Origin of the sequence: Prevotella sp. P4-119, from assembly GCF_002251345.1 — a bacterium.
Taxonomy (GTDB): domain Bacteria; phylum Bacteroidota; class Bacteroidia; order Bacteroidales; family Bacteroidaceae; genus Prevotella.
In genome coordinates, this window is the sequence record NZ_NPJB01000002.1 from 1 (window position 1) to 57,671 (window position 57,671).

The 57,671-nt window shown below is 43.6% G+C and carries 42 protein-coding genes and 2 tRNA genes (1 of these 44 running past the window's edge); 28 read left to right on the plus strand and 16 right to left on the minus strand.

What is annotated here, in order from left to right:
- Positions 1-225 precede the first annotated feature (225 nt).
- Both CIK89_RS00015 and CIK89_RS00020 read right to left on the minus strand, forming a co-directional pair.
- A tRNA-Arg gene (locus CIK89_RS00015) sits at positions 226-299 on the minus strand.
- Between the two features lie 272 nt (positions 300-571).
- Positions 572-645, minus strand: a tRNA-Arg gene (locus CIK89_RS00020).
- 310 nt (positions 646-955) lie between these two features.
- Here CIK89_RS00020 and CIK89_RS00030 point away from each other — a divergent pair.
- The 4 genes from CIK89_RS00030 (at position 956) to CIK89_RS00045 (ending at position 8,474) form a co-directional block, all read left to right on the plus strand.
- The gene (locus CIK89_RS00030; protein WP_094389390.1) at positions 956-2,854 is read left to right on the plus strand and encodes a cation-translocating P-type ATPase; all 1,899 of its coding nucleotides are present in this window, start codon (positions 956-958) and stop codon (positions 2,852-2,854) included.
- Positions 2,855-2,857: 3 nt separating this feature from the next.
- Positions 2,858-3,931, plus strand: a complete 1,074-nt coding sequence (locus CIK89_RS00035) for an AI-2E family transporter (RefSeq protein WP_094389391.1) — start codon at positions 2,858-2,860, stop codon at positions 3,929-3,931.
- A gap of 206 nt (positions 3,932-4,137) precedes the next feature.
- Positions 4,138-6,306 carry an ATP-binding protein gene (locus CIK89_RS00040; RefSeq protein WP_158214815.1) on the plus strand — a complete coding sequence of 723 codons (2,169 nt, stop codon included), beginning with the start codon at positions 4,138-4,140 and terminating at the stop codon, positions 6,304-6,306.
- Positions 6,303-8,474, plus strand: coding sequence for a HAMP domain-containing sensor histidine kinase (locus CIK89_RS00045; RefSeq protein WP_094389393.1), 2,172 nt, complete (start codon positions 6,303-6,305; stop codon positions 8,472-8,474). Before CIK89_RS00040 ends, CIK89_RS00045 begins: the two co-directional genes overlap by 4 nt.
- A 15-nt stretch (positions 8,475-8,489) precedes the next feature.
- On the opposite strand, the gene aat is transcribed toward CIK89_RS00045, so the two are convergent.
- The 3 genes from aat to CIK89_RS00060 are packed head-to-tail and all read right to left on the minus strand — an operon-like array spanning position 8,490 to position 11,752.
- Positions 8,490-9,137 carry a leucyl/phenylalanyl-tRNA--protein transferase gene (aat, locus tag CIK89_RS00050; RefSeq protein WP_094389394.1) on the minus strand — a complete coding sequence of 216 codons (648 nt, stop codon included), beginning with the start codon at positions 9,135-9,137 and terminating at the stop codon, positions 8,490-8,492.
- Between the two features lie 12 nt (positions 9,138-9,149).
- Positions 9,150-11,432 (minus strand): AAA family ATPase, encoded by a 2,283-nt coding sequence (locus tag CIK89_RS00055; RefSeq protein WP_254046570.1) that lies wholly within the window; start codon positions 11,430-11,432, stop codon positions 9,150-9,152.
- Between the two features lie 17 nt (positions 11,433-11,449).
- A complete protein-coding gene (locus CIK89_RS00060; RefSeq protein ID WP_094389396.1) occupies positions 11,450-11,752 on the minus strand; it encodes an ATP-dependent Clp protease adaptor ClpS in 303 nt (100 codons plus the stop codon).
- 124 nt (positions 11,753-11,876) lie between these two features.
- Here CIK89_RS00060 and CIK89_RS00065 point away from each other — a divergent pair, with 124 nt between their 5' ends.
- The 4 genes from CIK89_RS00065 (at position 11,877) to CIK89_RS00080 (ending at position 18,370) form a co-directional block, all read left to right on the plus strand.
- Positions 11,877-13,277: an aminopeptidase P family protein gene (locus CIK89_RS00065; protein ID WP_094389397.1), complete on the plus strand. Its 1,401-nt coding sequence runs from the start codon at positions 11,877-11,879 to the stop codon at positions 13,275-13,277.
- Positions 13,278-13,318: 41 nt separating this feature from the next.
- Entirely contained in the window at positions 13,319-14,518 is a 1,200-nt protein-coding gene (locus CIK89_RS00070; RefSeq protein ID WP_094389398.1) for an aminopeptidase C, read from the plus strand.
- 155 nt (positions 14,519-14,673) lie between these two features.
- Positions 14,674-16,410 carry a single-stranded-DNA-specific exonuclease RecJ gene (gene recJ / locus CIK89_RS00075; protein ID WP_094389399.1) on the plus strand — a complete coding sequence of 579 codons (1,737 nt, stop codon included), beginning with the start codon at positions 14,674-14,676 and terminating at the stop codon, positions 16,408-16,410.
- Positions 16,411-16,474: 64 nt separating this feature from the next.
- Entirely contained in the window at positions 16,475-18,370 is a 1,896-nt protein-coding gene (locus CIK89_RS00080) for an ATP-dependent DNA helicase RecQ (RefSeq protein ID WP_094389400.1), read from the plus strand.
- Positions 18,371-18,404: 34 nt separating this feature from the next.
- Here the strand turns inward: CIK89_RS00080 and CIK89_RS00085 are convergent, their stop codons facing one another.
- From CIK89_RS00085 to CIK89_RS00130, 10 genes are all read right to left on the minus strand, one after another.
- Positions 18,405-19,313, minus strand: coding sequence for a dihydroorotate dehydrogenase (locus CIK89_RS00085; protein ID WP_094389401.1), 909 nt, complete (start codon positions 19,311-19,313; stop codon positions 18,405-18,407).
- Positions 19,301-20,077, minus strand: a complete 777-nt coding sequence (locus tag CIK89_RS00090) for a dihydroorotate dehydrogenase electron transfer subunit (protein WP_094389428.1) — start codon at positions 20,075-20,077, stop codon at positions 19,301-19,303. The genes CIK89_RS00085 and CIK89_RS00090 overlap by 13 nt, the downstream gene beginning before the upstream one ends.
- Positions 20,078-20,136: 59 nt before the next feature.
- Positions 20,137-21,441 carry an NCS2 family permease gene (locus CIK89_RS00095; protein ID WP_094389429.1) on the minus strand — a complete coding sequence of 435 codons (1,305 nt, stop codon included), beginning with the start codon at positions 21,439-21,441 and terminating at the stop codon, positions 20,137-20,139.
- Between the two features lie 223 nt (positions 21,442-21,664).
- Complete coding sequence (gene ilvC / locus CIK89_RS00100; protein WP_094389402.1) at positions 21,665-22,714, minus strand: ketol-acid reductoisomerase; 1,050 nt, start codon at positions 22,712-22,714, stop codon at positions 21,665-21,667.
- Positions 22,715-22,887: 173 nt separating this feature from the next.
- Entirely contained in the window at positions 22,888-23,673 is a 786-nt protein-coding gene (locus tag CIK89_RS00105) for an acyl-[acyl-carrier-protein] thioesterase (RefSeq protein ID WP_094389403.1), read from the minus strand.
- An 81-nt stretch (positions 23,674-23,754) separates the two neighbouring features.
- Positions 23,755-24,297 (minus strand): acetolactate synthase small subunit, encoded by a 543-nt coding sequence (gene ilvN, locus CIK89_RS00110; RefSeq protein WP_094389404.1) that lies wholly within the window; start codon positions 24,295-24,297, stop codon positions 23,755-23,757.
- Positions 24,298-24,351: 54 nt separating this feature from the next.
- Positions 24,352-26,061, minus strand: a complete 1,710-nt coding sequence (gene ilvB, locus CIK89_RS00115) for a biosynthetic-type acetolactate synthase large subunit (RefSeq protein ID WP_173824927.1) — start codon at positions 26,059-26,061, stop codon at positions 24,352-24,354.
- 55 nt (positions 26,062-26,116) lie between these two features.
- A complete protein-coding gene (ilvD, locus tag CIK89_RS00120; protein ID WP_094389406.1) occupies positions 26,117-27,901 on the minus strand; it encodes a dihydroxy-acid dehydratase in 1,785 nt (594 codons plus the stop codon).
- 314 nt (positions 27,902-28,215) lie between these two features.
- Positions 28,216-30,735, minus strand: a complete 2,520-nt coding sequence (locus tag CIK89_RS00125) for a glycosyl hydrolase 115 family protein (RefSeq protein WP_094389407.1) — start codon at positions 30,733-30,735, stop codon at positions 28,216-28,218.
- Positions 30,736-31,176: 441 nt separating this feature from the next.
- Positions 31,177-32,325 (minus strand): OmpA family protein, encoded by a 1,149-nt coding sequence (locus CIK89_RS00130; protein WP_094389408.1) that lies wholly within the window; start codon positions 32,323-32,325, stop codon positions 31,177-31,179.
- 174 nt (positions 32,326-32,499) lie between these two features.
- Between CIK89_RS00130 and cobU the strand changes: the two genes are divergently transcribed.
- From cobU to buk, 11 genes are all read left to right on the plus strand, one after another.
- Entirely contained in the window at positions 32,500-33,006 is a 507-nt protein-coding gene (gene cobU, locus CIK89_RS00135; protein ID WP_094389409.1) for a bifunctional adenosylcobinamide kinase/adenosylcobinamide-phosphate guanylyltransferase, read from the plus strand.
- Positions 33,003-34,052, plus strand: a complete 1,050-nt coding sequence (gene cobT, locus CIK89_RS00140; RefSeq protein WP_094389410.1) for a nicotinate-nucleotide--dimethylbenzimidazole phosphoribosyltransferase — start codon at positions 33,003-33,005, stop codon at positions 34,050-34,052. Before cobU ends, cobT begins: the two co-directional genes overlap by 4 nt.
- A 21-nt stretch (positions 34,053-34,073) precedes the next feature.
- Complete coding sequence (locus tag CIK89_RS00145) at positions 34,074-34,934, plus strand: adenosylcobinamide-GDP ribazoletransferase (RefSeq protein ID WP_094389411.1); 861 nt, start codon at positions 34,074-34,076, stop codon at positions 34,932-34,934.
- 412 nt (positions 34,935-35,346) lie between these two features.
- Complete coding sequence (locus tag CIK89_RS00150; RefSeq protein WP_094389412.1) at positions 35,347-37,053, plus strand: glutamine--tRNA ligase/YqeY domain fusion protein; 1,707 nt, start codon at positions 35,347-35,349, stop codon at positions 37,051-37,053.
- 17 nt (positions 37,054-37,070) lie between these two features.
- Entirely contained in the window at positions 37,071-38,504 is a 1,434-nt protein-coding gene (locus CIK89_RS00155; protein WP_094389413.1) for a lipopolysaccharide assembly protein LapB, read from the plus strand.
- Positions 38,501-39,130, plus strand: coding sequence for a DedA family protein (locus CIK89_RS00160; RefSeq protein WP_094389414.1), 630 nt, complete (start codon positions 38,501-38,503; stop codon positions 39,128-39,130). The genes CIK89_RS00155 and CIK89_RS00160 overlap by 4 nt, the downstream gene beginning before the upstream one ends.
- A 117-nt stretch (positions 39,131-39,247) precedes the next feature.
- Positions 39,248-40,315: a mannose-1-phosphate guanylyltransferase gene (locus CIK89_RS00165; RefSeq protein ID WP_094389415.1), complete on the plus strand. Its 1,068-nt coding sequence runs from the start codon at positions 39,248-39,250 to the stop codon at positions 40,313-40,315.
- Positions 40,316-40,399: 84 nt separating this feature from the next.
- Positions 40,400-41,488, plus strand: coding sequence for a GDP-mannose 4,6-dehydratase (gmd, locus tag CIK89_RS00170; RefSeq protein ID WP_094389416.1), 1,089 nt, complete (start codon positions 40,400-40,402; stop codon positions 41,486-41,488).
- A 65-nt stretch (positions 41,489-41,553) separates the two neighbouring features.
- The gene (locus CIK89_RS00175) at positions 41,554-42,759 is read left to right on the plus strand and encodes a GDP-L-fucose synthase (RefSeq protein ID WP_173824930.1); all 1,206 of its coding nucleotides are present in this window, start codon (positions 41,554-41,556) and stop codon (positions 42,757-42,759) included.
- 32 nt (positions 42,760-42,791) lie between these two features.
- A complete protein-coding gene (locus tag CIK89_RS00180; RefSeq protein ID WP_094389417.1) occupies positions 42,792-43,631 on the plus strand; it encodes a phosphate acyltransferase in 840 nt (279 codons plus the stop codon).
- A 109-nt stretch (positions 43,632-43,740) separates the two neighbouring features.
- A complete protein-coding gene (gene buk / locus CIK89_RS00185) occupies positions 43,741-44,808 on the plus strand; it encodes a butyrate kinase (protein ID WP_094389418.1) in 1,068 nt (355 codons plus the stop codon).
- 90 nt (positions 44,809-44,898) lie between these two features.
- Here the strand turns inward: buk and CIK89_RS00190 are convergent, their stop codons facing one another.
- Positions 44,899-46,389, minus strand: a complete 1,491-nt coding sequence (locus CIK89_RS00190; protein ID WP_094389419.1) for a xylulokinase — start codon at positions 46,387-46,389, stop codon at positions 44,899-44,901.
- A gap of 238 nt (positions 46,390-46,627) precedes the next feature.
- On the opposite strand from CIK89_RS00190, the gene CIK89_RS00195 reads away from it, so the two are divergent.
- The 9 genes from CIK89_RS00195 to CIK89_RS00235 form a co-directional block, all read left to right on the plus strand.
- The gene (locus CIK89_RS00195; protein ID WP_027449457.1) at positions 46,628-46,996 is read left to right on the plus strand and encodes a response regulator transcription factor; all 369 of its coding nucleotides are present in this window, start codon (positions 46,628-46,630) and stop codon (positions 46,994-46,996) included.
- Between the two features lie 23 nt (positions 46,997-47,019).
- Positions 47,020-48,237, plus strand: coding sequence for a sugar transferase (locus CIK89_RS00200; RefSeq protein WP_094389420.1), 1,218 nt, complete (start codon positions 47,020-47,022; stop codon positions 48,235-48,237).
- Between the two features lie 22 nt (positions 48,238-48,259).
- The gene (locus tag CIK89_RS00205; RefSeq protein ID WP_094389421.1) at positions 48,260-49,222 is read left to right on the plus strand and encodes a TolC family protein; all 963 of its coding nucleotides are present in this window, start codon (positions 48,260-48,262) and stop codon (positions 49,220-49,222) included.
- Between the two features lie 17 nt (positions 49,223-49,239).
- Complete coding sequence (locus CIK89_RS00210) at positions 49,240-51,423, plus strand: hypothetical protein (RefSeq protein WP_094389422.1); 2,184 nt, start codon at positions 49,240-49,242, stop codon at positions 51,421-51,423.
- A gap of 4 nt (positions 51,424-51,427) precedes the next feature.
- Positions 51,428-52,957 (plus strand): O-antigen ligase family protein, encoded by a 1,530-nt coding sequence (locus CIK89_RS00215; protein WP_094389423.1) that lies wholly within the window; start codon positions 51,428-51,430, stop codon positions 52,955-52,957.
- 21 nt (positions 52,958-52,978) lie between these two features.
- Complete coding sequence (locus CIK89_RS00220; protein WP_094389424.1) at positions 52,979-53,866, plus strand: glycosyltransferase family 2 protein; 888 nt, start codon at positions 52,979-52,981, stop codon at positions 53,864-53,866.
- 75 nt (positions 53,867-53,941) lie between these two features.
- Positions 53,942-55,045, plus strand: a complete 1,104-nt coding sequence (locus CIK89_RS00225; RefSeq protein WP_158214948.1) for a glycosyltransferase family 2 protein — start codon at positions 53,942-53,944, stop codon at positions 55,043-55,045.
- 12 nt (positions 55,046-55,057) lie between these two features.
- Positions 55,058-56,218, plus strand: a complete 1,161-nt coding sequence (locus CIK89_RS00230; protein ID WP_094389426.1) for a glycosyltransferase family 2 protein — start codon at positions 55,058-55,060, stop codon at positions 56,216-56,218.
- A gap of 6 nt (positions 56,219-56,224) precedes the next feature.
- A protein-coding gene (locus CIK89_RS00235) for a sugar transporter (RefSeq protein WP_094389427.1) crosses the window boundary here: on the plus strand, positions 56,225-57,671 show its 5' portion. Its footprint extends 77 nt past the window's final position; the window shows 1,447 of its 1,524 coding nt (coding positions 1-1,447); its start codon is at positions 56,225-56,227; the stop codon falls past the right edge of the window.

Sequence of the window (57,671 nt, forward strand, 5' to 3'; positions counted from 1 at the left end):
CTCAATATCAGTTATGATGAAGTGGTCAAGCACTTCCTTGGGCAGCACCATACGTGCCAACATTAGCAAACCTTTGTCTTCCATGATGCAAAGGTAAGCATTTCATATGAATCATACTCATTTACCCTTATGAAAAATCTATTGAGCCCCACTTCTTTCAGGCGTCAGGCAATGCCCATGCTGAGCGTACAGAAAAAAAAAGAGAACCATTGCTGATTCTCTTTGTGATTCCGGCGGGATTCAAACCCACAACCTTCTGATCCGTAGTCAGATGCTCTATTCAGTTGAGCTACGGAACCTCTCGTGGCGCCTCATTTCTCAATTGCGGATGCAAAGGTACTATATTTTTTTCAGACTACCAAACTTTTTTGCCTTTGAATTTTGCCAGTTTTTATTTATAGGTTTGATTCCTGTCCAGATGCGCACGGACAAGTAGCTGATTCATTGCATCTTCCGTATTGAAATCATAACATCTGACTGAATAGAGATGTGTACGACGTCTTCAAGACATAAACCGCACAGAAACAAAACAGAAACAAAAAAAAAAGAGAACCATTGCTGATTCTCTTTGTGATTCCGGCGGGATTCAAACCCACAACCTTCTGATCCGTAGTCAGATGCTCTATTCAGTTGAGCTACGGAACCTCTCGGGTGCCTCATTTCTGAATTGCGAGTGCAAAGGTACTATGTTTTTTTCACTCGACCAAACTTTTTGGGATTTTTTTTCAAAAAAAGGTGCATTTTCCTTGGTTTTCCTGCCATTTCTTAGCCTTTTTACACCTGTTTTTCAAAGGAGAGAGAGACAATTATGCAAAATGATCCTCAACAACTGCGAGACAAAAAACGCTGTGTCCCACCCTTGCCTCTTGATTTATATAGATGAATTTAGGTATGATAGATTACAATTAGAAGAAATCCGTTGGCTGTCTCACGAAAATATTCTACCTTTGCAAGCATGAAGAAGACATTTGCCGTATTGGGAATGATGTGTGCAGGATGTGCAGCAAGTGTGGAAAAAAAACTCAAAACCACAGAAGGGGTGACAGACGCTGCTGTCAACCTGCCTGCACGTACAGTATTGGTGGAATATGACGAACACCGCACGTCACCAGAACAACTACAGGCATCGCTGGCGCAAGTGGGCTACGACCTTGTTGTGGAACAAGACCGCAACGTAGAAGCCATTGAGCGAAGATCATGGCAGCGAATCCTGCGACAGGCCCTGCTCTCGTGGGGCTTTGCCCTCATGGTCATGTTGGTGGCAATGGGTTATATTCCGATGGGAAACCGCAATACGGAAAACCAAGTGATGCTCGTCATCGCGCTGCTCAATCTGTGTTACTGCGGACGGAGTTTCTACTGTAATGCGGCTCGACAACTCCTGCACCGTTCCGCCAATATGGACACCCTTGTGGCACTCTCCACCGGTATTTCGTTTGTCTTCAGCAGTTTCAACACCTTTTGGGGCGATAGCTTCTGGGGAGCACGAGGCATGGCGTGGCACACCTATTACGATGCATCGGTCATGATTATCAGTTTTGTGCTGACAGGCAGACTCCTGGAAGAGCGTGCCAAGCACAACACAGCCTCAGCAATCCGCGCCCTGATGGGACTCACTCCAAAGACCGCCCACCTCGTTGTAGATGACACGGTAAGCGATGTGATGCTGGCAGCCCTGCAACAGGGTGACACGATAGAAGTGAGACCTGGCGAAAAAGTACCCGTAGATGGCACCATTATCCCAGACTGCCGCACCAGCATCGACGAGAGCATGATTACAGGTGAAGCTGTGGCTGTGGAAAAAGCCCCCGGCGACAAGGTGCTGGCAGGTACCATCGTGAAAGGAGGCACGTTCCGCTTCAAGGCAGAAGAGGTGGGTCAACAGACCGTTCTGTCGCAGATGATTCGCATGGTGGAAGAAGCACAAGGTTCCAAAGCGCCCGTACAGCGTGTTGTGGATCACGTGGCTGCGGTATTCGTACCAGCCGTGGGACTCATTGCCGTAGCAACCTTCCTGCTCTGGTATCTTATCGGAGGCAGCAACTGTCTGCCGCAGGCTGTCATTTCTGCCGTATCCGTACTGGTCATAGCGTGTCCATGCGCCATGGGACTTGCCACGCCAACCGCCCTCATGGTGGGAATAGGCAAGGCGGCTGAAGCCGGCATACTGATCAAGGATGCCACCGCATTGGAACTGTTGCGCAACGTGGACAGCATGGTAGTAGATAAAACAGGAACCATGACTCTCCCCTCACCCGATGGTCAAGGCGAACAACTCAAGCCCTTTGCCCGTGAAGCCGTGGAGGAGTTACATAAAATGGGCATCACCCTCTACATGATGAGTGGCGACAAAGAAGAACGCGTCAGACACTGGGCACAGGAGGCAGGTATCAGCCACTACAAATGGCAGGTATTACCACAAGACAAAGACGATGCGGTAAAGGCCCTGCAACAAGAAGGCAGACACGTGGCCATGGTGGGAGACGGCATCAACGACTCGCAGGCATTGGCACGTGCCGATGTGAGCATTGCCATGGGACGCGGCACCGATGTGGCGATGGACGTGGCGCAAGTCACACTCATGGGCGACGACCTCAGGCGCATCCCTGATGCTATCCGATTGTCAAGACGCACGGTGGCAATGATCCGTCAGAACCTCTTCTGGGCATTTATATATAATATGGTGTGCATCCCACTGGCAGCCGGACTTCCTTACGCCTTTGGCGCACACTGGCAGATAACCCCGATGTGGGCATCTGCCCTGATGGCCTGTTCGAGCGTCAGCGTAGTGCTCAACAGTCTGCGACTGAAACGAAGCAATACCGTCATTCTGTCATTCACGAAACAAGCATAACAAATGGAACGCAAAGAAATCACCTTCGACACCTTTATCCGTAGCGTACTCTTCGTAGCCGTACTGGCAGGTATCATCCTCCTGCTGCGCCGCCTCAGCGGAGTGCTGCTGCCTTTCTTCCTGGCATGGCTCATTGCCTACCTGCTCTTTCCGCTGGTCAAATTCTTTCAGTACAAATGCAGGCTGCACTTCCGCATTCTCGGCATCCTTTGTGCCTTTCTTGTGGCAGGAGGCATTGTGTCACTCGCTTTCTGGCTCATCATACCACCCATGGTGGAAGAAGGAATAAGAGTGAAGGATCTGGTGCTCCATTATATAGAGACCAATGCCACCTTCAACAACATACCAAGTCAGATACAGGAATACCTGCACCGTCACCTTACCGGCGATGAGGTCAAAGCCATGGTCACGCAAGAGGGATTCATGCAAGCCATGAGAGAGGCCATGCCCAAGATATGGGCCATCATCACCCAAAGTATCGGGGCGGTAAGCAGTCTGCTCTCGGTCACTATGGTATTCCTATACACCCTGTTTATCCTCATCGACTATGAGAGACTGACCACAGGATGGCCCGACCTGTTGCCACAACGCTACAGAGCCTTTGCCGTGCAACTGGTACACGACGTAGAGGACGGTATGAACAAATATTTCCGCGGACAGGCCTGCGTGGCATTCTGCGTAGGTGTGCTGTTCAGCATCGGATTCCTCATCATCGACTTCCCTATGGCGGTAGGTTTGGGCATGCTCATCGGCCTGCTCAACATGGTACCTTACCTGCAAATTGTAGGTTTCGTACCAACGGTACTGCTTGCCATCGTCAAAGCGGCAGACTCAGGAGAAAACTTCTGGATTGTGTTACTCATGGCACTCATCGTGTTTGCGGTGGTTCAGATCATTCAAGACACCATTCTCACCCCACGCATCATGGGTAAGGTCATGGGCCTCAACTCAGCCATCATCCTACTCTCACTGTCTATTTGGGGGTCGCTGTTGGGCATGTTGGGTATGGTAATCGCCCTGCCTCTCACCACATTGCTCATCACCTATTACCAAAAATACATTGTCAAAAAAGGATAAAAATCAGATAATTATTTGTCATTATCCCATTTTGTTCGTACTTTTGCATGCAAAAGACCATGGTTTATGGCAAAGAATATCATACGGTCATAGACATACAAAGACAACATATTAAGAATAATACAAAAAAATTACAGAACACATCGATATTAGAGGATACAACAACAAACAAACGACACAACAAAATAAAAAGATTGTTTTTAACAATGGGGAAAGGATTACAACAACATATTGTGCGAGCCATTGTCACTGTGTTCTTCATCATATACACAGTGGCTTTGTCGGCACAAAACAACCAATACCGCATGGATGACGGTCTCTTCAAACTCTACGAAAAGGCCTACAAAGAACGAAAAACGCTGGCAGGAAAAATTCTCGCAGATACCATCATAGAAAGAGCTAAAGCCATAGGAGACCGAAATGGCGAAATCACGGCAATGACCATCCTCTTGCTGTACAACTACTATCAGGAAGACAATATGCCCGCTGTGGAACGCGAAGCAAAAAAACTGATGGATAAGGCTACTGCATACGAAAAATGGACCTACTACTATTTCGCAGCAGCCAACCTCACCAACTATTATATCAGGGAAAAAAGATACCTCGAAGCCTATACGATAGCTCTGGAACAAAGAAAAATCGCAGAGAAAAACAACCATCTCATAGGCATTCGAGACAGCTACTATTCACTGGCAACCATACAACAATACCGAGGAGAATATGCGAGAGCTATCGACAATTACCGCGAGTATATCAAATACTCGAAAGACCACAATATACCTTCCAATTTCACAGACACTTATGCAAACATCTGCAATTGTCTAAGAAAGACTCAAAGCTTTAGAGAAACACTCCAGGAAGTGAAGGAAGCATGGGCCGAATGTAAGTCGGACTACAACCGGTTTGACATTAAACTACAGGAATGTTACGCACTCTTCATGCTGGGAAGGTATGATGATTTCAGGAAAGAATATAACTATCTGAAACAACATGAAGCATACGACCGTGATCTGCACGGCGACGTGAAAGAAGCTGTGGAAACATTCAAGAAAATGCTCGACGGAAAAGACCAGGAGGTGTTGGAAACCATCAAGAGACTCAAAGAGGAAAGCGAACTGGAAGGGTACAGACTGGCTGTGGCATACTATAAATACAAAGGGGACTACGCCAAAGCGGTCAAAAACCAATGGATGCTCATTGATGTTTATGGAGATTACGCCGGCGAACTGGTTCAAAACGATGATCGTATCGTAAAAAACATGTCCAACATACAGCAACATGAAAGAGAGGTGCAGCAGATGGACTATCAAAACACCCAACTGGCCATGGCCAACGCACAACTCTCACTCAACAAATCAACCCTCGAACTCAACAAATCACAGGACAATGCACAACTCGCACAACTGCAGGCTGACAGAAACAAGCTAAACTACCAGAACCAACAACTGGAATCGCAAAGACTGCAAAACAAGCTTGAACAAGAAAACAAAACACGACAGGCGGAAGCAGAACAATACCGCCTCAAGAAAGAGGGAATGGCACTTTGTCTGACCTTTGTCGTACTCATCGCCATCAGCTTCACACTCTATGCTATCATACGATGGAGACACGGAAGACAGTTGAAACAGGGCATTAGAAAACTGCGAGAGAGCATCTCGCTACTGAATACCGCCAAACTCAGAGCCAGTGAATCGGAACTGACTAAGACACGCTTCATACAGAACATGAGTCACGAGATAAGAACACCACTCAATGCCATCGTGGGATTCTCTAACGTACTCGTCACCATGGGCAACGAACTGTCAGAAGCAGAAAGTCAGGAACTGACACAATATATCACAACAAACTCAGAACTGCTCACCACCTTGGTCAATGACATTCTCGACCTGACTAACCTGCAGAGTGGTAACTTCGTCATGACCAAAGAAATTGTAAAGGTCAACGAACTCTGTCGGGAAACCATGGAAACCGTCAGACACAGATTGGCAGGAGGCGTGACGCTGACATTCGAAACAGAGTTGAATGAAGATTTCGAAGCCGTAACAGACCGCAAGCGTGTGCAACAGGTGCTCATCAATCTATTGACAAATGCTGAAAAGAACACAGAAAAAGGCAGCATCATACTGTCTTGCAAAAAGATAGAAAATACCGATATGATCTCTTTTACTGTCACAGACACAGGAATCGGCATTCCTGTCGAACGGATGGATGAGATATTCCAACGTTACAAGAAACTCGACGACAAAAAACAAGGTTCCGGACTCGGTCTCGACATCTGTCGCACCATTGCAAAAAAACTTAATGGTGAAATCAACATCGACCGCCAATACACCAATGGTGCACGTTTCTACTTCAATATTCCCTACAACGCATGAAACAGACAAAAAGAACTACAATATACACCCTGCTGATCATCCTGCTGTTTGGCTTGGCTTTGCCCACACAAGGACAGAACAATCCATTCAAGATCAACGACAGCCTGTACCCACTATACCTCAGAGCCAACTACAACAGAAAGAACCATATCTGTCTGGAACAGGCTGACTCACTAAGGAGAAAAGCCATCAGGCTAAAAGACCACAAGGCAGAAATCCTTGCTCTTCTCGTTCCTCTGAAATACCAAATAACAAAACAGCACAATTTCCCTGCCGTTTGGAAAGCAAGTCAGCAGGTAAGAAAGAAAGCACAGGAATACAACTATCTGCAGTATTATTTCTACACTTCTACAACTATGGCAAACTACCTCCTGTCTGAAGACAGATTCGACGAGGCGAAAGAACTGATGCAGAAAGACATCCAGTTTGCCACAAAACACAAACACCCATACGGCATTCAAGCAGGCTATGTGGCATTGGGAAATATGCTGATGGTAAGAGGGGAATATGCACATGCCATTTTCTACTACGAAACAGCACTACAATTCTCACAGGAACACATGCAGAAACAGGAGCGGTCAACAATCTATCCTCACATCTGCGATGGTAACATACGTTTAGGACGATTCCAAGAAGTCGTCAACGCAGCAAATGAGGGCATCCGCTACTGTTATTCAGAACCTACAAAAGCTGGACTCTACGGCTACAAAGCTATTGGTCACTTCATGACAGGTGATTACGCCAACTTCAAGAAAAGCTATCAGGAATATTTCAAGAGATTGAATACTGTCCCTATTATCGCAACAGAATACCTTATTTTATTGAACTCATTATACGCCATTTCCAATCAGGATTCTGTGAAATATCAGGAATACAAGAACAAACTGTCTGGACTGCTCAGAAAATACAGCTCCTATGCCTACTATTCATACAACGGACAATATGACAAGGCGGCAAAAGTCATGAACAAAATTGTAAGACTCACACAAAACGGAGGCAACACCAACATCCTCACAGACCTTGCAGGCATGAGAAACAGCTTTGCCATGCAGATTGCTGACATCGACAAGCAAAAGGCTGCCAACGAAATGGCAAAGCTACAACTGCAACTGGCCCAACTGCAACTGGCCAGCAACAACCTTGAGATAAGCAATGCGGACAGACTCAAGAAATTGGCAGAGATGCAGAACGGTCGTAACCTGCTCGCACTACAGAACCAAAAACTCAAGTCTAACAAACTGGGCGTTTCCATCGACAGTCAGAAGAAACTGGTAGAACTGCAGAAACGACAATACAACATGCAAAAACTGATCATGGTAGCCATGGCGGCTATTGCCCTGCTGCTCATTGTTGGCACGATCATCTATCTGAAAGCTAACAAAAAAATGGAGCGACGACTGTCCAAACTCTCTAAAAATCTGACCCATACATTGGCCGAACTCAACATCGCCAATAAAGAAGCACAACATGCCGACCAACAAAAGACACTCTTCATACAAAATATGAGCCACGAAATAAGAACACCACTCAACGCCATCGTAGGTTTCTCGCAAGTGCTTACCGACCCCAGTTTCAACATCAGCGATGAAGAGAAATCGGACCTTACCTATAGAATCACAGAAAACTCAGAGCAATTGAGCAACCTAATCAATAATATCCTTGATCTGACCTCCATAGAGAGTGGAAAATATCAATTGATAATAGAACCGGCAGACATCAATGGTGTGTGTCGGGATGCCGTAGAAGAAGCACGCAGTCACGTGGCAGAAGGAGTGATGTTAACATTCAACACCCAACTGGCAGAAAGCGAAAAGATTGAAACTGACGGAATGCGGGTGAAACAGGTTGTGACACACCTGCTGAATAATGCTATCAAGAACACAACAGCAGGCAGCATACAGGTAAACTGTTCGAAGAACCAGAAAGGACAAACCTTCATCACAGTAACTGACACAGGTGTGGGCATTCCGCAAGACAAGCAAGAAACCATCTTCGAACGCTTCGGAAAACTGGATCAATTTAAACCTGGATCAGGTCTCGGACTGGAAATCTGTCGCACCATTGCCCATAAATTAGGAGGTGATGTGTACCTCGATCCCGACTATACCAACGGCGCACGTTTTTGTTTTTTCTTTGGGAAACCAGAAGGAAAAGCGGCAGAGGTCTGATCCTTCAAAGGATACTTACTCCTGACGCAACATGGCAAGATAATCATCGTAAGAAATGTGACGACCACCCATGGAACGGAGATGCGGAGTTTCAAACTGGCAATCGATCATCAGTCCGCCATTCTTCTCCATCAGTTGTGCTAAAGCGATGAGTGCCACCTTGGAGGCAGATGGGGCCAACGAGAACATACTCTCACCCATAAAACAACGACCAAGACAAACTCCATACAGTCCGCCAACGAGTTGTTCATCCTCATCCCACACCTCCACACTGGCGGCAAACCCCTGACGATGCAATTCGGAAAACGCAGCTATCATCTGAGGACCAAGCCATGCACCTTTCTCTTCAATTCGCAGTTCGCTACAATTATCTATAACAGCTTGAAAATCTTGATTAAACGTCACATGGTAAATATTTTTATTTAACAGCGAACGCATGGAGTGACTAATATGAATCTCATGAGGTAAAATCACATAACGGTCCATCGGACACCACCATTGAATCTCGTCATAATCACGAAAACTGTACCAAGGGAAGATGCCGTTACTATAAGCAAGTAACAGGCGATCAACACTGAGGTCACCACCAATGGCAAAGAGTCCGTCATCATCACCACGGTGTGGATCAGGAAACCAGAGATTGTTGTCAAGTCGATAAATCATAACTGCTCCAAATCATTTAACAACAAAAACACCATCCTTACAGTCCACAGTGGCTATTCCACCCTTGCTGAGAGAACCAAACAACAAGGCACGCATCAACAACGGTTTGATATTGTTGCCAATCACTCGATCCATCTCACGAGCACCGTATTCCGGTGTAAAGCCAAGCGTAAGCAGACGGTCGAAGGCCTGCTGAGAAACAGTTAGTTTCACCTGGCGCTGGCCAAGCTTGTCAGAAAGGAGGGCAAGTTTCTTACGAAGGATAAGCGTTGCCATTGTCTTGTCCATATCACGAAAAGTCACAATATCGGTCAGGCGGTTGATGAATTCAGGCTTGAACACCCTCTTCACCTGTTGCCGCATAGCCTCACCACGGGACACATGCCCCGTGAAGCCAACGCTGGCCTGTGAAGCATACTGCGCTCCTGCATTAGAAGTCATAATAATGATAACATGATGGAAATCCGCCTGCTGACCTCGGTTATCTGTCAGGCGGGCATAGTCCATTACTTGAAGTAGAATATTATAAATGTCGCTATGGGCTTTCTCAATCTCATCAAGCAGAAGCACACAGTTGGGCGTCTTACGAATGGCCGAAGTAAGCAGACCACCATCATCATACCCCACATAACCGGCAGGCGAACCAATAAGTTTGGCAACGGTATGCTTCTCCGCATATTCAGACATATCGAAACGCACCAATTCCACGCCCAACTGACGAGCAAGCACACGGGCAACCTCTGTCTTACCAACACCAGTGGGCCCCACAAAGAGCAATGAGGCCATCGGTTTGTCAGAATCGGTAAGACCAGCCTTGGCCATCATCACTGCATCTGTCAGACGCTCAATGGCCTTATCTTGACCATAGATCTGACTCTTCATCTGTGTGACAAGGTCTTTCAACGAATTATTATCGGCCTCTTTCAAGGCATCGGCATCAATACGGCAAACCTTATTTAATATTTCATCAACCAGGCTCTTTGTCACATAGTTATGCAGACGATTACGCGGGTGGACTTCAAGATAAGCACCTGCCTCATCAATAATGTCAATGGCTTTGTCGGGCAACTGGCGATTTGTTATCAACCGAGCCGAACTCTCAACAGCATACGTCCAAGCATCCTTCCGGTAGATTACATTGTGATAGTTCTGAAAGGTTGGTAACAATGCTTCTACAATACGAAGGGTGTCCTCTACAGACGGTTCCTTAATGTCAATCTGCTGGAAACGACGAGTAACGGCCTTCGACTTGGCAAGGGTACGATTGAAGGCTTCATAGGTTGTTGAACCTATAAAACGGAGTTTACCTCGATCAAGATAGGGTTTCATGACATCAAAAGCACTGATACTATCAGATTGCGCTTGTTCACCACCCATCATCAAATGAATCTCATCGAGATAGATCACACTGTTACCTTGGGCTGTAGCACCGTCCAGAACATCCTTGAGGCGCTTTTCAAACTCGCCTCGAAACTGTGCACCAGCCATCAACTGTCCCATTTCAATAGAATATATGTGGGCCTTTTGCAACCTATAAGGCACATGACCTTTGGCGATGCGTTGTGCCAAACCATAAATCAGAGCGGTCTTACCCACCCCAGGCTCACCAATATGGAGCGGATTGTTCTTCTCCATACGGCAAAGCACCTCTATGGTACGGTCAAGTTCTGCCTCGCGACCGATAATGGGCAGATGATCAGTGGCTTCTGCTGTAATATCAGTGGTCCATTGTTTCCAATCTGATGACGAAGCAAAATCAGAAGGACCTCCCATCATCTCATCATCGTCCTCCAAGTCATCATCATCCAAGTCATCGTCTTCTAAGTCATCCAAGTCATCGTCAAGTTCTTCTTCAGCAACATAAGAATCCTTTGCATCGCAATATTCATGAAGAGATAACAGAAGAAACACTTCCGTGACTTTGAGATGTTTGGTCAACAGATAGGTCCCCATACACTCAGCATCACGCATCATGGCTTCAATAAAGGAAGTCACACACAACACACGATCAGCATTTTCTCCTTTGCATATCGTGAAAATCCGACGCATAGAAGACGACAGTTCCAAATCTACTGGCTTTGGGGCTTTTTCTTGAGAAGCTAACCATTTTTCAACATCTTCAGCCAATTCACCAGGCTGACAATCTAAAGATTGCTTCAATACATTAACAAAAGACGGTGCTATTTGGCATAGAGCCAACAGCACATGTTCAGGCATCAGAAATTCATGGGAAGACCGATGAGCAAGTTCACAGGCTTGCTGGATGGCCCTATTCATCGTGGTTGTTATTCTCATTGCTAATTATCGTTTGATCATTCAGGAATATAACTCAAGGTCAGAGGAAAACCTTTGGCACGGGCAAGACGCATGGCTTTGTCAACCTTGGAACGCGCAATATCAAGCGGATAGACGCCCACCACAGCCTGACCTGTACGATGAATGGCCAACATGAGTCGTTCTGCCTCATCAGCAGACTTAAAGAACACGTCCATCAGCATCATTACCACAAAATCCATCGTTGTGAAATCATCGTTATGACAAATCACCTTATAACGTCCCGGCTCCTTCATATTGAGGCGCACGCGCATTGTTGATTGAGTTTTTTCTTGAGCCATAATCCACGTAAAATGTAATACTATAGTGCAAAGGTAATCATTTTCAGCAAAATAAGATGCAAATATTTTGCCTTTTGGTTTATTTGTAGTAATTTTGTGGTCAAGATATTAATAAGTTACTACTATGTTTGACAAAGAAACTTACATCAGGCGAAGAGCCGAATTGAAAAAGCTGGTAGGCAACGGAGTCATTGTACTCTTCGGAAACAATGAATCACCCTACAACTCACCTGCCAACTGCCATGCACCAATGCGTCAGGACTCTACGTTCCTCTATTACTTTGGACAACACCGCGACGGACTGGTAGGAGTAATTGACGTGGACAACGACACAGAAATGCTCTATGGTGACGATATTGACATTGAAGACATCGTATGGATGGGATTCGTAGATAGCGTGAAGGTTTTGGCAGATGCTGTGGGCGTAAGCATCACAGGACCGATGAAAGAACTCTCACACGTTTGTCACGAGGCATTAGCAAAGAAACGCACCATCCACTTTCTGCCACCCTATCGACACGATACCAAAATACAAATCATGGATTTGTTGGGCATCCACCCCTCACAACAAAAGGATGCTGCATCTCTACAATTGATTCATGCAGTGGTAAAAATGCGTTCGACCAAGGAAGAACAAGAGATTGCTGCCATTGACCGCGCCTGCAATATCGGCTACGAAATGCACACCACCGCGCAACGTCTGACAAAAGCAGGAACAACAGAACGTTACGTTGGAGGACAAGTTGACGGAACAGCCCGTTCAATGGCCCAGGACACAAGTTTTGCCACCATCTATACCCAACACGGTGAAATCATGCATGGCAATCCATCAGACGCAATACTGCAAGACGGAAGACTTGTCATCTGTGACGCAGGATGTGAACTGGATGACTATTGTTCTGACCATACAAGAACAATGCCTGTCAACGGAAAATTCACCCAGCGGCAACTGGAAATCTACAGCATCGTAGAAGCTTGCCATGATTATGTATTGGAAGTAGCCAAACCAGGAGTTAAGTACAAGGAAGTACACTTTGCCGTATGCCGTAAAATGGCTGAAAGCCTGAAAGAAATCGGTTTGATGAAGGGAGACATTGATGAAGCTATTGCAGCAGGAGCACACGCCATGTTCCTCCCCCACGGACTTGGACACATGATGGGTATGGACGTACATGACATGGAAAGCATCGGACAAATCTATGTCGGATTTGACGATGAGACAAGACCCAATCTGGAACAATTCGGCACCAACTGCCTAAGAATGGGAAGACGGTTGCAAGAAGGATTCGTCGTTACAGACGAACCGGGAATCTATTTCATCCCACATCTCATTGATGAATGGAAAGCTAACGGACACTGCAAAGACTTCCTCAATTTCGATATGCTTGAAACTTACAAGGACTTTGGAGGAATACGCATCGAAGATGATGTACTGATAACCAATGACGGATGCCGTTTCTTGGGAAGCAAACGTATTCCATACCATCCCGCAGAAATAGAAGAAATAATGGCAGGAAACAAATAAAAACGAACAAGCAACAAATAAATAAAAAAAGAGAACTAATTATGAAGAAAACATTCATTATCGCAATAATGGCAGTTCTTGCCATTGGTGCTCAGGCTCAGGAAAAAAAGACTGAGAACAAAAACAAACCGGTATTCACCGTTGTCAAGGAGAATCCTATTACATCTATCAAGGACCAGAACCGTTCGGGTACGTGCTGGGCCTATTCTACTCTTTCGTACTTTGAGGCAGAAATTCTGAAAAAGACAGGTAAGACCTATGACCTCTGTGAGAGTTTTGTGGCCAACAAGGACTACATGGACCGTGCCATACAGGTTGTAAGACTGCACGGAGACTGCCAGTTTGCACAAGGCGGATCAGCTTATGATGTGCATTACGTGCTCCAGAACTACGGAATCTGTCCAGAAGAGGCCATGCCTTTCCCTGGTTCACTCTATGGTGACTCTCTCAACAACTTCAACGAGTTCTTCTCTCTGCTTGAACCATACGTGGCTGCCGTATCAAAAAGCAATGCTAAGAAAATCTCTAACCAGTGGAAAGTTGGACTGCAGGGCATTCTCGATGCATATCTTGGCAAATGTCCGGAAGAATTCACCTACCAAGGCAAAAAATTCACTCCAAAGAGTTTTGCTGCTTCACTCGGTCTCGACTGGAACGACTACGTTAGCATAACTTCTTTCACTCACCATCCTTTCTATACCGCTTATGCTGTTGAAGTACAGGACAACTGGCGCAATCCTCTGAGCTACAACGTACCTATGGACGAAATGATGAAAATCATTGATAATGCCATTATGAACGGCTACACTGTAGCATGGGGCGGAGACGTTTCAGAAGAAGGATTCACACGCAATGGATTGGCTTATGCCATCGACACCAAGAAGACTGAGAGCCTTCAGGGAAGCGACATGGCACGCTGGCTCAAGATGACTGCCCAGAAAAAACGCAATCTCATCGACTCACTCGGATGCACCGTACCCGAAGTTAAAGCAACACAGGAAATGCGTCAAGAGCGTTTCGACAACTGGGAGCTCACCGATGACCACGGCATGCTCATCTTCGGTATTGCCAAAGACCAAAACGGACGCGAATACTATATGGTTAAGAACTCATGGGGAGAAACTGGCGAATATAAAGGAATTTGGTATATGACTAAAACCTTTATCGCAGCAAACACGATGGATTACACCGTTAACAAAAACGCTATTCCTAAGGATATCCGCAAAAAACTCGGCATCTAATAAATTACCTTATTATATGTAAAATCGGAACATACCATGATTTTTTCCATGGTATGTTCCGATTTCTTGTTTTTTCTTTGTAACTTTACACCGCATATTGGCTATTGTAAAGCCGATAGTATCTGAAATAAAGAAAAAATAAGAACAATATATAAATGCACTACCAATGGAATTACGAACCTCCTACACCAGAACGGCAACAAGCAATTAAAGAACTGGCCGAGAAAATCAACATGAGTCCCATTGTTGCAGATTTGCTTATCAGCAGAGGCATCAAAACTGAATCGGCAGCAAAACGTTTCTTCAGACCAATGATGAACGAACTCATCGATCCTTTTCTGATGAACGATATGGATGTGGCCGTAGATAGGCTCAACGATGCAATGGGACGCAAGGAACGCATCATGGTGTATGGTGACTATGACGTGGACGGATGCACAGCAGTGGCACTCGTCTATAAATTTCTTATGCAGTTTTATTCCAACATCGACTATTACATCCCTAACCGAGAAGAAGAAGGATACGGAGTAAGCTACAAAGGAATAGACTATGCCAAGGAAACAGGAGTTAAACTCATCATTGTACTTGACTGTGGCATCAAGGCCATTGAGGAGATTACCTATGCCAAACAACAAGGTATAGATTTCATCATCTGCGACCACCATGTGCCAGATGAGATTCTGCCTCCAGCAGTGGCTATACTCAACCCTAAACGCACCGACTCGTCCTATCCGTTCAAGCATCTTTGCGGATGCGGCGTAGGTTTCAAGCTGATGCAGGCATTCGCAAAAAATAACGGTATTCCATTCTCAAGACTGACTCCTCTACTCGATTTATGCGCAGTCAGCATTGCGGCAGACCTCGTGCCTGTAACCGGCGAGAATCGCATTCTGGCATTTCATGGACTGAAACAACTCAACATCAACCCATCTATTGGTCTCAAGGCCATTATCAATATTTGTGGATTGACCGGACGAGAGTTAACCATGAGCGACATTGTTTTCAAAATCGGTCCACGCATCAACGCAAGTGGAAGAATGCAAAACGGAAAGGAAGCTGTGGAACTGCTTGTAGAACGCGATCTCCAACGTGCACTGACAGAAGCTAATCGCATTAACGAATACAACGAGCAGCGAAAGGACATAGACAAGCAGATGACCATAGAGGCCAATGAAATCGTGGCTCGCTTGGAAAGTCAGCAACATATGTCGTCTATCGTGCTGTACGATGAAGGATGGAAAAAAGGAGTTGTAGGCATCGTTGCCTCACGCTTGACGGAAATATACTATCGGCCAACTGTCGTTCTCACCATTATAGATGGCATCGCGACAGGATCTGCACGTTCCGTAGCAGGATTCGACATCTATGATGCCATCAAAAACTGCAGAGATATCCTTGAGAACTTCGGTGGTCACACCTACGCAGTAGGACTCACCCTGAGACAGGAGAACATCCCTGAATTCCGTCGTCGTTTCCAGGAATACGTCAAACAACATATTCTACCAGAACAAACGTTGCCAACACTTGACATCGACGAAGAAATCGACTTTAAGGATATCACCAAACGCCTACACGGCGATTTGCGAAAACTTGCCCCTCACGGACCTGCCAACGAGAAGCCTCTCTTTCTTACACGCAACGTCTATGACTATGGAACATCGAAAGTTGTAGGCCGCCATCAAGAACACATCAAACTTGAACTGGTAGATTCGAAATCGGCAGTTGTCATGAATGGAATTGCCTTCGGACAAAGCGCAGATGCCAGATACATCAAGTCTAAGCGCTCGTTTGACATTGTTTATACCATCGAAGAAAATGCCTATAAACGCGGGGATATCCAATTGCAGATAACCGACATCCGTCCCAGCGAGACACCGGAATCTCCTAAATAAAGAAAGCGTACTGCCTATAAGTGATAAGAAAACTTGCAGACTGGCAAACAGAAAAGACCATAAGATGGACAAATACCAACAGATTCTCAAACGTTATTGGGGATATGATGATTTCCGCGGAATCCAACGAGACATCATTCAATCCATTGGAGAAGGTCATGACACGCTTGGCCTTATGCCTACGGGTGGAGGTAAGTCTATCACATTTCAGGTACCAGCACTCTGTCGTGAGGGAGTCTGTATAGTTATCACTCCACTCATCGCACTGATGAAAGACCAAGTCAATCATCTGAGACGACGTGGCATCTTGGCGGCTGCCGTCAATTCCAGCATGAGCCATGATGATGTGTTACGCATTCTCGACAATTGCATATTAGGAGGCACTCGGTTACTTTACATCTCACCAGAACGTCTGGCAAGCCAACTGTTTATCACAAAACTAAGACATATGCAAATTAGCTTCATCACTGTAGATGAAGCACATTGCATCAGCCAATGGGGATATGATTTTCGTCCAAGCTACCTCAACATTTCAAACATTCGTGTTCTTTTACCTGATGTGCCTATTCTGGCTCTTACGGCAACAGCGACACCAGCTGTAGTTGAAGATATCAAAGACAAATTACAGCGACCTGACGACAAAGGTGGCACATTCAATGTGTTTCAAATGTCATTTGAACGTAAGAATCTCAGCTATATCGTCAGAGAAGCTATGGACAAGCGACATGAACTTATAGAAGCTCTACACACATCAACAGCCTCTTCCATCGTATATGTCCGGAGCCGGAAACATGCTCGAGAAATAGCAGAACTACTTACCCAAGAAGGATTCAGTGCGACATACTACCATGCTGGACTTGATACAGAGGAAAAAGACAAGCGACAAAACGACTGGCAGGCAGACCGCACCAGAATTATTGTTGCCACGAATGCTTTCGGCATGGGCATTGATAAAGCAGATGTCCGACTGGTGCTTCACTACGACTGCCCTGACTCTATTGAAGCTTACTTTCAAGAAGCTGGACGCGCAGGACGCGACGGGAAACCTGCCCAAGCTATTCTACTCTATGGGCAACAAGATATCGTCAAACTCCGCAAACGTGTAGCTGACACATTCCCTGACAAGGATTATATCCGGAAAGTTTACGACCATATAGCATTCTATTTTCAGATAGCATTAGGAGACGGTAATGGTGTTTCCCATGAATTCAACCTACAAGATTTCTGCTATAAATTCAACCATTTTCCTGTTCAGGTACATTCTGCCCTACAAATTCTGCAAAGAGCCGGCTATTTAGAATTCACTGCAGAACGTGAGAATGCCTCTAGAGTGATGTTCGTCGTAGAAAGAGACGAACTATACCGGCTGACTGGCAATACGCCCAACGAGGATCGTCTGATTGTTGTCATGTTACGTAACTTTTCTGGGATGTTTTCTGAATATGCCTATATTAATGAAGCTCATCTGGCATCAATCAGCAATATTGACCGAACTGAAGTACACGACATTCTGTTGCAACTGTCGCGCAAGCACATCATACAATACATACCTCCTAGCCAGTTGCCTTTTCTCCGCTACCTGCAGAGACGAGAAGACAGCAAACATTTGTTGTTTCCTGCAGAAGTTTATGAAAACCGTCGCAAACAATTCAGCCAACGCATAGAAGCAATGATCCATTATCTACAGGATAACACTCATTGCCGTTCACAGCAGTTGCTTTCTTACTTTGGAGAAAAGCAAGAGAAAACATGTGGTCAATGCGATGTGTGTGTTACTATTAGCGATGATGATGTTCAAGCAGCGCAAAAGCAAATACTTCAATTTCTCTCCGATAAGAAGCCTCATCTGCTTGTAGAACTCCGAGCGCTACACATTCCTACCGAAATCTTTTCACGAGCTCTCCGTTATCTTGTTCTTGAAGAGCTCGTAAAAAGCGATTCGGTTCAAATAAGCCTTTAAGAGGCAATGTAGAATATCTACCAGTAAAGAAGTATCAATCGAGGCAACCTATAATTTCACGGACAGAATGACATCCATGATCATCAAGCCAACGATCAATGCCATCACGTACCTTTATGGTAACTGATGGATCTATAAAGTTTGCTGTTCCTATCTCAATAGCTGTGGCACCTGCCATAAGAAATTCAATAGCATCATGGGCATTCATTATACCACCAAGTCCAACAACAGGAATTTTAACCGCACGAGCAACTTGCCACACCATACGTAATGCAACAGGTTTAACCGCAGGACCGCTCAAGCCACCAGTACCGATACTGAGTACAGGACGACGTTTTTCTATATCAATGGCCATTCCCATCAATGTATTAATAAGCGAAACACTGTCTGCGCCCTGTGCTTCACAAGCACGAGCAATGTCGGCTATATTTGTAACATTAGGCGAAAGTTTCACTATTAACGTTTTATGATAACGTTCACGTACAGCTTTTACCACACTCTCTGCCCCAGCGCAAGTTACGCCAAAAGCCATTCCTCCATCCTTGACATTGGGACAAGAAATATTGAGTTCTATTGCTGGAATATTGTCAAGAGCGTCAATGCGCGAAGCACATTCTGCATAATCGTCTGGTGACGAACCGCTAACATTTACAATGACGTTAGTATTTATATCCTTAAGTTGGGGATAGATGTGCTGGCAGAAATAATCCACACCCTTATTTTGCAATCCTACACAATTGAGCATACCACTGGGAGTTTCTGCCATACGCGGATAATCATTACCTTCACGTGCTTTCAACGTGGTACCTTTAACGATGAATCCTCCTAAACCGTCAAGGGGAATAAAGTCTGCAAACTCTAATCCATAGCCAAATGTTCCCGAGGCCGTCATTACTGGATTTTTAAGTGCCAGATGGCCTATATTCACTTTCAGATCTGCCATAACAATTGTTTTACATTAAATACAGGACCATCTTTGCAGACACAAAGATTACCCTTTACTGTTTTCTCTACACAACAGAGACAAGCTCCAAGACCGCACGCCATCATATTCTCCAATGACGCTTCACACTCAACATTTGCTTGAGAAGCATATCGTGCCACAGCCATCATCATGGGTTTAGGACCACAGGTAACTATTCTATCAAATGTTTCTTTCTTTAAAATCGAGTGATTGGTTACAAACCCTTTTTCTCCTTCAGTTCCATCTTCCGTTGTAATACAAACACGGCCATAATGACTGAAAAGATCTAATTCTAACAAGTCTCCCTTGGAACGTGCACCAAGCAGAAATGTCGGTTCTACTCCCAAGCGTTTCATTTCTGCACCCATATATAACAATGGAGCCACTCCCACTCCTCCACCTACAAGAAGCAGGCGTTCTGAGGACTTATTGGGCATAGTAAAACTATTACCCAGAGGCAATACGCAATTGACAACATCCCCCACTTGTACCTGTCCTAAGTAGCGTGTGCCCTTGCCGACCATTGCCACCATAAGCCAGAGTTCATTATTCGTTCTATCTACAAAATTAATTGAGATTGGACGGCGAAGCAAAACGCCATCAACACCTTCCATACTTACTTCGACAAATTGTCCGGGAAACATTTCAGGTAAAGGTTCTTCGTGTGTCAATTTAATCAGCACATGTTTCGAACTGATGTGATCAACACTCTTCACCACAAGATCACATATATATTTTTTCATATTCATCATTATTTTATAGTTTTCGTCATGTTCTACTAACATTTCCTGAACTAAATCGCTTATAAAAACATATACTTCATTATAAACAGAAGGGCAAGGATAACAGAACCTATTGACAAATCACGGTATTTACCACTAAATGCATGTACCATAACCCAAGTTATGAGTCCAAGAAGAATACCATCGGAAATACTGTAACATAGAGACATCATAATAATGCAGATAAAACAAGGAATTGCTTTCGCATAATCATGAAAATCAATATCACGGACGCCAACCATCATAAAGACTCCAACCATAATCATTGCCGGTGCTGTTGCCTGAGAGGGAATCAAGAGGAACAAAGGGGCAAAGAAAAGCGCAAGTATAAAACAAACGGCAGTTGTCATAGCAGTAAGTCCGCTACGACCACCAACGTTCACACCTGCAGCACTCTCTACATAGGTCGAGACTGTAGATGTTCCAACGATTGCACCAAACGTTGTTCCAACAGCATCAGCAAAAAAAGCTCTGTTCATGCCGTGCATCGTTCCGTCTTTTTCTACAAATCCTGTTCTATTACCTACACCGATAAGTGTACCTAATGTGTCGAACATATCCATAAACAGGAGAGTAAACACACAAATCGCCATATCAGGTGTGAAGATATTCTGCCAATCCATTTTACAGAATACAGGGGCAAGACTCGGTGGAGTATCTACAATTGTTTTAACATGTTGCACATCTGTTACTCCCAAAGGAATTCCGATGGCTGTTGTTGCAAGAATGCCTATCAACAATCCTCCAGTAACATTTCTCACCATAAGAACTGCACTAATAACAATACCGAAAAGAGCGACTAAAACTGGCGTTGTATGAAGATCGCCAAGTGTAACAAGTGTTGCGTCACTATGAACAATAATGCCAGCCTGTTGAAGACCTATAAAAGCAATAAACAACCCGATACCTGGTGATATTGCCTTTCTAAGTTGTATTGGCATGGCATAAACAATCTTGTTACGTAGGCCTGCAATGGTCAAAAGAATAAAAATTATGCCTTCAATAAAAACGGCCGTAAGTCCGAATTGCCAAGAATATCCCATCTTCAAGACAATGGTATAGACAAAAAATGCATTCAGTCCCATTGCAGGGGCCAGTGCAAAAGGCAATTTAGCATAAAGAGCCATAACGATGGTAGCTACCAAAGAGGAGAGCACCGTTGCTGTGAAAACAGCTCCTGGATCCATTCCTGCATTGCTGAGTATAGACGGTTGTACGGCAAGAATATAAGCCATTGTAAGGAAGGTAGTAATGCCACCGAGCAGTTCTTTTTTCAGCGACATTGTTGCAGGATTAAATCCAAAGAGACGATTGAGCGTATTCATTATCTTAAAAATTGTTTTTGTTAGAGTATCATTTAAAAACTGCATGCAAAGTTAATGAATTATTTTGAGATATAATGCTATAGATGAGCTTTTCTTAACTAAGATACCAATAAAAGACATTTATCTTATGCGCTCATCTTCAGATGGAAAAAAACCGTTACCCTTGGTCGAGGGTAACGGTCCAATATCAAATAAATTCTTTCTATTCTAAAAGAATGATCTCTTAGTCTTCCTGGTTTTCAGGACGGAGTTTGCGAACAGTCACACCTGCACGCCACATTTCCTGATTGCGCATAGCTTCAAGCTCTTTCTCCAAGCCGGCACGATAATCAGGCTTTGAGTTAGCATCAATTGAAATCTGTGCTTCATTACCAGTCTTAACAGAATAGTAGAGCCACTCCATAACAGGTTTTATTGCATCATGGAAACGAGGAGCCCAATCGAGAGCACCACGCTGTGCGGTTGTAGAGCAGTTAGCATACATCCAATCCATACCCTTTTCACCGAACAACGGGCCAAGGCTTTGGGTAAGTTCTTCAACTGTCTCATTGAATGCTTCTGAAGGAGTATGTCCGTTCTCGCGCAATACTTCATACTGAGCAAGAAGAAGTCCCTGTATAGCACCCATCAGTGAACCGCGCTCACCAGTCAAGTCACTAGTAGCTTCACGTTGGAATGTTGTCTCAAAGAGATAACCAGCTCCAATACCAATACCGAATGCGATGGTCTTCTCTTTTGCCTTACCACTTGCATCCTGATATACTGCATATGAACAGTTCAGACCGCGACCTTCACAGAACATGGTACGAAGAGAAGTACCAGATCCCTTAGGTGCAACCATGATTACATCAACATCTTTTGGTGGAACCACACCAGTGCGGTCGCTCCAGTTGATTGCAAAACCATGACTATAATATAATGTCTTACCGGGTTTCAGATATTTCTTAATATTAGGCCATACCTGAATCTGACCTGCATCTGAAAGCAACATGCAAAGGATAGTACCCTTTTCAGCAGCCTCTTCAATAGAGAAAAGGGTCTTACCTGGTACCCAACCATCAGCAACGGCCTTGTCATAAGTTTTACCCTGACGCTGTCCAACAATGACATTGAAACCATTGTCGCGCAGGTTACAAGCCTGTCCAGGTCCCTGAATACCGTAGCCAATAACTGCGATTACTTCATCTTTCAAAACTTCACGTGCTTTCTCGAGTGAGAATTCTTTGCTGGTGACAACTGTTTCTACTACGCCACCAAAATTCATTTCTGCCATATATGCAAATTGTTTAATGTGTTGTACATGTCCACTTGAACCATGCCCGCCCTCACGAGAGCAGTCGTCTTGTTGGTCCAACACCTCGCTTACTCGAAGCGACGCCAATGGATTAACTATTTCTTTTCTGGCTGCAAAGATAACAAATTATCACCAAACAACCAAATTTTCTTTCAATCTTTTACAAATTTAACTTTACTTCTACATACTTCTATGCCATCGTCTTTGCAAATTCGTATGCAGAATTCGTTTTCATCCGCACCATTCTCTCGATAGAACGAAAGTTTGTCACCTGCATGTGCCTCAGCCACATATGCTATTTCAAAGCGTTTGATTCGGTGTGTCCGATACCAGTCAATAGGCCATAAATCAAGAACATGTTCTATATATTTCACAGAGTTGACGTGTCCGTTGATATCTACATCATTATAATAGGTGTCTATGGTACGCACATATTGTGCTTGATTGGTCATTTTCACCCTTCCTCCTTTATCTATCGGACATTCCTTTTCTGTTTCTATCCATTGTTGGATAGCTCCGTCGTTGACAGCAAGTATATCAGTAGGTTGGCGGTTATCAACATCAATCATTGCCCATATAGAGCGTCCATAGCCATATATTTTTTGATTTCCCTGTTCATCTTTACCGCTAACGGCAAAGTTTCGCTGTGTGAAATAGCGCATTGCACCCTCCACCCATGTCTCAACTGTGAATGGTGTGTATTGAAATGGCATTTCTTCCATTTCTATTGCTAATCGGGACAATACCCATGCTCGCTTTGCTTTCATCAGATAGCGCATACCGAACCCTCGGTCGGTAGAATGAAAGTCTGCTGCATTAAGTAAATGATTTCCAAGATGTCCCATAAACAAACGGCCACTATAATCACAATGGAAAGGTTCTGCAAGGAACTGATATCTTCCAATCTTTCCTATAGTCTTATTATCTTGACTGTCCATCAATATATCTCTTTTAATGATCTACCAATAATTATGTATTTTGCCTCTCGTTATTTGCATTATTATCTGCAAATGCGGTTTCTAAACATGACTATTTTCTCTTTCATCAAGGAATTCACTAACCTGTTCTTGTGTTGATCGGGTCACCGCAATACGTCCACTTCTCGTATATTGCAATACACATCCATAGTCGTTGAGTGTATGATACAATTTAAGGATATCTTCAGTAATACCGAATTTCATCACGATAACATAGGTAGGATTAACCTCAGTAATACTAGCATCTGAGCGTCGGATAACCTGGCAGATTTCTGGATTTCCGAATACCATTTCCGTTGAAAGTTTATAGAATGCGGTTTCTCGTATAAACAGCTGATCGTCTGTAAAATAGTTAGCCTTCACCACATCTATTTTCTTTTCAATTTGCTTAGTAATCTTAGTAATTTGGTCTTCATCACTCCATGCTGTAATAGTATATTTGTGAACGCCTTCAATACTTGAGGGCGATACATTCAAACTTTCGATATTAACTTGTCTTCGAGTAAACACAGCAGTTATTTGGTTGAGAATACCAGCAATATTCTCTGAATAGACCAACAATGTATATAATGTTTTATCGTTCATCTTATTTCCTTTTATTCTGTTTACATTTGGAGAACGTTCGCTTACTTGTTTTTATTAAACCTGAACGTCGAGCATCATATCATCGACACTAAGTCCCGGAGGTGTCATCGGTAACACATTATCATCTTCCAGAATAGCACATTCCAGAATATAAGGTCCGTCAGTTTCTGCCATTTTCTTTATAGCTTGTGCCAAACGCGCACGGTCTGTAACTGCCTCATAAGGGATGCCGTATCCTTGCGCGATGAGTTCGTAGCACGGATTCATCATTTTGGTAAACGATTGTCTTCTGTGCCAGAACATATCCTGCCACTGGCGTACATTTCCAAGATAATGATTATTCATGAGAATCATCTTTACTGGGGCTTGCTGTTCCATAATCGTACCCAATTCTTCTATGCACATTTGGAATCCTCCGTCACCCATAAAACAACAAACCATACGGCCAGGAGCTCCAAAAGTTGCTCCTATAGCGGCAGGCATTCCATACCCCATAGTTCCAAGTCCACCACTTGTACAGATACTTCTTTTGTGATGATATTTAAAATAGCGGGTTGCAAAGAGCTGGTTTTGACCCACATCGGTTACAAGGACAGCATCATCTGGAGTATTTTCTGCCACAGCATTCACGACTTCACCCATCAGAAGAGGGCCTTCTGTAGGATGTATGGCGGGTTCTATCACTCGCTTGCGTTCCTGCTCATGAAGTGGCAGGAAAGAATCGCGCCATTCTTTATGATTGGCATTATTAACAAGAGCCGTCAATGCCGGAAGAGATTCTTTGCAGTCGGCAATGATAGCCACATCAGCTTTCACATTCTTGTCAATTTCACTTTTGTCAATATCGAGGTGAATGATTTTTGCCTGTTTGACATATGTTTTTAGATTACCCGTTACACGGTCGCTGAATCGCATTCCGATGGCAATAAGAACATCACATTCCTGTTCTTTCAGATTGACAGCATAGTTTCCATGCATTCCCAACATACCAACATTAAGCGGATGATTGGAAGGCAAAGCACTAAGTCCAAGCATGGTACGTCCTGCAGGAATATCGGTTTTTTCCAAGAAATTCAGCAGTTCTTGCTGAGCATGTCCGAGTTCTACGCCTTGTCCAACCAAGGCAAGGGGACGTTTTGCTTCGTTAATCATACGAGCGGCTTCTGCCACCGCCTCTTTGTTGAGTTTAGGATAAGCCACATACGAGCGAACATAGTCAACTTTTTGAGGTACAAACTCGACGTCTTCCGTTTGTGCGTTTTTAGGAAAGTCGAGTACGACAGGTCCAGGTCTTCCGCTTCTTGCAATATAGAATGCGCGACTTACCGCCCATGCAATATCCTCCGCATGTCTGATTTGATAGCTCCATTTCGAGATGGGCTGAGCCAATCCCACAAGATCCACCTCTTGGAAGGCATCGGTTCCCAACGCTCCGATAGGAACCTGTCCGGCAATAACCACAATAGGAGTTGAGTCGAGCATAGCATCAGCCACACCAGTCAGCGTGTTTGTTGCACCTGGTCCACTTGTGACCAAGCATACTCCAACCTCTCCGCTAACCCTTGCATAGCCTTCTGCAGCATGCGCAGCTCCTTGTTCGTGTCTGACAAGAATATGATCAAAGGCTTTTTTTTCACCTCTTGTATAGTCGTAGAGTGCATCATAGACAGGCATGATAGAACCTCCAGGGTAACCAAAGATTGTTGTTACCCCTTCATTCTTTAATGCGAGCATCAACGCTTCACTTCCTTTTATTTTTTCCATACTATTCTCTATTTCTTTCATTTAATCATCGTCGCGGCTTCCTTTGCCGTTATTTTCAGTCGATTATTCTCACTCCACCTTTATCTGCCGATGAAACGCTCTGCGCATAGGCGCGAAGGGCTTTCGACACTTGTCTGTTTCTCTTCAACGGCTGTTGTGGTCTTGCAGCAAGCTCCTTTTCTGAAAGTTTCACGTTGATTCTGCGGTTTGGAATATCTATTTCTATGATGTCCCCATCCTTTATCTTTCCAATATTTCCACCTGCAGCGGCCTCAGGAGAAATGTGTCCGATGCTTAATCCTGACGTGCCTCCGCTGAATCGTCCGTCGGTAATAAGTGCACACTCTTTACCCATGTGCATGCTCTTAATGTATGATGTAGGATAGAGCATTTCCTGCATTCCAGGACCACCCTTCGGACCCTCGTGTGTGATGACTACACAATCACCTTTTTTGACTTTTCCTCCGAGAATTCCCTCGCAGGCATCATCCTGTGAGTCGAAGACCACAGCGGGACCTTCAAAATGCCAAAGAGCCTCATCGACACCTGCTGTTTTCACAACGCATCCATCCTGAGCTATATTTCCGAAGAGTACAGCCAATCCTCCATCTTTGGTATAGGCATGTTCAATATCACGTATGCATCCATTCTCACGATCAACATCGAGAGTCGGATATTGCTCGTTTTGAGAACCCATCTTTGTACTGAAACGTTGTCCCGGTGCTGAGAAATAGATTTCAGGTTGATTGGCAACATCATATTTCTTCATTGCTTCATCGAGTGTCATTCCATCCACACGCGCCGCTGTTCCGTCAATGAGTCCACCTTTATTGAGTTCGTTGAGTATTCCGAGGATTCCTCCTGCTCTATTACATTCCTGAACGCTATACTTTTGCGTATTTGGAGCAAGTTTACACAAGCAAGGAGTTTTGCGACTCAATGCATCAATATCCTTGATTGTAAAATCTGCGCCAGCCTCTTGTGCCACAGCCAACAGATGAAGTACTGTATTGGTAGATCCTCCCATAGCAATATCGAGTGTCATGGCATTGAGGAACGCTTTTCTGGTTGCGATATTTCTAGGCAGAACGCTCTCGTCTCCATCTTCGTAATAGGCCAAAGCATTCTTTACAATCTGTCTTGCTGCCTTTCTGAAGAGTTCTATGCGTCGTTCATGTGTAGCGAGGATTGTTCCATTTCCTGGCAATGAGAGTCCTATGGCTTCTGTCAGCGAGTTCATGGAATTTGCAGTAAACATTCCAGAGCAGCTACCGCATCCTGGACATGCACATTGTTCTATTTGCTGCAGTTCTTCATCGCTTATAGAATTATCAGCTCCTTTGATCATGGCAGTAATAAGGTCTGCATTTTCTCCTCTCCATTTTCCTGCTTCCATAGGGCCACCGGAACAGAATACTGTAGGGATATTGAGTCGCATGGAAGCCATGAGCATTCCTGGAGTCACTTTATCACAATTTGAGATGCAGATCATTGCATCTGCTTTATGTGCATTGACCATATACTCTACCGAGTCGGCAATAATATCTCTTGAGGGCAAAGAATAGAGCATACCGTCATGTCCCATTGCAATTCCGTCATCAATAGCAATTGTATTGAATTCGGCAGCATAGCATCCCATTTTCTCTATTTCTTCCCTTACGATTTGTCCTATTTCGTGCAGATGCGTATGTCCGGGTACAAACTGGGTGAACGAATTGACAACGGCAATGATCGGTTTTCCAAATTGCTCATGTTTCATTCCTGTAGCCACCCAAAGAGCTCTGGCTCCAGCCATTCTTCTTCCTTCTGTGCATACTGCACTGCGTAATTGGTGTTTCATATCTATTTAGTTTGTTTGTTTATTCCTTTTTATGTGGATTTTCTCCACCATCTCACCATATTGAGTTGCAAAGTTACACTTTTTCCGCCTAATCACCAACGAAACATTAGAGGTTTTTCGGTTTTTGCTTATAAATTGAAAGTTTCATGGTGAATTACAGAAAAAAGCGAGCCGTAGTTTCCATCGGCTCGCTTTCGTTTCCTTAACAATCTCTTTACCTTTGATTCGTACCTATGTATGTTTTCTGAGTGCAAAGATACATTTAATCTCTGTATGATTGATGCACTTTTTTGACATAATTTCATAGAACCGTTTTATTTTTGACTTGCATCAATTTTGCATGTACTTTCATTCATGAAGAGGTACGACGGTTTGTATCCTCCTGCGTCAACGACGATTTTTTCGAAGACGATGGCAGGATCGTTAGGTTTGATTGTCAGGGTATGGAATTCGCCTTCTACTACTGGGAGTGTAACAATACTTTCCACTACTCTTCTTGCCACGGTTGGGTAATAGATGGAATAGATATTTTCCTTTTTCTCATTGAGATTGTGGTTGAAGTTGACTGTTTGAACCTCTCCTTGATCGAGTTGCACACTATAAGTAAGTCCGCCTTTGTTAAGATAGTCGAGGGTGGATTTCACTACGATGTGTATTTTGAGTGGACTCTTCACTCCGTTTGGCATACGGAATCGATAGGTCAGGCTTGCCCCTTCCACACCTTTGGTATAAGGCATTAGGGTAACTCCGCTTCTTGTGCGTCCCATGTCTGGTATGATAGTCCATTTTGCTTCTGATGCATCAGATGCAGCATAGTAGTGTTCTGCTTCCATGGCTACCACTCCATTTGCCTCTGTAAACACATATCCTCCGTTTGTAGGATTTTCAATGCGTTTCACTTCTGGCATCCTGTCTGCCGGGAAGTCATCGTTCCATGAAGTGTAACCGATATGTTTCTGAATCATCATTCCATTCCATTTTCCACCTGCCATTTTGAGGTTATAATCAGCACAAAGTGTAGAATCGCGCTTAAACGCCTGTTCTACGCGATCTGCCCAAAGATTACAATCAGGATTTCCCTCTTTGAAGAGTTTACGGTTCATGGCTTGCGCATAATACATTTGATGGATATTACCCATGGCTTGTATCGGGAAGAGTATGATTTGCTGATAAGCATCGCGCTGGTTCTCGTCGAGTGTGAGATACTGTCTGAGCGCATCGCGCTCAAGAGTTGCGTATTCATCGACCACTTGTTTCCATTCACCTGTATTTATATTATAGGTGTTCGCATCCATCATTTCTGCCGTGCATCGTCCGTTGAGTTTGCAGACGATATTGAGCAGACGGGCTGCTTCGTCTGCCTGTTTTGCTCCAAACTGTTGAAGACAGAACTGGCGGGCATGCTCTGTGATATTGTTGACATCGTATTTTCCTGGATTCCAAGCCATATCCATAAACATAGAGATGGGAAATTCCATTGGCTTAAGGTCGCCAACATTGAGAATCCACATCGCCTGTATTCCGTTTTCGTAGGCTAAAGTGAGTTGCTCCCACATATTCTGCATAGGAGTGACGTTGAGCCATTTAGAATTTCTCGGTGCTCCCACATAATCCACGTGGTAATAGAGTCCCCATCCTCCTTTATGCTTGCGTTCTTGTGCATTCGGTACTCTACGCACATTTCCCCAGTTATCGTCACAAAGGAGAAGAATAACGTCTTCAGGAACTTTCATTCCTTTATCATAATAGTCGAGCACCTCTTTATAGAGCGCCCAGACTTGGGGCGTTTCACTTGCTTTCTTTCCTGTTACGTCTGCAATAATCTTTCGCTGGTCTGCAATAATCTGCTGCATGAGTCGCGTATCGGCTTCGTCGCTCATGGCTTCGTCGCCATCGCCTCTCATTCCTATGGTTACGAGCTGCTCGGTTCCTTTCATGCGCTCGATGCCTTCACGGAAGAACTGCTGCAACTTTGTTTTATTGGTATTATAGTTCCATGGTCCCCACTCTGCTCTTTTACGTGCATATTCCTGATGGTTTCTTGCCATTGGTTCATGATGTGAGGTACTCATGACAATACCCATATCGTTGGCCGTTTTCTCGTTGGCAGGATCGTCTGCATAGAACGACCACATCCACATGGCAGGCCACATCATGTTTCCTTTCAGTCGGAGCACAAGTTCAAAGACGCGCTCATAGAAATGGTGGTCTGCATAATTAGTACCAAATGTATTTTTAATCCATGTAGAAAGACACGGTGCTTCATCGTTGAGGAAGATTCCTCGGTAAGCAACAGCCGGTTCTCCGTCAGTATATATTCCTTGGTTGACATAAATCTCTTCATGTCTTTCAGTAGGCACGTCAGCCCAATAGTACCATGGCGACACACCCATCTGTGCAGAAAGTTCATAGATTCCATAGACAGTACCTCTTCTGTCGCTTCCTGCAATAATGAGTTGTTTTCCTACGGTTGTGATGATAAACTTCTCGCGTTTTCCTTTAAGTTGTGTTGCATCGATAAGTTTTTTCTTTGCGAGTTGGTCAATAAATTTAGAGTGCCCTATAGTTCCCACTATAATCTTTGCATCAGCCTGATGTTGAAGCACGGCATCTTGTCCTGTTACTCGCCCGAAGTCTGCTGCCAAAGCATGTACGGCAATATCAACGGCTTTAAAATCTGCTTCATCCGTTGTGATGGTTACTTGCTTTTGTGGGTTAAGGAGCAGGTCTCCTTGATTGAAATTCACAAATCGCTCTGCAGCCTTTATGGTTTGCATTCCAAAGAGGGCAACAAAAGCCAATAATGTTGTTTTGATGATTTGAATAGTTGTCATAAGTGTATATTGTTTTTAAGTTCGGATGCAAAGTTACACATTATTTCTCAAAAATGATAACGTTGTCCGTCATTTTAAACAAACAAAGTTTTGCATGCGAGATTTCAGTCGTTTTTTTAATGAGGCCTTCACTATATTCTCATTCGGGATGCATTCGGGATGCATTCGGGATTGACCCATTCATAGAAAGGCATAATATTCCTAAAAACCGAGTCATAAGTAAGTCCTAAGTAAATCCCAAGTAAGTCCCATCAGATTTGGGACAATAATAGGAGATAGTTGGGAAGAAGAAAGGACGTTCTAGGGTAATACTTTAGGCATTTCACTATTCAGAAAGCGACAGAAGTACAGATGTCTCAAAGTTATAATCAAAAAAATCCGTCTTGCAGAAAATACTCCACAAGACGGACTGTTTATTTGTCGCTAAATGCTGAGTTCTTATTACTTAGTAGTATCGAAGAACATAGCTACGCGGTTGAAGTCAACCTCCTCTGAGAGTTTGTCGGTTGCACCGAGACCCTCAGTAGTGATGCGGCTGGCCGCAATCTTGTAACGCTTAACAAGAGCGTTCTTCACAGCGTTAGCACGTGCGATAGAAATCTTCTCGTTGATTTCTGCACTTCCTTCTGGTGAAGCGTAGCCACGAACGATAATCTTAGAATTCTTGTGATTACGCATGTACTTAGCAACCATTTCGATGCTTGCATACTGAGCTGCGTCGATGGTGCTCTTGCCCTGACCGAAGATGACGATTGGCTGGAGCTGAGTATTGTTTTCCTTAACGACTTTCACCTCAGGCTGCTTGCTCTTTTCAGCAGCGAGCTGAGCCTGAAGGTCAGCGATGGTACGGCCATCAGCAGCAATTTTGTTGTCCTTGTTAGCATTTTCAGCACGGAGCTCGTTAATCTTGGCATTCAGGCCATCGATTTCGGCCTGGTCACGGAGCTGTGCGATTTTGAAATTGTGAGTACCATTGGTGTTACCGAACTTATAGTTCAAACCAACGTTAACTCCGAAGGCTGCTTTACCGAAGTTGTACTTGATGTCCTGACCATCTGCATTGAGACCATACACGAGGTTTGGTTCAATATAGAGCTGCCAAGCCTTGTTTGCGCCAAGGTTGAAAGCGAAATCAAGACCAATCTTAGATGTCAGTACATCGTTGTCCTGACCTTCACGCTCGTTAGAAGTACCGAAAGCGTGACCCCAACCGAGTCCATAAACACCGATTACCTCAAAGTTGCGAGGCTCGCCTTTGTATCCGCCAAACCAATTGCTGAAGTTTGTAGTACCGAGTACTGAAGTGTTGAGCGCACGAACCAATGTACTGTAGCTACCGAATCCACGTGTACGGGCATAAGCGTCGCTTTCAACAGCGAGACCGAATACTGGAGTAAACCAGCGGCCTACACGAATTCCGGCAGAAGGGTTAATGTTGTTGAATACTGAAACACCTGTGGCCTTTGCACTCGCACCAGCCTTGATGCCTACATACCAGTTGTCCTGAGTCTCACTTTCCTCTACAGTCTGAGCAGAGATTGCCTGTGCAGAAAAAGCTGCTACGGCAAGCATTAAAAATACTTTTTTCATCGTTTTTAATGATTATATAATATGTTGTAACGTTTAATTACTTAAGTTTCGAGCTGCAAAGTAACAAAAAAAAAAAATAACTACCAAACATTTCCTAAGAAAACTCTACGAATAGACAAATTTTTCCATCGAAAAGAACAATTTATTGAAGAATTTATTTTAATTTTGCATTTTATGAGCAGAATAATCCTTATCACCGGAGGCCAACGGTCTGGAAAAAGTGAAAAAGCAGAGCAATTGGCGTTAACACTCAGCAAAAACCCTGTTTATCTGGCCACAGCCCATATTTGGGACGATGAGTTTCGCGAGCGTGTACGTCGCCATCAGGAGCGTCGTGGACCACAATGGACTAATATAGAAGAGGAACGCGCACTGAGTCGTCACGATTTTTCAGGACGTGTGGTTTTGGTGGACTGCCTGACGCTTTGGGCCACTAATTTCTTCTGCGAAGCAGAGGAGGTTGACGTAGTGCTCGACAAACTGAAACAGGAATTTGACCGCTTGGTGAGTCAAAATGCCACATTCATTATCGTAACCAACGAAATTGGATCGGGTGGAGTGAGTGCCAATGCCGTGCAACGCAGATTTACAGATCTACTGGGATGGTTCAACCAATATGTGGCTTCAAAGGCCGACGAGGTAATTCTGATGGTTAGTGGAATTTCAGTAAAAATCAAATGACAACATTTAATATTTATCCTCTCGACGATTCACTTCGTCCTACCATTCAGTCGAAAATCGACAATCTCAACAAACCCAAAGGCTCATTGGGCCGCTTGGAAGAACTCGCATTACAGATATGCTTGATAGAACAGACACTATCGCCCACCCTGCATCATCCCAGTCACTTGCTATTTGGTGCAGACCATGGTATTGAGCGCGAAAGAGTAAGCGTCTCGCCACGCGAAGTGACTTGGCAACAGATGATAAACTTCACACGGGGCGGAGGCGGAGTCAATATGTTCTGCCGACAATACGGTTTCGACTTGAAGATTATCGACGTCGGAGTGGATTACGACCTTTCATCTATAGAAGGTATCATTCCACGCAAAATCGCTTGGGGCACTAACAATTTCTTGCATGAAGCGGCCATGAGTCAGGAAGAAATGGAACAAGCACTCGGCATAGGCCGCGACATGGTGGATTGCTGTCAGAAAGAAGGTTGCCAGGTGATTTCTATAGGAGAAATGGGCATCGCCAACACATCGCCAAGCAGCATATGGATGAGCCTGTTTGCCCATCTGCCACTCAACACCTGCATCGGAGCTGGCGCAGGACTCAATACAGCGGGCATCAATCATAAATACGAGGTACTGAACGAGGCAGTAAACAGATTCAAAGCCAATGGAGGTCAGGAAGAGGATGCATGGGAGGTAATACGTTATTTCGGCGGATTCGAAATGGTGGCAGCCATTGGAGCCATGTTGCGTGCGGCAGAATTACACCTTATTATATTAATAGACGGATTCATCATGTCTGCATGTGCCTTGGCCGCAAGTAAACTCTACCCACAAGCCAAACAATACATGGTATTTGCCCATTGTGGTGACGAAAGCGGCCACAAACTTCTGCTTGACAGTATGGGAGTGCAGCCACTATTGAATCTTGGTCTGAGACTGGGAGAAGGCACAGGAGCACTTTGCTCCTTTGGCATTTTGGAGAGTAGCGTACGGATGATGCAGGAGATGAATAATTTCGATAATGCACACATCACCAAATATTTCTAACCATCGAAAAAAACAACAATCATGAGACTTCGCATAGACCAAACAAAATGGTGGGAGACTCCTATGGCAGCACTCATCTTCTTCACCCGGCTGCCTTTCTGGCGACTGTGTTCACCCTCCAAAGCATGTTATCAGCACGTTGTGGAATACTGGCCTTTGGCCGGATGGCTCACAGGCGGAATCATGGCTCTAACATTCTATATAACAAGCGCATGGTTCCCCTTGCCCGTAGCGGTATTATTAGCCATCATCGCACGAATCCTCACCACAGGGGCGCTCCACGAAGATGGTCTTGCAGACTTTCTTGACGGTTTCGGAGGTGGTTACAACCGTGAACGCATCCTTTCCATCATGAAAGACTCACATATAGGCACATACGGAGTTTTGGGACTGATTCTTTATTTTGCACTACTCGCCACTACACTTCTCGCCATCGGAGATCATGAAATAACCACCCTCACGCCTTCCTTCGCTTTGGATAATGCCGATTCCGCTTCAACACTTCTTCTTGCTTCGACAATTCTTGCAGCCGACCCATTTTGTAAGATGGTAAGCGGTCAACTCATCATGTTTCTACCCTATGCCCGTAAAGAGGAAGAGGCTAAATCTAAAACCGTTTATGTAAAATACGGACTCCAGGCTGGTCTCCGACTGGCTCTCACCGGACTAATGCCCTTAGTAGGTTGGGGCTGGATGATGAACCAATGGTTTGCCGTTCCATTTTCATCGATAGAAGTGCTGGTTGCCGTTCCGTGTATTGTATTCTATCTGCTCTATCTGCTGATGAACCGCAAATTGCAGGGATATACGGGCGATTGCTGCGGAGCCACATTCCTTTTAACAGAACTCTCGTTTTACCTCGCTTTCGCAGCCACATTATAATGGCCCAACATCTCGGAATAGAAAAAAAAATATTCAAATGACCCTGTATTAACAATATACTCACCCACATAACGTCATCTTGCCAATACAAAAAAAAAAGCGATGTCCCAACTTCACAGCAGAGACATCACGAAACAGGTATTAGTCCTTTTAAGGTAAAAAGATTGTATTCAGGATAACGTCTGCAAAGGTACTTCTTTTTTTTAACTAACACAAATATTTTTATATGATATATAACATGTTTTCGACCTAATTCCACATTTTTTACCGCTTTTCTTGAGATTTTAGAGATTTCTATTGTATCTTTGCAAACGAAGGGCAAACTATAGCCGTCAAGCTAACAAACATCACTATATCACACATGTAGCATAGACTGCTCCAACAAAAAGAAAACAAAAACGTATCACATAATATGACTGAAGAGAAAACAACAACAGAGAACGAAGAGAAAAAAAGCATTAGCTTCGTTGAACAGATTGTAGAAAACGACCTCGCAGAGGGCAAAAATGGCAAACGCATACAGACACGATTCCCACCGGAACCTAACGGATACATACACATCGGACACGCCAAGGCCATCTGCATGGACTTCGGAGTAGCAGAAAAATACAACGGAATTTGCAACCTCCGATTCGATGACACCAACCCCACTAAAGAAAACACAGAGTATGTCGAAAACATCATGAACGACATCAAGTGGCTCGGATTTAACTGGGGAAATGTGTATTATGCATCCGACTACTTCGATAAACTGTGGGAATTCGCCATTTGGCTCATAGAAAAAGGAATGGCATACGTGGACGAACAGACATCTGAACAAATTGCAGAACAGAAAGGAACGCCCACACAGCCTGGACAGCCAAGTCCGTTCCGCGACAGACCCATTGAGGAGAACCTCAAGCTCTTCAAACAAATGAATACGCCGGAAGCCGTAGAGGGTTCTATGGTGCTCAGAGCCAAACTCGACATGGCAAGCCCAAACATGCACTTCCGCGACCCCATCATCTACAGAATCATTCAGATTCCTCACCACAGAACAGGAAGAAAATGGCATGCATACCCCATGTACGACTTCGCACACGGACAGAGCGACTATTTTGAAGGGGTTACACACTCCATCTGTACCCTCGAATTCGTGCCTCACCGCCCACTCTACGACAAATTCGTGGACTTCCTGCAAGAAAAAGAAGGGCAGACAGAATACCGCCCAAGACAGATTGAGTTCAACAGACTCAACCTCACTTATACCGTCATGTCAAAACGCAAACTTAAAGCACTCGTTGACGAAAACCTCGTCAGCGGATGGAATGATCCACGAATGCCAACCGTTTGCGGAATGAGAAGAAGAGGATACTCTGCACAAAGTATCAGAAACTTCATCAACTCCATCGGATACACTAAGTTTGACGCACTCAACGACTACGCTCTCCTTGAAGCAGCTGTACGTGAAGACCTTAACAAAAAAGCATGCAGAGTGTCTGCCGTGCTCAACCCTGTAAAGCTTATCATCACCAACTATCCTGAAGGACAGACAGAAGAACTCACAGCGATCAACAACCCAGAAAACGAGGCAGACGGGACACACAACATCACCTTCAGCCGCGAACTTTGGATTGAGCGCGAAGACTTCATGGAAGATGCACCCAAGAAATTCTTCCGTATGACACCAGGAAAAGAGGTGAGACTCAAAAACGCATACATCATCGCCTGCACAGGATGCAAGAAAAACGAAGCAGGAGAGATTGAAGAAATCTATGCAGAGTACGATCCAGAAAGCAAGAGCGGAATGGCGGGAGCAGACAGAAAAGTCAAAGGTACACTCCATTGGGTAAGTGCCGGCCACTGCATCAAAGCAGAAGTAAGACTATACGACAGACTGTTCTCCGTAGAAAACCCTGGTGCTGATGAACGCGACTTCCGCGAACTTCTCAACCCAGAATCTCTCACCGTGCTCAACAACTGTTATGTAGAGAAATTCCTTGAAGAGAAACAACCTGGAGACTTCCTGCAGTTCCAACGTATCGGCTATTTCACACCAGATGAAGATTCTAAACCCGGACACCTTGTCTTCAACCGTACAGTAGGATTAAAAGACAACTGGGCAAAGAAAAACAAATAAGAAACAAGGCAATTTAAATGCTATTGACTGACGACAAATTCTTCAACGACCCAGAGTTCAGAGAAATGCTCAAAGCATACGAAGAGGCAGCATCCAAAGGGATGCCGCCCTTCTTTGATGCAGACGACCTCATAGACATTGCAGACTACTATCGGTTGACAGACCAAATGGACAAAGCCATGGAAGTGGCACAAAACGCTATAGACCTCTTCCCAAACGCCACCCTGCCCAATGTCTTCATGGCAAGAAATGCACTCCAGAACGACAACCTCAAAGAGGCAGAATACTACGTCAGTATGATTGAAGCCGAAGACGATCCCGACTATATCTACATCAAAGCCGAACTACTCATTTACCAATACAAGCTAGAAGAGGCAGAAAAGCTCCTTGAAGCAAAATTCCACGAACTCACCAATGATGACAACGGATGGTTCATCAAAGACGTAGCAAACCTCTATCTCGACTATGGAGAATACGAAAGAGGATATACATGGATGATGAGATATTGTGACGTCAAGGACGACGACTATAAAGAACTATTGGGAAGAGCACTCTACGGTACATGGAAACTCGAAGAATGTGAAAGCATATTCACAGAACTTGCCGACAAATATCCTTTCGACAAGAAATACTGGAAAGTACTGGCTGAAGCACAACTCTCACAAAACAAATTCGATGAAGCCATCAATAGCAGCGAATATGCAATTGCCATTGACCCTGACGATCCCGTTCCACATGGCATCAAGGCATCTGCATTAATGGGAAAAGGCAACTGGGAAGAGGCTGTAAAATTCTTCAAGACCGCCCTCAGTCATGCACAATATGATTGTAGCGGATATATTCAACTTGCCACCTGCCTCATCAACACCAATGAGTTTAAGGAAGCATTGGACTGGTTGGAAAAAGCACTCAAGGAAAGCGGGAATGCCAGAGAATACGCAGGAGCTATCTATCATCAAATGGCACTCTGCCAAGGTGCACTTGGGAATAACGAAGAGGCAAAAAAACTTTTGGATAAAGCAGAAGAAAAAGGAGAAAACAAAACAGACCTCTACGTGGCTCGGGCACATATCCTACAAACTGAGAGACAGTACGAAGCAGCTGATAGATATTTCAATAAAGCTCTCGAACTGTCAACAGACCAGATGCATACACTCATAAGAATTGCCATCTCCCTAACAGACTGTCAAAGATATAAAGAGTGTCTCCAACTACTCAAAGAGAAATTGCCAGTCATCGATGAAAATTGCACAGAAGGACTTTCACTTCTCGCACTATGCTCACTCAGACTTAACCAAGCTGAAGACTTTCTCTATTATCTCCGTCTGGCAGCAGAACGAAATCCCATCGAACTGCGCATGATACTCGGGGCATACTTTCCCGAGAATATGGCCACGAAGGACTATTACGATTTCGCATATAAACAGATTCATAAAAGCAAACAACAGTGAACTTTATTACATCACTCCTTGCCAACCTCAACTATGGCACCATATTCTTCCTCATGCTACTCGAAAGCACGGTCGTACCCGTACCATCAGAATTCGTAGTTACACCAGCAGCCTACCATGCTGCAGGAGGAAATCTTGATGTTTTCCTTGTCATACTATTCGCTACAATCGGAGCTGACTTCGGAGCATCCATCAACTATCTTGTGGCTTACTACGTAGGAAGACCGGTAATCTATCGTTTCGCCAACAGCAAATGGGGAAAACTATGCCTACTCAATCAAGAGAAAGTAGAGAAAAGCGAACGCTACTTCGACGACCACGGCGTAGTAGCAACTCTCACAGGAAGACTCATACCTGGCATCAGACACCTTATTTCCATCCCAGCAGGACTCGCCAAGATGAACTACTGGAAATTCTTGCTCTATACTACAGTAGGAGCAGCAGCATGGCATTCTATCCTCGCACTCCTGGGATGGTACCTCCACAGCGTTGTACCTGAAGAGCAACTAAACGATAAAATCACAGAATATGCCGAATACATAAAAATTGGCATACTTGCCATCATGATACTTGCCATTGGCTATTTCATCGTGCGTTCGTTGCTAAAAAAATCAAGAAAAAAGTAAAAAAACAAAGATTCTTGTAAAAAGGCAGATAAAATAGACGTAAATATTTCTTAATACCGAATATTTTCCGTATATTTGCCACGTTTTCTTAAACTTTCAACAACGTATAAATTGCTTATGTCAAGAAACAACAACCATCTCGTTATCATGGCAGGAGGAGTAGGTAGCAGATTCTGGCCTATGAGTACCGAAGAAACCCCAAAACAGTTCATCGATGTATTGGGAGTCGGACGCTCATTGCTCCAACTCACAAGAGACCGCTTCGAAAGTGTAGTCCCCCATGACAATATATGGGTGGTCACAAATCGAAAATATGTTCATATGGTGCAGCAACAACTGCCAGACATGCCAACAAACCATATACTTTGCGAACCATGTCGGCGCAATACCGCACCATGTATTGCATACGTCAGTTGGCGAATTAAAGCTCAAGACCCCAAAGCTAATATTGTAGTCACACCAAGTGACCATATCGTAACTGACCCTGTAGAATTCAGACGTGTAGTAAGCGAGTGTCTGGATTTTACGGCTGATAGCGATGCCATCGTTACACTGGGCATGAAAACCTCAAGACCAGAAACAGGATACGGATACATACAGGCAGACCTGTCAAGCAGTTCTTTACGAAACAAAGAAATTTTCCGAGTGGATTCCTTCAAGGAAAAGCCAGACCTTGAGACTGCCAAACAATATATCAAGAAGAACTACTACTTCTGGAACGCAGGTATATTCATTTGGAATGTATCAACCATCGTCAATGCATTCCGCGTATATCAACCCGTCATGTCCAAACTCTTCGAGTCACTACTCCCGATATACGGAACAGAAAAAGAACAGGAGGAAATAGACCGCACATTCCCAGAATGTGACAACATATCCGTCGATTATGCCATCATGGAGAAGGCAGAAGAGATTTTCGTATGTCCTGCAGACTTCGGATGGAGCGACCTCGGCACATGGGGTTCGCTGCAAATGCAGACCAGAAAAGACATCTATGGTAATGCATGCATCGGAAATAATATCACTCTCGTAGAGTCACACAACTGTATGATCCATACCACACAAGAGAAAAAAGTGGTAGTACAGGGACTCGACGGTTATATCGTAGCAGAAAACAACGACACCCTGCTCATCTGCAAACTCTCAGAAGAACAACGCATCAAGCAGTTCTCTGAAATGGATTAACCGAGTCTAAAAATCTAGCGATTTTATTTCGCACGAAAGAAAAATAATCCTTAAACCAAACAAGACTAACACAATAACATAGATATGGAAGACAAGAAAGTAGCCCTCATCACAGGAATTACCGGACAAGACGGTTCGTACCTCGCAGAATTTCTCATCGAGAAAGGTTACGAAGTACATGGACTCCTAAGACGTTCATCATCATTCAATACAGGAAGAATTGAACATCTCTATCTCGATGAATGGGTACGCGATATGAAGAAAAAACGACTCGTCAACCTCCATTGGGCGGACATGACAGACTCTTCGTCGCTCATCAGAATCATTGGTGAAACAAAACCTACGGAAATATACAACCTTGCAGCACAAAGCCATGTAAAGGTGTCATTTGACGTGCCAGAATATACGGCAGACGTTGATGCAACAGGAGTACTCAGACTTCTCGAAGCAGTAAGAATTTGCGGACTGGAAAAAAGCTGTCGCATCTACCAAGCCTCAACATCAGAACTATTTGGAAAAGTACAAGAAGTTCCGCAAAGCGAAACAACTCCATTCTATCCCCGTTCACCCTATTCTGTAGCCAAACTCTATGGCTATTGGATCATGAAAAACTATCGGGAGTCCTACGGCATGTATTGCTGTAACGGTATTCTCTTCAATCATGAAAGTGAACGAAGAGGTGAAACATTCGTCACAAGAAAAATAACACTTGCTGCCGCACGCATTGCACAAGGCTATCAAGACAAGCTCTATCTCGGAAACCTCAACTCACTCCGTGACTGGGGATACGCAAAAGACTACATCGAATGCATGTGGCTTATACTACAACAGCCCCAACCCGATGATTTTGTCATTGCAACAGGCGAATACCATACTGTACGTGAGTTTGCGACACTCGCATTCAAGGAGGCTGGTATTGAATTGGAATGGCGTGGCGATGGTATAGACGAAAAAGGAATAGACAAGAAAACAGGAAAAATTCTTGTAGAAGTAGATCCTAAATACTTCCGCCCTGCAGAAGTTGACCAACTACTCGGAAATCCAGCAAAAGCCAAAAACACACTGGGATGGAACCCACAGAAGACATCCTTTGAAGAACTCGTCAGAATCATGGTTCGACATGACATGACCTTCGTCAAAAAACTCTTCCTTAAAGCACAGCTCCCAGAATAATTATAAACAAGGCGCCCCACAACGGGGTAAAAATAAACAAGATAAAAGTCAAAACAAAGACAACAATGTTGGACAAGAACAGCAAAATATATGTAGCTGGACACCACGGGCTCGTAGGCTCAGCTATTTGGAATAATCTCAAGCAACGGGGTTATACAAATCTCGTTGGGCGAAGCCATAAAGAACTTGATCTGACTGACCAAATAGCAGTCAAACAGTTCTTCGATCAAGAACAACCTGATGCTGTTGTCCTTGCAGCAGCCTTCGTAGGTGGCATCATGGCCAATTCCCTCTACCGTGCAGACTTCATCATGCAGAACATGAAAATGCAATGCAACGTTATCAGCGAAGCCTATGCACACCAAGTCAAGAAACTGCTGTTCCTTGGCTCAACATGCATCTATCCTAAAAACGCGCCACAGCCCATGAAGGAAGATGTCTTGCTTACCTCGCCACTCGAATACACCAACGAGGAATATGCTATTGCCAAAATAGCAGGTCTTAAGATGTGTGAGAGCTATAATCTACAGTACGGCACGAATTATATCGCCGTGATGCCAACCAACCTCTACGGACCAAACGACAACTTCCATCTTGAAAACAGTCACGTCATGCCTGCTATGATGCGAAAAATCTATCTGGCAAAACTCATCCACGAACAAGACTGGAAGAGTATCGAGACAGATATGAATAAACGACCCATCAACCCCACGGACAAATTACGAGCCCTCATCGGAGAAGGTAATGTCGATGGAAATAATAGCCACGAACGTATTCTAAAAGCATTAGAATTCTACGGCATATACGACAACAAGGTTGTTTTATGGGGAACGGGCACTCCACTACGCGAATTTCTATGGAGTGAAGACATGGCAGACGCAAGTGTTTACATTCTCTTAAACGTAGATTTCAAAGACATCATTGGAATAGAAAAATATTCATCTGTTTTCTACGGTGGAAAGACTAATGGTCTCGTAGATCGAAACAATTCTGAAGGACGTGGTGGTGCAATTCCTGCCCTTGGAGAAATCCGCAACTGTCACATCAACGTAGGAACAGGAAAAGAACTCACCATCAGAGAACTCTCAGAATTGGTAAGGGAAACCATAGGATTCAATGGTGAGATCGTTTTCGACACCTCAAAACCTGACGGAACCATGCGCAAGCTCATCGATGTTTCCAAACTACACTCACTGGGATGGACGCATCACGTAGAGATTGAAAATGGAGTAAGAAAACTCTTTGAATGGTATCGGCAAAGTCTGATATAGAAATCCTAACAATAAAAAAATAACTAAAGCCTATGATTCAATCCTTTGAAGAACTCCGTAACAAACTGCAGCAGAATGGAAAATGCCGTAAAATTGCTGCCGTATGCGTCTATGACGAAGCCACCAAGTCTGCGCTCAACCAATGTGAACAACTTGGATTGGCAGAAATTATCTATGTAAATAATGACATACCAGAAGAAGCAGCCAACAAGGCCGTGGCCATGGTAAGAAACGGAGAAGCCGATGTCCTTATGAAAGGACTCATTGGAACCGACCAGCTCCTACGTGCAGTACTTAACAAGGAACATGGACTGCTTCCAGAAGGACGTATCCTAACCCACCTCACATTGGCAGAGATACCCACCTACCACAAAATGCTCTTCTTTAGCGATGCTGCGGTAATTCCATATCCCACTCACGAGCAACGCATCGAACAGGTAAGATACGCTTCAGAAGTATGTCATGCCATGGGCATCCGTCAACCACGTATTGCCCTTATTCATTGTTCTGAGAAACCAAGTAAGCGTTTCCCGTTCGTTGACGGCTATAAAGACATTTGTCAGATGGCGAAAGATGGCATCTATGGTGATTGCATCGTAGATGGTCCTCTAGACATCAAAACAGCATGTTCTTTAAAAGCCTTACAGGCTAAAGGTCTGCAATCACCATTGATGGGCGAAACCGATGTGCTCATCATGCCAGATATAGAGGCAGGTAACGTTTTCTACAAATCCATGACACTATTTGCAGGAGCGAAAACAGCAGGAATGCTTTGTGGAGCTTCCCATCCAGTCGTGGTACCTTCACGTGGCGACTGTGCCGAAGCAAAATTCAACAGCATACTCTTCGCCCTATCAAGCCTACCGGATTAACTCAAAACAAGTCCTTTCCACAAAAACGGCACTCTAAAAGAAAGGCCAAAAAGAAAACAACAAGGGAATGAGATAAGTACAGAAAGTCATTAACTAATTATCAAAAACTATGCGAATTCTCGTCATCAACCCAGGTTCAACATCGACAAAGATAGCTGTCTATGAAGACGAAAAGCCAATACTCCTTCATAGCATCACCCACTCTGCCGATGAATTGGCTGTCTATGATGCTATTACCGAACAACAGGATTTCCGACGCAATCTTGTCATCAAAGAACTGCACCGCGCCAATATTCCTGTAAAATTCGATGCTGTCATTGGACGTGGAGGCTTGGTTAAGCCTATTGCAGGTGGAGTTTATGAAATCAACGAGCAGATGCTCAACGACACACTACACGGATGCGTCATGCACAATCACGCGTGCAATCTTGGTTGTCTGATAGCCCATGAAATTGCCATCACAATTCCAAACTGTCGCGCATTTATTGCTGACCCAGGAGTTGTCGATGAACTCTCTCCATTAGCACGTATCAGCGGTAGTCCGCTCATGCCTCGCATCTGTATATGGCATGCTCTTAATCAACGAGCCATTGCAAGACGATACGCAAGAGAAATCGGTAAAAGATACGAAGACCTCAATCTCATCATCTGCCACTTAGGAGGAGGCATATCCGTAGCAGCACATGAACACGGAAAAGCCATCGACACCAACAATGCTCTCGACGGTGAAGGTCCGTTCTCGCCAGAGCGTGCAGGTTCCTTGCCGGCAGCAGACCTCATTCGCCTCTGTTTCAGTGGAAAATATACAGAAAAACAATTACTGAAGCGAATAGCAGGAAAAGCAGGACTTACCGCACATCTTGGCACCAACGACATGAAAGAGATACAAGAACGCATCAAGAATGGAGACAAACAAGCACAACTCATTACAGATGCCATGATTTACCACACAGCAAAACAAATAGCAGCAGAAGGTGCAGTACTTTGCGGTAACGTTGACGCTATTCTATTGACAGGGGGCATGGCACATAGTGATTACATTACTAACGAGCTTCGTCGCAGAATCGGCTACCTCGCACCTGTTTATTGTTTTCCTGGAGAAAACGAAATGGAAGCATTAGCTCTCAATGCGTTATCTGTATTAAAAGGAACTAGCAAGGCACAAATTTACCAATAGCCCCAACACAGTAGTTAGATTCTGAGAAAAAGAAAACTCCTCTCTTGTTATTGACAAGAGAGGAGAAACTATATGAAGCAATGTCTATAATCAAATATTGTTTTTCAGAATATCCTTCCAACGGGCGTAAGCAGCAAGATACTCTGCGCGGTGTGCCTCATCCGGTTCAATCACCTGAAGTTTATCCAAAGAAGCAAAAGCCTCATTATTGTCTTTATAGATACCGGCACCGATACCAGCACCCTTGGCAGCGCCTACCGATCCATCTGTATCATATAATTCAATAGTTGCCCCACTAACACCTGCGAGGGTATCACGGAACAATGGACTCAAGAACATGTTAGCCTTACCAGCATGTATCTTGTGGATATCCATACCCATCTGTTGCATGATTTCCATACCATAGCAGAACGAGAACACAATACCTTCCTGTGCAGCACGTACAAGATGTGCACGATTGTGCTTATTAAAATTAACACCATTGAACGAACAGCCAATTTCCTTGTTTTCCAATACGCGTTCTGCACCGTTTCCAAAAGGAATAACAGTAACTCCTTCACTTCCGATAGGAACAGTAGCAGCGAGATCATTCATCTCTGCATAACCAACCTCAGGAGTTATATTACGATGAACCCATGCATTTAGGATACCTGTACCATTGATGCACAGCAGTACGCCCAAACGGGTTTGTTCTGCAGTATGATTGACGTGTGCAAATGTATTCACACGACTTTTCTTGTCGTAGTTAACATTTCCAAGCACACCATAAACCACACCTGATGTTCCGGCTGTAGATGCAATTTCTCCAGGATTAAACACATTAAGCGACAATGCATTGTTGGGTTGATCACCTGCACGGTAGGTTATCGGGGTTCCTGCCTCCAAACCTGTCTCTGCAGCAGCTTCTGCCGAAACTTCACTCTGAATGCTGAAAGTCGGAACGATATCGCTGATTATCGACTCATCAAAGCCATAATATTTGGTCAAGAAATCAGCAACTCTGTTATTTTTGAAATCCCAAAGCATTCCTTCGCTCAATCCACTTACTGTAGTATTGGCAACACCTGAGAGACGCATGGCAATATAATCACCCGGCAACATCACCTTATAAATTTTCTCATAAATGTCGGGCTCGTTCTCTTTCACCCATGCCAATTTAGCCGCAGTAAAGTTACCTGGTGAATTCAACAAGTGACCAAGACATTGTTCTGCGCCCAAATCACGGAATGCTTTCTCGCCATAAGGTACTGCACGTGAATCACACCAAATAATAGAAGGACGCAGCGCCTGCAGATTCTTATCTACACATACCAAGCCGTGCATCTGATAGGAAATACCAATAGCCTTGATATCTTCACCCTTAACCTGGGCATCAGCCATAATTTTCTTCAAACTCAATTTGGCATTATCCCACCACATCTGAGGTTCCTGTTCTGCCCATCCTGCTTTTACAGCCATAATAGGAGCTTCTTTTTCAGGATAAAAAGCAGTAGCAACACACTTGCCTGTGTCGGCATTTACCAACGACGCTTTGACAGAAGAACTGCCCACGTCAAAACCTAATAGGTATCTATTTGACATAATACAATAGTTAATAATTTATTTATAATTCGTTTCTGCCTACAAAGTTCTTCATTTTTTTTTAGAAAATCGTCTTTTTTCATCTTTTTTTCTCATTTTTTTGCTCAATATACCGCTACTTTTAATTTTTTTTCCTACCTTTGCGCATAAAAGAAGCCTAATAAACAGAATGAAGTCAACTTCTATCCTGCCATGGCCAAACAAAAATCACGACCAAAACATAAAGTTCAGTTCATAAATGAAAAAGAAAATATTAATCCTTGATGACAAAGAGACCATCGCAAAGGTGCTCTCAATCTACTTGATGAGTGACTATGATGTTCAGTGGCTCCCCGACGGGCTACAGGGCGTAAAATGGCTTCAGGCCGGTAACACTCCCGACTTGATTATCTCCGACATCCGTATGCCAGGAATGCGAGGAGACGATTTTTTGGAGTGGATTAAGCAGAACGAGTTGTTCCGTCACATCCCAGTAATCATGTTATCAAGTGAAGATTCCACAAGTGAGCGAATTCGCCTATTGGAGATTGGTGCAGAAGACTATATTGTTAAGCCTTTCAATCCCATGGAGCTTAAAATTCGTGTGAAGAAGATTTTACCAAACTAATTTTGAGAAATCACATATAATATATGATAGGTGTTGTTTACTTAGGAAACAATCCAAAAACACAGGAAAAACTAAAATACATCCCAGGGCAGATGGTTCGTATAACCAATGCTTATAAGGATACTGCTCAATTGTGTACGCCTCACGTACGCAATGAGCATTTTATTGTGTTTTACGAACGTAGTGTCCGCAACGAAGACATCACCGCCATCACCTACCTTCGCAAGAAGTGCCACAATGTATATATCATTCTCCTTACCAATGCTATGACACCAAAGGAGCGTGATATTTATATGAAATGCGGTATCAATGATACCATAGAATGTGATGCGTCTGTTACGGCATTGAACAAGAAAATTCAGTTCATATCCGATCGTGAGAACATACTTTTCGATGACGAAAGCTCCAAACACAAAATTTTAAAATTCAAAATTCCACTTTGGAAACGTCTTTTCGATATTATATTCTCTAGCATTGCTATCATCCTGCTTTCACCTGTATTCATCCTTACTGCCATTGCCATTCGTTTGGAAAGCAAAGGACCGATTCTATTCAAATCGAAACGAGTAGGTACCAATTACACAGTATTCAACTTCCTTAAATTCCGTAGCATGTATGCAGATGCAGAGCGTCGATTAAAGGAATTAAGCAAAGATCATAACCAGTATGCAGAAAAGGATACTGATCAAAAAGAAGAGGCCGATAAGCAGAAGAATATTACAGCACCTTTGGGTGACGAGGCTGAGCAAGAAATGCTCACCATGGGTATGGAATCCGGCATGATGATTGGCGATGAAGAAGTGATGCTCATTGGAGACAACTACGTTGTAGCAGAAAGCGAATTCAACAAGAAGCGTGAAGAAGAGAATAATAACGCATTTGTTAAGATAGAAAATGACCCACGCATCACTAAGGTAGGTCGTTTCATCCGCAAATACAGCATTGACGAACTTCCACAGTTGTTTAACATCCTTCGAGGTGATATGTCTATTGTTGGCAATCGTCCGCTTCCTCTATATGAGGCAGAAAAGCTAACCGTTGACACCAGCATTGACCGTTTCATGGCCCCCGCGGGCCTTACCGGCCTTTGGCAAGTAGAAGAGCGCGGCAAAGGCGGCAATATGTCTGCCGAAGAGCGCAAACAACTTGACATCACGTATGGACAGACCTATAACTTCATGCTCGACATGAAGATTATATTCCGTACACTCTTTGCATTTATCCAAAAAGAAAACGTTTAAAAATTAGATTAACTAAATTGAGATGAAAAAAATCAAGAGACTACTATTGCTCTTAGTTCTAACTGGTGCAGGTACTGCCGCCCATGCTCAGTTGGACGAAAGTGGCATTAGCGCTGGATTCTTCGATTCCAGCGAAAACAACACGCTCAACTTTTCCACCTTCCATTTACCACCATTATCCGTGTTGTATGAAAACGCCAAACAGAATCCTCAGATTCTGTCGTTGGCAAAAGCGCAGGAGCTGGCACAGGCAGAAGTTGCCAAACAGAAGCGCCATATCTTTTCATACGTCACAGGTCATGCCAGCTATAGTTATGGTAAGGCCGATATGTGGGGAAACAGTTCGTCTGCTTATAGCCCTACACTTTACCAATTCCAGGGAACCGAGCAGAGTTATTGGAATGTTGGTGTCAATGTTGCCGTTCCATTGGAAGACATCCTTGACCTCAGCGCATCTGTTAAACGCAAGCGCATTGAGGCTGAACAGGCAAAATTAAAAAAAGACATTGAATTTGAAGATTTAAAAAAGGAAATTGGTATTCTTTATGTGACCATTACCAACAATTTGATTACTCTAAAGACCGCCAGTGAAAGTGCTGCAGCATACCAAGGTGCCGGCTCTTTGAATCAGGAAGATTTCCATCAGGGCAACATGACTATGGAAAACTATGCCTACACCAAGATGCATGAGCTCAGCGTAGTTCAGCAATACCAAACGCTTCAAACCAAACTGATGACAGACATCATCACTTTGGAAATTCTCTCTCGCACACCAATCATAACCAATGCTACAACAGACGTAACACTTGATGATACCATCCAGAAATCTGACAAGCAGATTGCTAAGGAGAACAAAGCTGTTGACAAGCGTATTGCAGAAGAAGTAAAAAATGAAGAGAAACGCTATCGCCAGTTAGAGAAAGCTGAACGCGAAGCACAGAAAAAAGCAGAACGCGAAGCTGCCAAAAACAACAAAAAGAAATAACATAACGCCTTACTAATATGGATTTATTCAGATATATCGTCAGATTTTTATATAAGATACGTTGGTATTTGGTTATCTTCCCCATGATAGCCCTTATCATAGCATGGTTCTCTACCCGCCACATGGACCGCGTTTACGACACTAATGCCACTATTTATACTGGTATGATTACCGGCTACAATATTGAAGGTGGTGTGGGTGTTGCAGGTGGCAATCCCCAGACCAACATCAATAACTTGATGCTCATCATCACTACAGAGACTACTATCAATGAGGTTTCCCTTCGTCTGTTTGCTCGTTGTATGATGTATGGCAATCCAAACAAAGACAACAACTACATCTCAGCCGAACACTTCCGTGAACTTGACGCCCAAGTTCCTGCAGAAGTCAAGGCATTGATTAACCGCAACAGCGAATCGGCATCCTATGCCAACCTAAAAGCATACGTTAAGCCCTCCCAAGACAACTACATCTTTGGCTTACTTAACTATCACCCATATTTCGGTGTAAACCAAATCACCTCACGCTTAAAAGTGGTACAATTAAATAATAGTGATATCATTGATATAGGTTATTCTGCCAACGATGCAGGTATCGCCTATAACACATTGGATATCTTGAACGAAGTCTTCGCTCGCCAATATCAGTTGATTCGTTTCGGTGAAACCAACAATGTCATCAAGTTCTTTGAGCGTGAGGTTGCTCGCCTCTATCGTATTCTGACAGGTGCAGAAGATGATCTCATTCGCTACAACGTTTCGAAACGCATCATCAACTATGGTGAACAGACCAAGCAGTTGAGTGGTTTGGAAGCCCAACAGCAGAATTTCCGCAACGACCAATTGATGGAATATACCACTTCAAAAGCCATTTTGGACTACTTGGAGCGTCATTTGGGCGATCGTGCCAAAGTAATCCGCGCAAACCAGAGTTTCACCAACGAAATCAAGGATATTTCACGTTTACAGTCACGTATCTCTAACCTTCGACTGATGAGCGGAGAAGGTGGTGACCTCAATAATGAGGCGCAGGAAGAACTGTCAAAAGCACAGAAAGAACTCCAAGCCACTACACAACGTGTTAGAAAACTCACCCACGACATTGAAGCTGGTAGTTACAGCACCGAAACTGGTGTTAAGGCTCAGCCAATGATTGATAAGTGGCTGGATCAAATGTTGACCATGGAAAAAGTGAAAGCACAGATGTCAGCAACAGATATCATGCAACAGAATCTCGATCGCCAATATCTGTTCTATTCTCCTATTGGTGCCACCTTGGACCGTAAAGCGCGTCATATTGGATTTGTGGAAGGGAACTATATGGAAATGCTGAAAGCTTTGAATGCAGCACGCCTGCGTCAGAAGAACTTGCAGATGAGTACCGCCACACTCCGTGTACTCAACCCACCTATGTTCCCTTTGAATGCACAGCCTACCAATCGTATCATGATTCTGTTGGGTGCATTTCTTCTGACCTTCATGCTGACAGCCTTATACTTCTTCATTATCGAATTGCTCGATCGTACACTTCGTGACCGTATGCGTTCAGAACGCATCACTAAAGTACCCGTCATGGGTTGTTTCCCACGCGAAAGCAATCTGCGCTATCGCCGCTTCAACAAGACCATTGCCGATATGTCATTGCGCCAGTTGAGCAAGGCACTGCTTCCCCATTTCAAGGAAGGTCAGCAGAATGTGTTAAACCTCATCTCTACCGACTCAGGTAATGGAAGGAGCTATCTCGCTCAGGAATTGGAAAACTATTGGATATCCATCGGTCTGCAAGTTCGCCGTCTTACATACGACGAAGACTTCTTGGCAGAAGACAGCAAATTCATTATGGCAAACGGTATCAAAGACTTGTGCCCAGATATCTTGCCCGATGAGATAGCCATCATTGAGTACCCGAACCTCAACGACAACTCCATTGCTCCAGCATTGCTAAACATGGGTACTGTCAACCTCATGGTAACTCGTGCCAACCGCACCTGGAAGGATGTCGATCAGAAAGCCTTGAAAGAAGTAGAGGCCATGCTGGACGAAGATCACAAGAACACACTCTATATGTATCTGACAGAGGCAAGCCGCTATGCTGTAGAAGAGTTTGTCGGTCAATTGCCACCTTATACCAAGTTCAACAACTTTGTATATCGCATGTCTCAGTTAGGATTGACAGCCACTGAAAACAACAAAGCCCTGTAAATACATGCAGAATAAGTTCGCAACCTATACGGACGGAAACGGAGGAAGAGCAATATTGCTCTTTCTCCTGTTTTCAGTAGCTATCTACCAATTTGTATCGGTAGGTATCGGTCCCTTTGCCATGATATGTCTATCGCCCTTGGTGATAGCAGCTATCTATATAGCATTCCGTTGGCGCACCGCCACTTTTTGGCTATTGTTTTTTCTCAACTATTTATTGCACTGGTTCAACACAAACCGATGGCTACCTGGTGGCATACCGCTGTCTTTCTATAACGAAGCATTGGAAATCGTTTTATTGGCCATTGCCATCATCGATGCTCGTAAATCTCCATGTTTTGAACGTACTGGAAACATGATGCTCTATGCATTGATGATTTGGTGTGGTTTTTGCACCTTGGAAATTTTCAATGATACCTGTAATCTTGGCATCAATGTTTATGCTTGGTACACTGGTGCCCGCCTCATGGCTTTCCAGATTCTCTATGCATTCTTAGTCTATATTATCTATATCGACAAACCCAAAATACTCATATATTATTTGATATTTTGGGGCTCCCTCTCCTTATTCTCTGTTTTTTGGGTATGGAAACAGAAATATATAGGATTCACCTATGGTGAACATGCATGGATATATGGAAGAGGACGTAGTACACATATCATCCAAGGGGGAACACTCATACGTTATTTCTCAACACACAATGACGCAGCAAGTTTTGGTATTGGTATTGCCTCTACGGCTGTAGCATTCTTGATTTTTGCCTTAACCAGCAAAGTAAAAAAATACCGTTATTTTTTCCTCATCACAGGCATTGCCTGTACATGGGCGATGTTTCCGTCGGGCACCCGTACAGCTATTGTGTGTTTTGGCGCAGGCATTGCGTTCTATATTGTTTTAGCAAAATCCGTCAAACTGTCAGCCATTGTGGGTATTACCTTTGGCATTGCATTTTTCATCTTAGCTTTTACCAATATCGGAAACAGCAACGGCTCAATCAGACGTATGCGCACAGCATTTGACAGAAGCGACGCCTCTTTAAATGTTCGTGATGTAAACAAGGAATCCATCAAGAAATATATCAAAGAAGCCCCTTGGGGAATTGGCATAGGTATGGAACGCGAAGAAGTACCTGCCAATAACAAATACCGTATCTTGACAGAAATTCCCCCTGACTCAGAATATGTATATATTTGGGTACGTACAGGAAAGATAGGCATCATCACTTTCGTATTGACCACGCTCATCATGTTAGGTGGAGCATGCTGGACAGTCCTGTTTAGGATAAACAGCCCATCCATGCGAGGTATTGGTGCAGGATTATGTTGCGCCTTTGTCTCCATCCAATTAGGAGGATATGCTAACCAAATATTGATGAACTTCCCCAACTGCTTTCTCTTCTATGGAGGTCTCAGTATGGTGTATGCATTACCCTTTATGGAGAAGGAATGGATAGCCTTCGAAAACGAAGAGTTAGCCAAACAAGCAGAGCGCAAGCGTCTGAAATTAGAAGAGAAAAAAGCATCAAGAGTATAAACACAAGCGTATAAGACACCTTTGGAACCCGTCATATCTATCATCACTATCAATTACAACGGTCTCGATGATACCTGTTCGATGATTGATACCATCCCCTTCGATGATTGTCCATTGGAGGTGATAGTGGTAGATAATGCTTCCCGTGATGATGAAGCCACTATTATCGAACACCGTTATCCTCAAGTTAGGGTAATTAGAAGTAATAAGAATCTTGGGTTCGCTGGTGGAAACAATCTCGGTATCAGAGCAGCAAAAGGACAATTTCTTTTTTTTGTCAATAACGATACTGTGTTCTTTCGTGAGGGCAAAGTCAAAGTGAATCTTCAAGCCTTGGTCAATCGTTTTGCCTCATCTTCTAAGATTGGAGCTATATGCCCAAAAATACGTTTCTTTTGGGACGATGCACCCATTCAATTTGCAGGCTACACTCCCCTGTCATCCATCACCATGCGCAACAGTGCTATCGGCTATGATGAGCAAGATCATGGACAATATAATACAGCCCATCCAACACCCTATGCCCATGGGGCTGCTATGATGGTCAAGCGTGAAGTTATTGCCCAAGTTGGAATGATGCCAGAATGTTACTTCCTTTATTATGAGGAATTAGACTGGAGTATAATGATACGTCGGGCTGGCTATGAGATTTGGTATGACCCTGTCGTTACAGTCTTTCATAAGGAAAGTCGCGCCACAGGACAAAGCTCGCCACTTCGCATGTATTACATTACACGCAACCGTTTGCTGTTCGTCAAGAGGAATTATTCTGGTTTCAAGGGGCTCTGCTCAAAATTGTATTTAATCGGCATTGTAGCACCCAAGGATATGTTGCTATCGCTCCTTCATGGCAAGTTGCGTCATGCACTATCCGTAATCAATGGCATTGTTGACTATATAAAACTTTAGATTATGGACATCTGGACACTCTTATACTTCTGTGACATCACATTATTCTGTCTAATATCATTTACGGTGATATATATGACGATTTTCACTTTGGCAGCAATGTTGCCAAAGCGTCATTACACCCAGAAAGTGAAACATCAGAACCGTTTCATCATTCTTATACCTTCATACCGCAATAGTAACGTAGAGCAAACAGTAGCCTCGGCATTAGGTCAGAGTTATCCTCAACGGTTATTTGATATCACTGTCATATCAGATCACAACAACGAGATGACCAATTTCCATTTGGCACAGCAACCTATAACACTACTCACCCCCAATTTCCGAGAAAGCAATAAGGCAAAGTATTTCCAATTGGCCATTTCAAATCTGCCCCAATTCAAGCTCTACGATGTCGTTATAATTCTTGAAGCTGGCAACATCATTGAGTCTGATTTCCTGGAAAAGATCAATACCGCCTACGAGAATGCAGGCACGAGAGCTCTTCAGGCACATCGTGTCTCAAGAAACAGCAAGAGTCAAGTATCACAGATGGCTGCTATTTTTGAAGAAATCAACAACACCATATTCCGTAAAGGACACAATCGTTTGGGATTATCTGCCAGTCTTTGTATGTCAGGAATAGCGTTTGATTTCGAATGGTTCAAATCTACAATTCTCCAATTTAAGGCCAGTTGGGATGATAAGAATTTAGAGTCTATTCTACTCCAACAACACGTATTTGTGGAATATGTGGAAGACCTTTATGTCTATGACGAAAAGCCACAACATGCAGAAGACTTCAACCGTCAACGTGGTCAATGGATAAAAAGCCAGTTCGTTACACTACTCAAGAACATCCATCATCTTCCTTGGGCAATACTGACTCGCCAATACGACTTGGCAGACAAGATTATACAATGGATGCTGATGCCTCGTATGGTGTTGATGGGACTTGTTGTAATAATGAGCGCCATTCTCCCATTCATCTATATGTCATTGGCATTGAAATGGTGGGCATTATTTGCCTTTGTTCTATTTATCTTTGCTTTAGCAACACCAGACTATCTTGTTGACGAGAATTGGAGTCGCTCTTCTCTTAAATCACCCTTGATACTCATGAGGTGCATTCCTGGTCTTTCAAAGATAGCCGATTTTATAGATTACCTCGACAAAAAGTTTCATCATACAAAACGATAAACTCCCTATACCATGTGGACTATCATACATATCATTGACCTTGCGTTATGGATTTTCATAGCGCCTTCTGTCATTTATGTATTATTCTATGCCATCGTATCCTTGTTTCATCACAAAAAAAATAAAACTACCATAACAGAGGTACAACACACCTATTTGGTATTATTCCCTGCCTATCATGAAGATGCAGTTATAGTATCATCCATCAAAAGTTTTCTGGAACAAACCTACCCGAAGACAAATTATGATGTTGCTGTCATTTCTGACCACATGACAAAGAGCACCAACGATGCCTTGCTTGCGCTCCCCATCACGCTCCATCGACCTATATTCTATAAGAGTAGTAAAGCAAGAGCATTACAATATGCTATTTCAGAAACCAGGAAACAGTACGACCATGTGGTCATTTTAGATGCTGACAATGTGGTTCATGCTGATTTCCTTGAGCGTCTTAACGCTGTTTGTTGTCAAGGTTATGATTTCGTTCAATGTCATCGTTGCGCAAAGAATAGCGACAACGACATAGCTGCACTTGAAGGAACAAGTGAAGAAATCAACAATACCATTTTCCGTAAAGCCCATAACATAATAGGAATGTCGTCAGCATTAATCGGTTCTGGCATGTGTTTCCGTTTTGAATGGTTCAAAAATCATGTATCCAAACTACAAACTGCAGTAGAAGACCGCGAATTAGAAGCCATGCTCATGCAAGAAAATATTTTTATCAAGTATGAGGCAACTATCCATGTTTATGATGAGAAGGTATCTAATCAAGATAACTTCCGTCGCCAGCGTCTTCGTTGGATGACTGGTCAGATACAAAGTCTTTTGTTCATGCTCCCTTATTTACCCAAGGCTTTTATAAAAGGGAACATCAACTATATTGACAAGACCCTACAACAGCTACTGATACCCCGTTCTATACTTTTAGCAACAATACCTGTTGTTGCAGTCATAATGACCTGCGTCTGTTGGCAATGGGGACTTCGTTGGTGGGCATTGTTTATTGCGTTGATTATAGCCCTCTTGATAGCCATTCCTCGCCATCTCCGCACAAGAGCTATCTTCGGAAAAATCATCTCATTTTTCAGGCTTACAGGCAGTATGCTTCAAAACCTGACGAAGATAAACATCAAAAGTAATGATTTCATTCACACCTCACACCATAAATAAAGCCCAATGGCAAAAAGAATCCACAAAAGTATATTGAATGCGAAAGTAAATCTCGTTTTTTACTTTCTCTCTTTATTCTTTGCTTTCTTTTCTAGGAAAATATTCTTAGATTGCTTAGGGGTAGACTTTATTGGACTAACAGGAACACTTGGAAATATATTAGGTTACCTCAATCTTGCAGAACTTGGGATTTCTGCATCTGTAGGATATTTTCTCTTTAAGCCACTTCAATCAAATAATAGAGAGGAAATACAAGAAATTCTTTCCGTTTTAGGATTCTTATATCGAAAAATTGGAATAATCATTCTCTTTGCTGGTATTTCTGTCAGCCTATTCTTTCCTCTTATCTTTTCCAAAGCAGGTCTAAGCTTCTACATTATTTATTTCTCTTTCTATTCTTTTTTAGGCTCTGCCCTTATAGGATACTTTATTAACTTTAGGCAAATTCTATTGTCTGCAGACCAAAAAAATTATCTAGTTGCGATATATTACCAGAGTGCCAATCTATGTAAAATAGCCTTGCAGATATTCTTAGCATATACCTATAAGAACTTGTTCGTATGGGTATTCGTCGAATTCTTATTCGGTATCATAGGTTGCATTATCCTTAATTGGAAAATCAACAAAGAATACCCTTGGCTCAATGTCAATATCAATAACGGCAAGGCATTATTGAAGAAATACCCAAATATAACAGGAAAAACCAGACAAATATTCATTCATAAGATTAAAGACTTCTTGCTTATAAAAAGCGACGAGTTGTTCATCTTTATATTCGTTTCATTGAAAATGGTTGCCCTCTATGGCAATTACCTTATTATCTTCTCAAAACTCATATCATTATTTAATTCCATTACCAATAGTATTGGAGCAAGTGTAGGCAATCTTGTTGCAGAAGTGCATCGCCCACACATCATCAATGTCTTTTGGCAAATCACAGCCCTTCATCATTTCGTTGCAGCAACATTATGCTATTCCTTATACAACTTCACAGAACCATTTATCTATCATTGGTTAGGATCATCATATATTATGGACCATAACATTTTGATATTACTTGTTATCTTTATTTATATTACCAATTCCAGAAACTCGGTAGATAATTTTAATTATGCCTATGGCCTTTATGCTGACGTGTGGTCAGCATGGGCAGAACTAATCATAAATATAAGCATTACCATAATTTGTGGATTAAAATGGGGAATCATAGGAATACTATTAGGTAAGATTACTAGTCTTTTATTGATAGTTGTAATCTGGAAGCCATGTTATTTGTACCATTCAGGCTTTAAGGAGCCCATTTTCAACTATTGGAAATCTGTGACAAGAAACTATATTGTTTCATTGATTGCCATCATTATACCAACATGCTTGACGAGGCTTTTACCAATTGATCCGTATCAAAATATCGGCACATGGGTTTTATACGCTTTATCGGGAATGGCAATATATT

Excerpts from the sequence above, each read along its gene's own strand:
- CIK89_RS00030 (WP_094389390.1), top strand. The coding sequence starts at position 956 with ATGAAGAAGACATTTGCCGTATTGGGAATGATGTGTGCAGGATGTGCA.
- CIK89_RS00035 (WP_094389391.1), top strand. The coding sequence starts at position 2,858 with ATGGAACGCAAAGAAATCACCTTCGACACCTTTATCCGTAGCGTACTC.
- CIK89_RS00040 (WP_158214815.1), top strand. The coding sequence starts at position 4,138 with ATGGGGAAAGGATTACAACAACATATTGTGCGAGCCATTGTCACTGTG.
- CIK89_RS00045 (WP_094389393.1), top strand. The coding sequence starts at position 6,303 with ATGAAACAGACAAAAAGAACTACAATATACACCCTGCTGATCATCCTG.
- aat (WP_094389394.1), bottom strand. The coding sequence starts at position 9,137 with ATGATTTATCGACTTGACAACAATCTCTGGTTTCCTGATCCACACCGT.
- CIK89_RS00055 (WP_254046570.1), bottom strand. The coding sequence starts at position 11,432 with ATGAGAATAACAACCACGATGAATAGGGCCATCCAGCAAGCCTGTGAA.
- CIK89_RS00060 (WP_094389396.1), bottom strand. The coding sequence starts at position 11,752 with ATGGCTCAAGAAAAAACTCAATCAACAATGCGCGTGCGCCTCAATATG.
- CIK89_RS00065 (WP_094389397.1), top strand. The coding sequence starts at position 11,877 with ATGTTTGACAAAGAAACTTACATCAGGCGAAGAGCCGAATTGAAAAAG.
- CIK89_RS00070 (WP_094389398.1), top strand. The coding sequence starts at position 13,319 with ATGAAGAAAACATTCATTATCGCAATAATGGCAGTTCTTGCCATTGGT.
- recJ (WP_094389399.1), top strand. The coding sequence starts at position 14,674 with ATGCACTACCAATGGAATTACGAACCTCCTACACCAGAACGGCAACAA.
- CIK89_RS00080 (WP_094389400.1), top strand. The coding sequence starts at position 16,475 with ATGGACAAATACCAACAGATTCTCAAACGTTATTGGGGATATGATGAT.
- CIK89_RS00085 (WP_094389401.1), bottom strand. The coding sequence starts at position 19,313 with ATGGCAGATCTGAAAGTGAATATAGGCCATCTGGCACTTAAAAATCCA.
- CIK89_RS00090 (WP_094389428.1), bottom strand. The coding sequence starts at position 20,077 with ATGAAAAAATATATATGTGATCTTGTGGTGAAGAGTGTTGATCACATC.
- CIK89_RS00095 (WP_094389429.1), bottom strand. The coding sequence starts at position 21,441 with ATGAATACGCTCAATCGTCTCTTTGGATTTAATCCTGCAACAATGTCG.
- ilvC (WP_094389402.1), bottom strand. The coding sequence starts at position 22,714 with ATGGCAGAAATGAATTTTGGTGGCGTAGTAGAAACAGTTGTCACCAGC.
- CIK89_RS00105 (WP_094389403.1), bottom strand. The coding sequence starts at position 23,673 with ATGGACAGTCAAGATAATAAGACTATAGGAAAGATTGGAAGATATCAG.
- ilvN (WP_094389404.1), bottom strand. The coding sequence starts at position 24,297 with ATGAACGATAAAACATTATATACATTGTTGGTCTATTCAGAGAATATT.
- ilvB (WP_173824927.1), bottom strand. The coding sequence starts at position 26,061 with ATGGAAAAAATAAAAGGAAGTGAAGCGTTGATGCTCGCATTAAAGAAT.
- ilvD (WP_094389406.1), bottom strand. The coding sequence starts at position 27,901 with ATGAAACACCAATTACGCAGTGCAGTATGCACAGAAGGAAGAAGAATG.
- CIK89_RS00125 (WP_094389407.1), bottom strand. The coding sequence starts at position 30,735 with ATGACAACTATTCAAATCATCAAAACAACATTATTGGCTTTTGTTGCC.
- CIK89_RS00130 (WP_094389408.1), bottom strand. The coding sequence starts at position 32,325 with ATGAAAAAAGTATTTTTAATGCTTGCCGTAGCAGCTTTTTCTGCACAG.
- cobU (WP_094389409.1), top strand. The coding sequence starts at position 32,500 with ATGAGCAGAATAATCCTTATCACCGGAGGCCAACGGTCTGGAAAAAGT.
- cobT (WP_094389410.1), top strand. The coding sequence starts at position 33,003 with ATGACAACATTTAATATTTATCCTCTCGACGATTCACTTCGTCCTACC.
- CIK89_RS00145 (WP_094389411.1), top strand. The coding sequence starts at position 34,074 with ATGAGACTTCGCATAGACCAAACAAAATGGTGGGAGACTCCTATGGCA.
- CIK89_RS00150 (WP_094389412.1), top strand. The coding sequence starts at position 35,347 with ATGACTGAAGAGAAAACAACAACAGAGAACGAAGAGAAAAAAAGCATT.
- CIK89_RS00155 (WP_094389413.1), top strand. The coding sequence starts at position 37,071 with ATGCTATTGACTGACGACAAATTCTTCAACGACCCAGAGTTCAGAGAA.
- CIK89_RS00165 (WP_094389415.1), top strand. The coding sequence starts at position 39,248 with ATGTCAAGAAACAACAACCATCTCGTTATCATGGCAGGAGGAGTAGGT.
- gmd (WP_094389416.1), top strand. The coding sequence starts at position 40,400 with ATGGAAGACAAGAAAGTAGCCCTCATCACAGGAATTACCGGACAAGAC.
- CIK89_RS00175 (WP_173824930.1), top strand. The coding sequence starts at position 41,554 with ATGTTGGACAAGAACAGCAAAATATATGTAGCTGGACACCACGGGCTC.
- CIK89_RS00180 (WP_094389417.1), top strand. The coding sequence starts at position 42,792 with ATGATTCAATCCTTTGAAGAACTCCGTAACAAACTGCAGCAGAATGGA.
- buk (WP_094389418.1), top strand. The coding sequence starts at position 43,741 with ATGCGAATTCTCGTCATCAACCCAGGTTCAACATCGACAAAGATAGCT.
- CIK89_RS00190 (WP_094389419.1), bottom strand. The coding sequence starts at position 46,389 with ATGTCAAATAGATACCTATTAGGTTTTGACGTGGGCAGTTCTTCTGTC.
- CIK89_RS00195 (WP_027449457.1), top strand. The coding sequence starts at position 46,628 with ATGAAAAAGAAAATATTAATCCTTGATGACAAAGAGACCATCGCAAAG.
- CIK89_RS00200 (WP_094389420.1), top strand. The coding sequence starts at position 47,020 with ATGATAGGTGTTGTTTACTTAGGAAACAATCCAAAAACACAGGAAAAA.
- CIK89_RS00205 (WP_094389421.1), top strand. The coding sequence starts at position 48,260 with ATGAAAAAAATCAAGAGACTACTATTGCTCTTAGTTCTAACTGGTGCA.
- CIK89_RS00210 (WP_094389422.1), top strand. The coding sequence starts at position 49,240 with ATGGATTTATTCAGATATATCGTCAGATTTTTATATAAGATACGTTGG.
- CIK89_RS00215 (WP_094389423.1), top strand. The coding sequence starts at position 51,428 with ATGCAGAATAAGTTCGCAACCTATACGGACGGAAACGGAGGAAGAGCA.
- CIK89_RS00225 (WP_158214948.1), top strand. The coding sequence starts at position 53,942 with ATGACGATTTTCACTTTGGCAGCAATGTTGCCAAAGCGTCATTACACC.
- CIK89_RS00230 (WP_094389426.1), top strand. The coding sequence starts at position 55,058 with ATGTGGACTATCATACATATCATTGACCTTGCGTTATGGATTTTCATA.